Below are 53378 nucleotides of genomic sequence, written 5' to 3' on the forward strand. Positions count from 1 at the left end.
GATGCCATAGAGCAGATCGTCGAGACCTATCTCGGCCTTCGGCTCGACCCACAAGAGAAATTCATCGACGCCTACCGCCGAGTCGGTCCCGCGCCGTTCAAGGAGGCGCTCTATGCTGGCGAAGCCAAGGCCGCTTGACCGTATCACCGACGTCGATGACGGCATCGCCGCCAAGGCGGCGGGGCTGGATGCGCTTTACGGTCATCTGAACCCGCTCGAGATCATCGAACGCTCGGCCCGCGAACTGTTCCTCGACGAGATATCAGCAGTGTCGTCGTTCGGCGCGGATTCGGCCGTGCTGTTGCATATGATCTCCAAGATCGACCGAACGCTGCCGGTCATCTTCCTCGACACCGGCAAGCATTTCGAGGAGACGCTCGGCTATCGCGACGCGCTTGCCGCCGATTTCGGGCTGACCAATATAAGGGTGATCAAGCCCGAGGAAGCGGCGCTCGAACGGATCGATCCGACGGGCAATCTGCATCAGAGCAATACCGACGCCTGCTGTGATGTGCGCAAGGTCGAGCCGCTGGCGCGTGGCGTTGCACCTTTCCGCGCCTGGTTCACCGGCCGCAAGCGCTTCCAGGCCTCGACACGGGCAGCACTTCCGGTGTTCGAAGCGGTGGGCCCGCGCATCCGTATCAACCCGCTGGCGCACTGGACGACATCGGATCAGGCGGACTATATGCGCGCGCATGCGCTGCGCGAAAATCCGCTGGTCGCCTATGGCTATCTGTCGATCGGCTGCTTCCCGTGCACGCAGCCGGTGCAGCCGGGCGAGGACGCGCGCAGCGGCCGCTGGGCCGGCCACGCCAAGACCGAGTGCGGCATTCACCTGTCGGGACTGGAGAAGTCGCTGACCGACGCATCACTTTAGGGTATGTTGATATTCAGGTAAGGCCGGCCTGCAAACGGCGGTTTCCTGCGCTTTCGGTGGTCACGTATTTCAAGGACGCTCCGATCCGATTCTCGGAAGCCACCATTTTCGGCGCGGCCTGACCTGAATCTCAACGCACCCTCGGCTTCTTTGAGTTTTTAGGAATTTTTAATGACCGAACCGACGACACCGGAGATCCGGCTCTGGACCCCTGAGGGTTTTCGCGAGGATGAGTGGGCCCATGCCGAAAGCGCCGAGGCGCTTTCCGGAAACGGCCGCTTCATCCTGCCGTTGCAGGCGTTCCTCGATCTCGAGCCGGAGGTGCGCCGCTCGGCCAAGGAACGGCTCGGCGTCGTGCTTCAGCCGGGCGACCAACTCGAGAAGATCGCCGACCTGCTCGACCAGCTCTCGCTGGTGGCGCTGGCCTTCCCGGCCTTCAGCGATGGCCGCTCCTTCTCCAAGGGTGAGTTGCTGCGCAGCCGCTACGATTTCGAAGGTACGGTGCGCGCCACCGGGCAGGTTCTGGTCGACCAGTTGCCGCATATGCTGCGGCTTGGCTTCGACGAGTTCGAGATTTCTAGCCCCGTGCTGTTGAAGCGGCTGGAGGAGGGACGTACCGGCGGGTTGGGACTCTATTCCCAGCCGGCCGCCGTATCGGAGCCCAAGGGGCCGAAATATTCCTGGCGGCGCGTTCGCGACAGCTGACGCGGCGGTAATTTCCGACATCTTTACATCGGCTCTGATCGGGCCTTCTCCGGGACTATCCGTACGGATAGAAATTCTGGTCGAACCAATAGTGCCGTTTTCGCTTCCTGCGAACGGTACTGCGGCGATGCTGATCACGATCCACATCGACTGGTCTTACCAATTGTGCGATTTACGCTTTCCCTTTTGTCATCCTGCTCTTAGGATAGGTCCATTATTTCGCGACCCGAAATAAATATAGCCACAAGGGAGGAACCGGGAATGGCTGGCAAGAAGATACTGATGCTCGTTGGCGAGTTCAGCGAGGAATATGAGATTTTCGTCTTTGAGCAGGCCATGCATGCGGTTGGACACACGGTCCATGTCGTCTGTCCAGACAAGAAGGCGGGCGATATATTGAAAACATCGCTACACGACTTCGAAGGTCACCAGACCTATACCGAGAAGCCCGGCCACGATTATATCCTCAACAAGACGTTCTCCGAGGTGGACCCAGCCGGATACGATGCCGTCTATGCGGCGGGCGGGCGTGGCCCGGAATACATCCGCATCGACAAGCGCGTGCAGGCGCTGGTGCGGCATTTCCACGAGGCCGGGAAGCCGATCTTCACCATCTGCCATGGCGTGCAGATCCTGATCGCTGTCGACGGGGTGGTGCGGGGCCGGGAAGTCGCCGCCCTGCATTATTGCGAGCCTGAGGTGACGCTCGCTGGCGGTATCTATATCGATGTCGCGCCGACCGGCGCCCATGTCGACGGCAATCTCGTTTCGGCCAAGGGCTGGCCGGGCCTGTCCAATTTCATCCGCGAATGCTTGAAGGTGCTGGGCACGGAGATCCGCCATGGCGAGATCCTGATGCGCGACGAGCGCCAGGCGGCCTGATCCGGGATTTTTTAAGGCCGCCGAGCCTGTAGCGCGACGGCCTTTCTATTTTCCTGTTTTGACGCAATTCTCTAAAGCGCGTCGCGTTTGAACGGATTCAGGCGACGCGCTTTAGGTCTTTGTTTTTATGCATGTCGTTCTCCCAAAATCGAGGTAACTTTTTGGCGACATGCATTAGGGAAAGCGCTGCGCGCTTTCCTGGGAAAACCGTTTCACACTTTTCCTGGAATTGCTTAGGCGGCCGCCCACGCCTCGCGGAAAGACACCAGTTTCCGGCGATTCTCGTCCCACAGCGCCAGTTTGACGCATCGCAGGCTTTCGAGCAGCGTGACGCGACCGATGGTGCGCAGTTCCGGATAGTCCCGCAGAACTTCCTGCAGCCGGTAGCACGGAACCCTGGCCGAGAGGTGGTGGACGTGATGGACGCCGATATTGCCGGTGAGCCAGTTCAGCACCGGCGGCAGGTCGTAGTAGGAGGAGCCATGCAGGGCGGCGTGCTGGAATTCCCAGTCGGCGTCCTTCGCCCATTCCGTTTCCTCGAACTGATGCTGGACGTAGAACAGCCAGATGCCCGCCGAACCGGCGAGGATGACGATCGGCAGATGGACCACCAGGAACGCGCCAGGGCCGACGAACCAGATGAGGACGGCTGCCGCAATCGCGATGCCAAGATTGGTGGTCATCGACGACACCCAGGGCGTCAGGCCGCCCCGCATCATGCCGACGGGCAGCCTTTGCTCGAAGATAAACAGCCAGATCGGCCCGAGCCCGAACATCACCAGCGGGTGGCGATAGAGACGATAGGCAAGGCGGCCTCGCCATGACATCTGCCGGTATTCGGCAACGGTCAGTGTCCTGATGTCGCCCATGCCGCGTTCGTCAAGATTGCCGGCGCTGGCATGGTGCGTCGCGTGAGCGCGCCGCCAGCAGTCGTAGGGTGTCAGCGTCAGGATGCCGAGCCCGCGGCCGATCCAGTCGTCCGCATAGCGATTGGCAAAGAAGGAGCCGTGACCGCAATCGTGCTGGATCATGAAGATGCGCACCAGAAACCCGGCCGCGGGAAGGATCAGGATCAGTCCCCACCAATGGCCATAGGCATAGGACGCCGAGGACAGTCCCCAGAGCACGGCAAACGGAATGAGTGTGATGGCGAGTTCGACGGCGCTGCGCCGCCTGTCAGGCTTCTTGTAGCGCGCCAGAATTTTCAGCCAGGCGCGCTTGCTGTTGGCGACCGCCTCAGGGGAAATCATGTTCATCACGAAGCATAGGCGGGGTGTCCCGGCACCGCAAGCAAAGATCACGCAAAATTACTGCGCGTAATTGTCGCGTGGCCTGTGGGTCGAGCCAACCGCAGTTCACCGTTTGATGGTTTTCCCCCCGGAGCGGCGGGCTTTCAAGATCATTCGGGAACCCGAGGTTGCCGCCAAGATTGGTCGTTCTCTACCGCCGGCGCCAGCCGACGTCACTCTTCTCCGCTCCGTCGAGGCGGTCGAGCAGTTTTCTGAATCGGTCAGGAATGTCGGCTTCCGTGCGGAAGGCTGGTAAGGTGCGCATAAAGCGGGTGACCGCCTCGGCGCCGAGCTGGCGTCTGACCTCGGTGGCCAGCCGTTCTGCCTTTTCGGTCCTTTTGCGGGTCATCATCTCAAAATCCTGTGTCGGCTTCGAAACTTCTCCAGCAAGGGAATGGTTCCCGCATCACGCCTTTGTGGCAAGCAAAGCCGCCGGTTAGGGTAAAATTTGAATTAAAATCGAAATGCCTGCCGTCGTTGTCCGGCCTTGGTCGACAGCCTTCACAATCGCTTACCCCTTGATTTTTGGCCGCCAAACCTCGATATCGGGCTCAAAATCCACATCATTCGAGATTGACGGGAAACGGCGATGAGCGACCAGGCAAAAGACGAACGCGCGCCCGATGAAGTCGAGGCGACCGAGGCCAATGCCGAGCGCACGGAAGGCAGCGTCAACGGCGACTATGAAGCCCTTGTGCGGCTGCTGAAGGAAAATGAAGAATTGAAGGACCGCGCGCTGCGCGTGGCGGCCGAAATGGAAAACCTGCGTCGCCGCACGGCGCGCGACATGCACGACGCGCGTACCTACGCGGTCGCGAATTTCGCTCGCGACATGCTGTCGGTGTCGGACAATCTGCGCCGTGCGCTGGACGCGATTCCGGCCGAGGCCAAGGCGTCGGGTGACGCCGGCTTCAAGGCGTTGATCGAAGGCGTCGACTTGACCGAGCGCGCCATGCTGTCGGCGCTGGAACGGCACGGGGTCAAGAAGCTCGCGCCTGAAGGCGAGAAGTTCGATCCCAATTTCCATCAGGCGATGTTCGAAGTGCCCAATCCGGATGTTCCGGCCAACACCGTGGTCCAAGTCGTGCAGCCGGGCTATTCGATCGGCGATCGGGTGCTGCGCCCGGCCATGGTCGGCGTCGCCAAGGGCGGCCCGAAGCTAGCCGCCGCTGAAGCGCCGGTCGAGCCGGGGCCGGTGAACGAACAGGCCGAGAAGGATGCGTGAGGTAGGGAATAGGGAATAGGCAGTAGGCAGTAGGCAATAGGGAAACTGGGGCAGTCGTATCAATCGAGCGGCTTCGTGCTATTCATACTGCCTAATTCCTAGTTCCTACTGCCTCACGCCCATGAACCTCATCGCGCTTCTCGACTATGCCGGTGTCGCCGTCTTCGCCGCGACCGGGGCGCTTGCGGCTTCGCGCAAGCAACTCGACATTATCGGTTTCCTGTTCCTGGCCAGCGTCACCGGAATAGGCGGCGGCACGCTTCGCGACGTCATCCTCAACCTGCCGGTTTTCTGGGTCGCCAACTCCAGCTATGTGCTGATCTGCGCCGTGGTTGCGGTGCTGGTCTTCTTCAGCGCGCATCGTGTCGAATCGCGCTGGAAATGGCTGCTCTGGCTTGACGCCATTGGGCTCGCCGCCTTTTCGGTGATGGGCGCCGCCAAGGGACTGGCGATTACCGGTTCACCTGTCGTCTCCGTCATCACCGGCGTGCTCACCGCCACTTCCGGCGGCATTCTGCGCGATCTCCTGGCCGGCGAGCCATCGGTGCTGCTCAGGCCCGAAATCTACGTCACGGCAGCCCTTGCGGGTGCCGGCCTCTATACACTTGGCGATCTTGCCGGACTGCCGCCGCTCGCCTCGGACCTCGCCGGTTTTGCGGCGGCGTTCCTTGTGCGTGGCGGCGCACTCAAATTCGGCTGGTCGTTTCCGTCCTACAAAAGCCGGCCCGGCCGGCGGCCGGAAGATATTCCGTGAGAGAAGTGAATGGTGAATGGTAAATAGTGAATGGCAATTAGAACGGGGTGTAACTCCCACCATTCACCATTCACCACTTTACGCAGCGAAGCGTTGAGCTTCCCCGCCATAATAATTGACGTAGCGGGCGCCGATTTCCTTGACCGGCATGACGACGAAGACGTCGACCGTCGAGAATTCGCGGTCGATGACGCAGCCATCGCCGATGCGCGCGCCAACGCGCAGATAACCCTTGACCAAGGGCGGCATCGCCGCGATCGCCGCCTTGGTGTTGACCGCCTCGATCGGCATCAGGTCCATCGAGCAGTAACGCCCGGACACCGCGCGCACATCCCAGGCCGAATTCGTCCGGCAGTGGTGGGCGAGGTAGGTGAGTGCCTCGGCATGCGCCGCCGGCACCGTGCCGTGGAAGGAAGCGCAACCGGTCATCACACCGATTTCGTAGTGGTTGATGTAAGCCCAGATGCCTTGCCACAGCGCCTCGATGGTGCGCTTCGAGCGGTATTCCGGCAAAACGCAGGAGCGGCCCAGTTCGAGAAAGCGCTGGCCGGGGTGACGGGCGATGAGCTTGGTTAGCTCGAATTCACCTTCGGAATAGAACCCTCCGGCCGTGGCCGCGATTTCTTGCCGCAGCAACCGATAGGTGCCGACGATGCGGCGATGTTCGGGGCCGGAAAGCGTCGTGTCCAAAACCAGCAGATGGTCGCAGAGCGGGTCGAAGCGGTCGGCATCACGGCGGTCGTGGGCCTGGAACAGATCCTTCCTGGCGCCAAGTTCGTCGTAGAACACCCGGTAGCGCACTTCCTGCGCGGCCGCGATCTCGGCCTCGTTGCGAGCGAGCCGCACTTCAAGATTGCCTATACGGCCCAGTGCCGCGCCCTTTATGACGGAATCGACTTTACATCCGGCAAGCAAGGCGCTGCTGGCGTTCGGCCGAGTGTCACATTCCGGCATAACTGTATGCACGAGTGATTCTCCTTCGAGCCATCCCTCTTGGCACGGGGATACGGTGTAGGTGCAACAGGATTGTGACAGTACCGTGATACGACGTCGTGGGCAATACTTCGTCGGCTGGCGAATAGGATCAACCGGCTCCTTTACGTGAGCGCGCGGCCTGAAATGGGCGGGTGGAAAACTCAGGCCGCGACGACCTGTCCCTCGACGGCATTGACCAGCGCCTCGGGGTCGAGCGGCTTGGTGACAAAGCCGCTGGCGCCATGAGCCAACACCGCATGGCGGGTCTTTTCCTGGCTGTCGGCCGACAGCACCATGATCGGCACCGGCGGCACGGCGGTTTCTTCCTCATGGCGGCGGATGGCGGCAATCGCGTCCAGTCCATCCATGACCGGCATGTGCAAATCCATCAAAACCACGTCGAAGCGATGGTTGTGCCCGGCGCCGGTGACAGCCTCGACGGCGGCCTTGCCGTTGCCGACCACCTTGACGCGATGCCCGGCCTTCAGCAGCGTGGCGCGGGCCAGCATGGCATTGATGTCATTGTCCTCGGCGATCAGCACCGACAGGCCGCGCTGGCGGTTGCCGACGGCGCGAAGCGCCGGCGCGCCACGCTTTTCCGGCTGCGGCTGGACGAGGCTGGGAGCATGGCTGCTCAACAACACACGCAGAAGCGTTCCGCCACGTACCGGCCTGGCCAGGAAGGTCGCGTAGCCGCCGGCGCGGAACTCGCCAAGCATGCCGCGATCGGTCGGCGCGATCAGCGTGATGGCCTCGCAGTCGGAAAAACCGCTCTGGCGCAGGCGCTTGAGCAACCTGCCGTCGCTTTCTTCCATGGCCGCATCGATCAGAAGCGCATCACAGCCAGCGGCGAAGGGCGCGGCCTGCGCGGCGGTGGTGGCGATGTCGACCGTGCCGCCATTGGCGCGGATGGTGCGGGCGATGGCGTCGGCCTCGACGGCGTTTTTCGACAGGATCACCGCGCGCCTGCCAGAGAGTGCGTTCTGCCGGCCCTGCGGCGCTTCTGTGGCCGCTATCGCCGGGATCTCGAAGACGAACTCGGATCCCTGGCCGAGCCGGCTGGATACCGAGATCGTGCCGCCCATGGCGGCCACCAGGCGTTTGGAGATGGCAAGGCCGAGGCCGGCCCCGCCATGCGTACGCGTCGACGTGCCGTCGGCTTGCTCGAACTCCTCGAAAATACGGTCCAGGTCCTCATCATGCAGGCCCGAACCGGTATCGGCGATGGTGAAGCATATGCGGTCGGTGGTTTCGGTGCGCGCTCGCGCAATGCTCACCAGCACGCCGCCGCTGTCGGTGAACTTGATGGCGTTGCCGATAAGGTTGAGCAGCACCTGCCTGACCTTGCCCGGATCGGCGGTGATCAATTGCGGCACGTCGGGTTCGACATGGCAGCCCAGCCCGATATCCTTGGCGAAGGCGCGCGCGGCCAGCAATTCGACGATGTTGTCGGCGATCTCGCGCACCGACATCGGCTGCGGCTCCGGGTCGAAGCGCCCGGCTTCGATCTTGGAGTAGTCGAGCAGATCCTCGATCAGGGCAAGCAATGCGCTGGCCGAGGTTGAGACGGCGCCGACATAGGTCTGCTGTTCCGGCGACAGGCTGGTGTCGGCCAGTAGCCTGGCCATGCCCATGATGCCGTTCATCGGCGTGCGAATTTCATGGCTGACGGTGGCGAGGAAACGCGATTTGGCCTGGCTGGCGTACTCGGCTCGTTCGCGTGCGGTGATCAGCGAGGATTCGGCGCGTTTGCGGGCGGTGATATCGCGGGCGATGGCGCGATGCGAAACGGCGCCGGTGTCCTTGTCACGCACCGACAGTTCGATCCACGAGAACCAACGCGGGCCGCTAGGCGTATTGATGGCGACATCGGTGGAACTCAGGCATTCATGGTCGGAAAAGGCGGCATCGGGAACGATGCCGACCTCGATGCCGAGTTCCGCCAGGGTCTTGCCGGCAAGGTCGCGCTGATCGGTTTCGACGAGATCGGCGAAAACCTTGTTGGCATAGACGATGTAGCCGTCGCGGTTGCGGTGAATGACGAGGTCGCCGAGCGCATCGATCAGGCCGCGAAAGCGCTCATCGCTCTCCTGCATTTCCCACATGCGATCGGCCAGCGTCTCGATCTCGGCGCGGCTGCGGGCAGTGGTTTCGTCAAGAAGGGCCGCGGTGCGGTGCTCGCTCCGCATGGCGCGCAGATGCATGGCAAGGCCGGCAAGGCCGGTTGCCAGCAATGCGATGCTGATGAAGACCGGTGCCCCGGTCAGGTGCGCCAGGCCTGCCAGCACGATGATGGCGACGAAGGCCAGGAACGGAAGCCCTTCGCGCCTGGCGGGCTCGGGCTCGGGCACCAATGGCGGCGCGGCGACAAAGCGCCGCGTCGACGTGGCGTCCACGTCGTCGCCAGTGTCCGCCTTCTGGCTGCCGGATTCCGCGATCATGCGAAATCCTTGCCAGACAGAGATTATGGAAAATTGCGGCGGATCGTTCGAATTTTAGCGGATGGGCGCTTTTGCCGTGGCCGCGACGGATTTGCCATCGTGCGCGGCAATTCCGCCCGCCTTCTCCGGCAGTCGAGCGGGTTCACATGTCCACGACGACGCGGCCGCGTATCTTGCCGTCGACGATGTCGCGCGCGGCATCGATGATGCCGTCGAATCCGATGGTCCTGGACAGGCTGGCGAGCTTCTTCAGATCGAGGTCGGTGCCGATACGTCGCCATGCTTCGAGGCGGACCGCCTTCGGCGCCATCACCGAATCGATGCCGAGCAGCGACACACCACGCAGGATGAAGGGAGCGACGCTGGCCGGCAGGTCCATACCGCCGGCCAGGCCGCAGGCGGCGACCGCGCCGCCATAGGATGTCATCGACAGCACATTGGCCAGCGTGTGGCTGCCGACGGCGTCGATGCCACCGGCCCAGCGCTCCTTGGCCAGCGGCTTGGCCGGCTGGGCAAGCTCGTCGCGCGATATCACTTCGGCGGCGCCAAGGTTGATCAAATAGGGGCTTTCGGCGTTGCGACCGGTGGAAGCAATGACATGGTAACCGAGGCTGGACAGGATCGAGACCGCGACCGAGCCGACGCCGCCGGCCGCCCCCGTCACCACCACCGGGCCGCGATCGGGCAGGATGCCGTGCCGCTCCAGCGCCATGACGCAGAGCATGGCGGTGTAGCCGGCGGTGCCGACGGCCATCGCGTCATGCGGGCTGATGCCTTGCGGCAGAGGCACCAGCCAGTCGCCCTTGACACGGGCGCGGCCGGCATAGGCACCGAAATGGGTTTCGCCGACGCCCCAGCCGTTCAGGATGACCTTGTCTCCGGCGCGCCAGTCGGAATGGGAGGACGAGATGACGGTGCCGGCGAAATCGATGCCCGGCACCAGCGGCCAGCGGCGGATCACCGGCGCCTTGCCTGTGATCGCCAGGCCATCCTTGTAGTTCACCGTCGTTGCCTCGACCGCGATGGTGACATCGCCTTCCATCAGGTCGGCTTCGGTGAGATCGGTCACGGCTACCGCCTGCTTTTTCTCGGCGTCGCGCGAAACGAGGATGGCTTTGAAGGTTTCTGGCATCTCTTTCTCCTCTTTCTCCGCGATCTGTTTGGCGACATGAACTGTGCGGCGCCGGCCGCACGGGGTCAATCTTTGGAAGGCTTGGCGTTTGAAGACCTGGGCTCGCGCCGCCAGCCGAACAGTTCGTCCAAGACGACCAATGCCGCGCCCACAGAGATGAAGGCGTCGGCAAGATTGAAGACGGCGAAGGACCAGACCGGCGTGTGGAAGAGGATGTAGTCGATGACATGGCCGTAGACGGCGCGGTCGATCAGATTGCCGAGCGCGCCGCCGACGATCAGCGCAAAGCCGGCGCGGGCAAGGATCTGGGACGGCGCTATCCGCGTCGCCAGGAACAGCACGAACGCAACGACCGCAAGCGAAATGACGATCAGCCCGGTGTCGCCGAAGGACGAGAACATCGAGAAGGCGATGCCGGTGTTGTAGGTGCGAAACAGCGCCAGGAAAGGCACCAGATCGAGCTTTTCCTGAAAGGCGAGACCGGTCTCGACCAGGTGTTTTATCCACTGGTCGAGCGCTATGGCCGCGACGACGAGCAACGCGTAGGGAGACCATGATCTCACGGGTGGGCAACCTTCATTGCTGGTCCACGATTGGTTCGAGCTTCAGCGCGCCGCGCCGGATCTCGAACAGCATGATGCCGGTCGCAACGGCCAGGTTGAGAGAATCGGCGCGGCCCGCTTGCGGAATCCTGAGCAGCCTGTCGCAACTCGCGGCCAGGCTTTCGGGCAGCCCCTGCTGCTCGTTGCCCATCATCAGCAGCACGGGCCCGCGGGAAAAATCGACCGAGCGGTAGTCGACGGCGCCTTTCAGGTGGGTGCCGGCGACGAGGCCTGAGAAGCCACCTCGCCAAGCGAGGAAAGCCTCGGTGGTTGCCTTGGCCACCGGCACGGCAAAGATCGAACCCATGGTGGCGCGCACCGTCTCCACGGAAAAAGGATCTGTGGTGTCGCCGACCAGGATGACGCCCTTGGCGCCGACGGCATCGACGGTGCGGATGACGGTGCCGAGATTGCCGGGATCGCGCACCCGGTCGAGCGCCACCCAGACATCGCCATTGTCGGCGCGGACATCCTTCAGGGCCAGGAATTTTTGTGAAAAGATGCCGACCACCATTTGCGGATTGTCGCGGCGGGTGATGGCGACGAGCACCTTTTCCGACACTTCGAGCACCATGCCGCCGGCGGCAACCGTGCGTGCGGCGACCTTCTCCACCGCCGCGTTGCCACGCCCGGCCTTGGCGAAAACCAATGTTCTGATCTGCCAGCCGAGATCGAGCGCATCGATGACCAGTTTCAGTCCCTCGGCCATGAAGGCGTTCTGCTGGTCGCGGAATTTCTTCTGGGCGAGCGCCTTGATGTCCTTGACCAGCGGATTGGCGAGGCTGGTGACTTCCTTCACCTGCCCGGGTGCGCCTGCGTGCCGCTCGTTCATTCAGGCCACCCAACGCGAAAACAGCGAGGTCGAAAGCGCCCGGCCGGCGGACTTTTCGCGGATGATCAGCTCACCCGATTCGACCTTGCCGCCCATGCCGGCAAAGGTGTCGCGCATCAAGGCATGGATGGCGAAGAAGGAGGCGCGGATCGAATAGGCGGTCAGCACCACGGCGAGCGGTTTCGGCGTCAGGATCGCGCGGCAAAGGTCGGTCAGATCAGGCAGGTCCTCGAACAATTGCCAGACTTCGCCCTTGGGGCCACGGCCATAGGCCGGCGGGTCGAACAGGATGATGTCGTAGCGGCTGCCGCGGCGCTCCTCGCGCTCGGCGAATTTTACCGCGTCGTCGACGATCCAGCGGATCGGCTTGCTGCCGAGGCCAGCCATCTCCTGGTTCTCGCGGGCCCACCCGATCGCCTTCTTCGAGGCATCGACGTGGGTGACCTCGGCGCCGGCGCGGGCCGCGACCAGCGAGGCGAGGCCGGTATAGCCAAACAGGTTCAGCACCTTGACCGGTCGCTTCGCCGCGGCGATCAGCCCGGCCATATGGTCCCAGTGGGAGGCCTGCTCGGGAAAGACGCCGACATGGCGAAACGAGGTGAAACGGCCGAGATAGTCGATGCCGTCATGCTTCATCGGCCAGGTCTCGCCGAGCGGCACCTTAGGGAAACGCCAGCGGCCGATGCCTTCCTCGTCGGTATCACCGGTGAAGACGGCGTCGGCGCGCTCCCAGTCTTTTGCCGGCAGCGCCTTTTGCCAGATCGCCTGGCCCTCGGGCCGCACGATCCGGTAGGGGCCGTATTGTTCGAGTTTCTGGCCGGCGCCGCTGTCGAGCAGCGCATAATCGGCATTCGGCGCCACTTCGAGGATCACGGGAAGATGCTCGATGGGCAGGTCGCCGTCGCGGCGGGCAAGGACGCGGGGCGCGGATTTCGTCTCGGAACGGTTGTCCACCTTCGCCTCCTGTCGCTCGCGCGGCTGCGCTTCCGGCCTGGCAGGAACCTGGCCGGTACGCGGACGTGACAGGTCCGCCGCACCCTTCGCGGATGGATGCGGACGGTTGTCGCGGCGTTTGTCGCGAAAAGACTTCAAGCGGGGGCAACTCCGAGCGGCGTGGCCGCTTTTGACATAGGGCAACCGGCTTCGCAACCAAGTCCGACTCGCCGGCCTTGCCGGTTTATGTCGGCCAGCGATGGACCAATGTCAAAGAAACGGGCAAATCTGCTGGATGTCCCGCTCCGAACGCCTGCTCGACCTGATCCAGACGCTGCGTCGGCACCGCCGGCCGGTGAGCGGGCAGGCTCTGGCCGATGAGCTCGGGATTTCGATCCGCACGCTCTACCGCGACATCGCGACGCTGCAGGGCCAGGGCGCGCCGATCGAGGGTGAGGCGGGGTTGGGCTATGTGCTCAAGCCCGGCTTCATGCTGCCGCCGCTGATGTTCAGCGACGAGGAGATCGAGGCCATCGTGCTTGGCTCGCGCTGGGTCGCCAAGCAGCCGGACCAGCGTCTCTCGGCCGCCGCCGCCAACGCGCTGGCCAAGATCGCCGCCGTGCTGCCGGACGATCTGCGCGAGGATCTCGACGCGAGCACGCTGCTGGTCGGGCCGCCCGCCGCGGCCATCGAGGGCATCGATCTCGGTTTGGTGCGGCAGGCCATCCGCAACGAGCGCAAGCTCGGCTTTCTCTACCGTGACGCGGGCGGCGCCGCGTCCGAGCGCGTGGTCTGGCCGTTCGCGCTCGGCTTCTTCGACAAGGTGCGGGTGGTGGTGGCGTGGTGCGAGATGCGCCAGGATTTCCGGCATTTTCGCGCCGATCGCATCGCCGAGCTCAAGGCCGCCGATGCGCGCTATCCGCGCCGACGCCAGGCGCTGCTGAAGGAATGGCGGGCGACGCTCGACAAGCCGCGCGGTTCGTGACGGCTACTGCCAGAATCTGACAGTAGCCTATCCTATGTTCGCCAGGTCGAAACGCTGAACCTTGGAGAGCAAGACATGGCCACCCCGAATTTCGTTATCCTCTATGTCGACCAGCCGCGGCGGAGCGGCGCCTTCTACAGTGCGCTGTTCGGTCGCGAACCAGTCGAAAGCTCACCGACCTTCGTGCTTTTCGTTCTGGATGCTGGTTTCAAGCTCGGCCTCTGGTCGCGCCATACGGTCGAGCCGGCAGCGGCCGCGGCAGGTGGCGGCGCCGAAATCGTCTTTGCGCTGGATACGCGCGATGCGGTCGATGCCGCCCATGCCGACTGGTCCGGGCGCGGGCTGACAATCCTGCAGACGCCGACCGACATGGATTTCGGCCGCACCTTCGTCGCGCTCGATCCCGATAATCATCGCCTGCGCGTCTACTGGCTGTCCGATGGGGAACAGGCCAATGGGGAACAGAAATGAGTGCGTACTGGATCGCGGTAGCCTCGGCCGAACATGTCCGGCGCGGCCGGCAGAGCGGCTTCATGCAGGTCAACCACGGCAAGGCGGCACCGCTGCGCCGCGTCAGGCCCGGCGATGGCATCACCTATTATTCGCCGACCACCATTTTGGGCGAGAAAGATGGCCTACAGGCCTTCACGGCCATCGGCACGGTGCGGGCAGGCGAACCCTATCAGGGTGATATGGGCGGCGGCTTCACGCCATTCCGTCGCGATGTCGAATGGGCGAAGGCCGAGGAAATCCCGATCAAGCCGTTGCTCGACAGGCTGGATTTCACGGCCGGCAAGCCGAACTGGGGCTATCAACTTCGCTTTGGCCTCTTCGAAATCGGGGATCACGATTTTCGTGTCATCGCCGAGGCAATGGGCGCCAAAATGCCTATACCGGTGAACTAGGTCTTGAGCGCGTTATAGACCGCAATGCCGGCGGCAAGATCCTCGAGCGCGGCGCCGACCGACTTGAACAGCGTGATCTCACCGGCGCTTTCGCGGCCCTTCTTTTGGCCACGCGCCAATTCGTGCAGATCGGCGACGATGGCTTCCGGCTTCAGGACGCCGGAGGCCAGCGGCTGGACGATGTCGCCGGCTTCCTTGGTGGCGCCGGCGCGGGTGTCGACATAGACGCGGGCGATCGCGATCGCGTCGTCATCGCTTTCGCGCATCGTGGGCGTAAAGCCGCCGACCAGGTCGATATGGGTTCCCGGCCGCAACAAAGCGCCCTTGATCAATGGTGTCGTCGTGATCGTCGCCGAGGAGACGATGTCGGCCTGCCCAAGCTCGGCATCGAGATCGGTCGCGGCGCTGGCCGCGAAGCCTTCGGCACGCAGATCGGCCGCGACTTTCTCGGCATTGGCCGGGGTGCGGTTCCAGATGCGGATGGACTTGATCGGCCGTACGGCTGAGTGCGCCTTGGCGAGGAACGGCGACAGCGCGCCGGCGCCGACCACCAGCAGCCGCGAGGCATCGTCGCGGGCGAGATAGGAAGCTGCCAGCGCCGAAGCGCAGGCGGTGCGCCACTGGGTCAGGCGCTGGCCGTCGATCAAGGCTTCGGGTTCACCGGTGGCGCCATTGAGCAGGAGGTAGAGCCCCATCACCGCGGGCTTGCCGATGGCGTTGTTGTCGGGCGAGACAGTGACGATCTTGACGCCGACGTGACCACCGGCCGATGTGCCTGCCGCGTTGAGATCGGTCCAGGCCGGCATCAAGAGCAGGGTGGAGGCCGCGCCATCGGGCCGCTCGATCGTATGATGGTGCCTGACCGGCTGCACCGCGCCGTCGCGAAACGCCGTGCGCAGCGTCTCGACCAGTCCGGGAAAGGTCAGCGCATGGTCGACCTCTGGGGCCGAAATGGTCAGCATGAAAAACTCCGTGGGGACAAAACCGCCGACGGGCGGTTCAAGCGGTCGGCTTCGGCAATGCAGACCCCTGGGCAGACCCTTGGGCCGATCCTTGGACAGGGCCTTGCGGTGCCGCCGGCGCGCGGCTGACCGCCTGGCGCAGGTTCTCGGCCTCGACGCCGCGCTGGCGCGCCAGCTTGCGGTAGCGGCCCTGCTTGACCCAGGTTGCCAGGCTGCCGACGATCATGCCGATGGCGAGCGCCAGGAACAGGAAGATGAACAGCGGCAAAGTCAGTGTCAGCTTGGGATTGCCGGGGTTGAACGGGTCCAGCGTGAAGGCGACCAGTTCACGGTTGGCAACGGCGAGTGCGATCAGGATGATCGCCAAGGGCACGAAGATCACGATGAGCAAGAAGCGATTGAACATGATGTTTTCCGTCGGAAGCTGGCCTCTCCGAGAGGCCGTCTGGCGCTGACGCCCGCGCCTACTTGCCGCCGTTCAGCCTTTCACGCAGTTCCTTGCCGGTCTTGAAGAACGGCACCCATTTCTCCTCGACCTCGACGGATTCGCCGGTGCGCGGATTGCGGCCGGTGCGGGCGGGACGGTTTTTCACCGAAAAAGCGCCGAAGCCGCGCAGTTCGACCCGGTTGCCTTCGGCAAGGGCGTCGGTGATTTCATCGAAGATCGCGCCGACGATGTTTTCGACGTCGCGCAGGAAAAGATGCGGATTGCGCGTGGCGATAATCTGCACAAGTTCGGACTTGATCATGAGACGGATCCCCGTGAAAGCAGTGCGGTCAAAATTATGAGGATGATTTTATTTGCTTTTTTCACTTGCCCCAAACGCATCTCAAGGGTGCCAGACGGAAACGAGACCGTCAAGAAACAAGCGGTCGGCGCCGAGATCATGGATGATGTCGCCGCTGGAGGCCGGCAGGCCGAGCGCGCTGCCGATCGTTTGCGCCATCGCTTTGGAGAACAGGAAGCCGCCGCGCCGTTCGGTGTCCTTCCATTCGACGACCTCAAGTTTGGCGTCGACGCCCTTGGTCGCCAGCCAGTTGACCGCTTCGGTCTCTCCGCCGACGGCGTCGATCAGTCCGTTGGCGACACCCTGGCGACCGGTGAAGATCGAGCCGTCGGCAAGCGCCAGCGCTTGTTCGCGGGTCATCTTGCGGCGCTCGGCAACGATGCCGACGAACCAGTCGTAGCTGTCGAGGATGAGCTTGCGGACCATGGCGCGCTCGTCGTCATTGGTCGGCTTGAAGGGGGAGGGCGCGGCTTTCAGCGGCGAGGATTTCACTTCCTCCAGTTTGACGCCGAGCTTGTCCATCAGGCCGCTGACGTCGGGATACTGAATCAGGACGCCGATCGAGCCGACGATCGAGGTCTTGCGGGCAACGATATGATCGGCGGCACTGGCGATCATATAGCCCGCCGATGCGGCGAGCGTGCCGACCTCGGCCACGACAGGCTTGTCGGCGGCCAGCTTGCGCACCTCGTCATAGATCGATTCACCGCCGACCGTGGTGCCGCCAGGCGAATCGATCGACAGGATCACGCCTTTCACCTTCGACGACAGGCGAATGGTTTCCAGTCGCTTGATCAGTTCCTCGTCCTCGGTGATCGTGCCTTCGATCTTGACCTTGGCGATATGGTCGACCACCGAGCCGCCGAAATCGTCGCGATAGAACCAGGCTGAAAGCGCAATCACCCCGAGGGCTACGATGCCGATCGCGGCAACGCGCCAGAATGTCAGCTTGCGCCGCAAGCGGCGGCGGTCGATCAGGTCGTCGGCTCTCAGTGCCATGGTCAGCCTTTCAGTCGGCGGGAGGAGACGCTTTTAGACCATGATCCTCCTATCGGGAAGCAATTCTCTTTCCCGGCAGTGTCTCAGTTTGAAATTTGCGGAAACGCCTAATCCTTTGGCCGAGTTGTGCAAACGCCCTATATACCGGAAAAAGGCATAGGAGACGTCATGATCGCCAAACACACAACCGCCGAAGATATGGCTCGAACTGTCGGCGTCGACCCGAACACATTCCGCGAAGCGTTGCGTAACGCGAAGCACCCTCGGAAACGCAACACTGATTGGGAAGTGAAAATTGGCAGCCCATCATATTCGGGAATGCGCACCGTTCTGGTTGGTCTCATACAGCGGAAGGTGGCCTGACGCCGACCGGATCTAAGGGCAAAAGCGCCTCGCCGACGCGATCGGCAACGCCGCACGATCGACCGGGCCGGCCAGGCGGGGCATTCGACATCTCCCTTGGCGTATTTGCGCAATCACCGCGAGGTCGGGCGGCGAGACAGACAACTGATAAATCTTACGCCGAGTCTCTGTTTCTGCTATGGAGAACGTGCGGTTGTGCGGATCTCGTTTTCATCTGTACAAGAGCGGCTGTCACATTTTTGCGGTTTTCGTGGGCTTGTGCTTGCTTGAAGGCGCCGGCGTCCCACCTATAGGCGGTGCTCCGGGGTGGGCAGGGGGTTTAGAAGAAAGCAATGAATGTTAGCGCGACCGACTGAACCGACCAACGCCGAGATGGAGTTGGTTCCCCCGGCGGATGGCCGGACGCGTGGCGACGCTTTCGACCGCGCGCAGCGCCATTCGCGCCGCGTGCGCGTTCTCAAATTTGCCGTGCCTGTGGCCGCGGCACTGATCGCCATCGCTTTCCCGGTCTATTCCTATCTCGCCGCGCCCGTCTCCGTCTCGGTCCAGGCGGAAGGCACGGCCTTTTCCAACGGCAAGCTGGTGATGGCCAATCCCAAGCTCAACGGGTTCACCAAGCAAAAGCAGCCCTATTCGATGACGGCCCTGCGGGCCATCCAGGATGTCGGCACGCAAGGCATCATCGAACTGGAAGGCATCGACGCCAAGGTGCCGGTCGCGCCCGACAATGTGGCGGCGATCAAGGCCTCGCGTGGCACCTATGATCGCGACGGCAATACGATGAACCTGACCAGCGACGTGACGATCACCACAACCGACGGCATGCAGGCCAAGTTCAAATCGGTCTTCCTCGACATGGGCAAAGGCACTATGAAGACGGGAGATCCCGTCGATGTCAGCCGGGGCGGATCGCGGATCACAGCGGATACGATGTCGGTCCAGGACAATGGCAGGATTCTGGTCTTCGAGAACAAAGTGCGCGTCAACATCGATTCCGCCGCCTTGAAGACGGCAGAGGGAAACAGCGGAGAAACCAATGCGGCTCAGTAGTTCGACGCGGCTCGCGGCTGCAACTTCAGCGTTGCTGCTGCTCGGGCTGGTGCCGTCATTGGCGCAGACCACCAGCCAATCAGGCCTCAAATTGTCCGGCGACAAGCCGATCCAGATCGAAAGCGACAAGCTGGAAGTCCGTCAGGCCGACAGCCTCGCCATCTTCACCGGCAATGTCAGCGTCGTCCAGGGGCCGACATTGATGAAGGCCGGCAAGATGATGGTCTACTACGTCAAGGATCCCAACGCCGGCGCCAAGGGCACGGAAGCGGCTGGCGCGGCGGCGATGACCGGTTCGGCCAACATCGACCACCTGGAGATTTCCGACAAGGTCTACATCAAATCGGATGCGCAGGTCGCGACCGGCGATCAAGGCAGCTTCGATATGAAGAGCCAGGTTCTGGTGCTTTCGGGCAAAAAGGTCGTTCTGTCGCAAAACGACAACGTCCTGGTTGGCTGCAAGCTGACCGTGCAGATGAAAAGTGGGCTGGCCCAGGTTGATCCATGCGCTGGGCAACGCGTCCAGATGTCGATCACCCCGCCGCCGAAATCGGGAGCGACGAACCCCTGATGGCCAGCCTGTCGTCGCTGACGGCGCGTCTTCCGGGACGGGCCGCCGGCAAGCTTTCGGCGCCGGCCACGGTGACCGTCGATGCGGGAAAGTTCAAGGGAACCCTGATCGCCAAGGGTCTGACCAAGAGCTACAAGGGCCGCAAGGTCGTCAGCGGCGTCACCATCGGCGTGCGTGCCGGCGAGGCTGTCGGGTTGCTTGGCCCCAATGGCGCCGGCAAGACGACCTGTTTCTACATGGTCACGGGCCTGGTGCCTGTGGATGAAGGCACGATCGAGATCGATGGCTTCGACGTGACCTCGATGCCGATGTACCGCCGTGCGCGCCTCGGCATCGGCTATCTGCCGCAAGAGGCCTCGATCTTCCGCGGCCTCAATGTCGAGCAGAACATCCGCGCCGTGCTGGAAGTGGTCGAAAAAGACCGCAAAGTGCGCGAGCGCAATCTCGACGAGTTGCTCGAGGAATTCCACATCAGCCATCTGCGCAAGTCGCCGTCCATGTCGCTCTCCGGCGGCGAGCGGCGGCGTCTGGAAATCGCGCGTGCGCTGGCGACCCGTCCGGCCTACATGCTGCTCGACGAGCCTTTTGCCGGCATCGATCCGATCGCCGTCGCCGATATCCAGCAATTGGTACGCCACCTGACAGCGCGCGGCATCGGCGTGCTTATCACCGATCACAATGTGCGCGAAACGCTTGGCCTGATCGACCGCGCCTATATCATTCATGCCGGCCAGGTGCTGACCCATGGCCGGGCCGACGAAGTGGTGGCAAACGCCGATGTACGGCGGCTTTACCTCGGCGAGGGTTTTACGCTCTGAGCGTGAAATTTGTTTCCTGACACGATTTTTTGCGCTCGCGGAGCTCTTTTTCCTCGATTTTGCTCCGCGATAACGCTCCGGTAAGTGGGTTTTGCTAGCAATTGCCTTGACAAGCAAAAGCCGGGCCAGTTTCTATGACCGGCTGCAAAAATTGTTCTCCGGAAGTCCGGATGCGTAGACGAGGCGTTTGAAACCAAACCATGGCGTTGGCGGCAAAACTACAGCTACGACAATCGCAGTCGCTGGTGATGACGCCGCAGCTGATGCAGTCGATTCGGCTGCTGCAGTTCACCCATCACGAGCTCGAGCATTTCATCGACGAGGAGATCGAGCGCAACCCGCTGCTGGAGCGCGCCGAGCCGCAGGACGATGCCGTCAGCGATCAAGCGCAGAAGATCGAGGCGGAGCCGCAAGCCACCGCTGAAGGCGACTGGTTCGAAAACGAGACGCAGTGGAGCGCCGAGGCGATCTCGGACAAGCTCGACACATCGCTGGAAAACCTGTTTCCCGACGACCCGGGCACCAGCGAGCGGCTCGGCCCCGACCTGACGGCGCAATGGAAATCGGCTTCCGGCAATGGTGCCGGTTCCTCATCCGAGGGTTTTGACGCGGGCGACATGGCGGCCGCAGCGATCACGCTGCGCGACCATGTCAGCGAACAGGTCGCGCTTGCCTTCGCCGATCCGGCCACCAGGCTGATCGCCGCCGACCTTGCCGACGGCCTCGACGAGACCGGCTATTTGCGCGCCGACATCGCCGAGATCGCCGCCCGTCTCGGCACCGACATTGCCGTGGTACGAAAGGTGCTGGCGGTGTGCCAGGCCTTCGAGCCGGCCGGCTTGTTTGCCCGTGACCTTGCCGAGTGCCTGTCGCTGCAGCTTGCCATGCGGGACCGGCTCGATCCCGCGATGAAGGCGCTGATCGCCAATCTCGAACTCCTGGCGCGGCGTGATTTCCACGCGCTGAAGCGGATCTGCGGCGTCGACGAGGAGGATCTGCTCGACATGCTGGCCGAGATCCGGGCGCTCGATCCCCGGCCTGGTATGGCGTTTTCGGGTGGCGCCAGCGACGCGATCGTTGCCGATGTCGAGGTGCGTGCGGCCAGTGACGGCAGTTGGACGGTCGAACTCAATGCTGAAACGCTGCCGCGCGTGCTGGTCGACCATATCTATTTCGCCCAGGTCTCGCCGCAGACGAAGAACCAGGCGGAAAAGGATTTCCTGACCGAATGCCTGCAAAACGCCAACTGGTTGACGCGCAGCCTCGACCAGCGGGCAAAGACGATCCTCAAGGTCGCCTCGGAAATCGTTCGCCAGCAGGATGCTTTCCTCGTCCATGGCGTGCGCCAGCTGAAGCCGCTCAACCTGCGCACGGTGGCCGATGCCATCGGCATGCACGAATCGACGGTCAGCCGGGTGACCGCTAACAAATACATGCTGACGCCGCGCGGCGTGTTCGAACTGCGTTACTTCTTCACCGCCTCGATCGCGGCGTCGGGCGGCGGCGATGCGCATTCCTCGGAAGCCGTGCGCGATCGCATCAAGCAATTGATCGATGAGGAAAAACCCGCCGACGTGCTTTCCGACGATGCGATCGTCGACATGTTGCGGGAGAGTGGCGTCGACATTGCTAGGCGCACGGTCGCCAAGTACCGGGAAGGCATGAATATTCCCTCCTCGGTGCAGCGCCGGCGCGAGAAACGGGCAATGGCCAGCGCCGGGCGCTGACGCGGTTCGATTTTCCACAGGCCAGCACTTCATTGACAAGCCGCGGTGAAGTGGCTAGAAGCCCGCCCGCATGAGACGGGCTAGATGCCTGCATGCGGATGGTCCGTCACGACGTTGGCCTCGGGACGGTCAAAAGGCGGCTTGTGATCAACCGGAAAGTTCGGATTTAAAATCGGCGCAAGTGACGCCGCAAAGCTTGTGCGCACGGATCACGAGTATAAACTCGGGCCAGTTTGAAGCCTGAGCAAGGAAGGTCAGTTTTCAGATGAATCTGCGCATATCGGGAAAACACATGGATATCGGCGATGCGTTTCGCACACGCATCAATGACCGTGTCGGCGAGGCGATCGGCAAATATTTCGATCGCGGCTTTGCCGGACACGTCACGGTCATCAAATCGGGCTCGCGCTATTCGGCGGATTGCATGATCCGGCTGGATTCCGGCGCTTCTCTGCAGGCTACCGGCGATGCCCAGGATCCGACATTGGCCTTCGAGGCCGCGGCGGATCGTCTGGAGACCCGCCTCAGGCGCTACAAGCGGCGGCTGAAGTCGCACAGTTCGGGTGCCGCGAATGGCGAGCTGACCGACATTGCCTACACGGTGATGGCGCCGCTTGCGGACGACGACGAGGATATTCCGGAGAATTTCGCACCGGCCATCGTCGCCGAATCGACCATGACGCTGAAGACCATGTCGGTGGCGTCGGCGGTCATCGAGCTCGACAACAAGGACAGCCCGGTCTTCGTCTTCCGCAATGCCGGAAACGACCATCTCAACATCGTCTATCGCCGGCCCGACGGAAACATCGGCTGGATCGACCCGTTCACGACCAAGGTCGCACAAGCGTGACGACCACCGTCGCACTGGGATAAGAACCGGCCGCACGAGGGGTGGGGACCGGTGACGGCAGGCGAACAAGGGATTTCAAGCATGGATCTGAGCGATCTTATCAACGTTCCGGCAATATTGCCGGCGTTGAAGGCGAACTCGAAGAAGCAGCTGCTGCAACTGCTGTCCGAACGGGCAGCGGCGATTTCCGGCATTCCGGAACGGGAGGTGTTCGACACCATCCTGCAGCGTGAGCGGCTGGGCTCGACCGGCGTCGGCAACGGCATCGCCATTCCGCACGGCAAGCTGGCCGGCGTGAAGCGCATCGCCGGGGTTTTCGCCCGGCTGGAGACGCCGGTCGATTTCGAATCCCTGGACGATCAGCCGGTCGATCTGGTGTTTCTGCTGCTGGCGCCGGAAGGGGCTGGCGCCGACCACCTCAAGGCCCTGTCGCGCATCGCGCGGGTGTTGCGCGATGCCGACACGGTGGCCAAGATCAGGGGCACGCGCGACGCCGCGGCAATTCACGCGCTTTTGTCGGACACCCAGGCCTCGCACGCGGCCTGAATTTTCAGGACGAGACCGTCGCAAGGGCCGCCACGGGCGGCCCTGGTCGTTTCAAAAGGGTATTATTCTTAGAGCGACGCAATTCCGGGCGGAAAACCGTTTCACACTTTTCCTGGAATTGCTCTTAGTGAATGGCGACCGTGATCAGGTCGTTTTCCATGGCGCCAGCCAGTGCGCGGTCACGCGCGTCCGAAAGCAGGATCGGCTGGCCGTTGGCGGCAAACAGCGCCCACAGTTCCATGCCGGGCGCGATTTCGCCGAGGTTGGGGAAACGGCCGAGCAATTCGTCGCTCGAGACCTTTCTGAGGTAAGCGACCGAGCCCTCGCCGAGATGAGCGAATTCGCCATTGGTCATGGTGATAGTTTCAGTTCTGGTCATTTCAAAGCCTCCTTGGCGCGAGGACGCCGCTCAAGGCCATCCCGCATGAGAGCCATCGGTAAAGATCAGTCTTTCACCGATATGTTTATTTTCCGTACCAGCCGTTCGGACTCCGGCCGATCGAGATCGATCGACAAAAGGCCGTTCTTCAGTTCCGCCGCGATCACCCGCATGCCGTCGGCCAGCACGAAACAGCGCTGGAACTGGCGCGCGGCGATGCCGCGATGAAGAAATTCGCGCTCGGTGTCGTCGGTCTGACGACCGCGCACGACCAGCTGGTTTTCCTCCGTGGTGACATCGAGATCGCTTTCGGCGAAACCGGCGACCGCCAATGTGATGCGCAACCTTTCGGTGTTGCCGTCGGCGCCGCTGAGGCGTTCGATGTTGTAGGGAGGGTAGCTGTCACCGGATTTCGCCAGGCGTTCCAAGGTCTTTTCCATGGCGTCGAAACCAAGGAGAAGCGGGCTGGAAAAGGGCGTCATTCGGCTCATGTTACACTGTCCTCTCAAGAGCGACATAAAGTGGAAAAACCCAGATGGCATTTTTCCCGATGGTCTTGATATGGTCCGCCCCGCGACCAAGTTCAAGCCGTCAATAGACCCGCCCAAAAAGACCAGATCGTGGACTCACAGGAATGATCGGCATGGCGCTTGAAACGGCGAGCAGATGCAACGAGAAGCGCGCAGGCCGGGATCGTCTTCCCAGGTCGAGCGGTTCAACATGGCAGCTCGCGGCCGCTTCGGCGTCATTTGGATGTTTCGGTCAGATTCGTTCAAGTCCATGGCCTCGCCAAACAAGGAATTGAAATGCCCCATTCACGCAAGATCATCATCGACACGGATCCCGGCCAGGATGATGCCGTCGCCATTTTGCTGGCGCTCGGCAGCTCCGAGTTGGAGATCGTCGGCATCACCGCCGTTGCCGGCAACGTGCCGCTGAAGCTTACCGAAAAGAATGCCCGCAAGATCTGCGAGTTGGCTGGCCGCCCGGACATCAAGGTCTATGCCGGCGCCATCCGACCCCTGATGCGCGAACTGGTCACCGCCGAGGAAGTGCATGGCAAGACCGGTCTCAACGGGCCGCAATTGCCCGAACCAAAGATGAAGCTGCAGGATCAGTACGCGGTCGATTTCATCGTCGAGACGCTGATGACGGAAGAAAGCGGCACCATCACGCTTTGCCCGCTCGGGCCGCTCACCAACATTGCGCTGGCGCTGATCCGCGAGCCGCGCATCGCACCGCGCATCAAGGAAATCGTGCTGATGGGGGGCGGCTTCTTCGAAGGCGGCAACGTCACGCCGACCGCCGAATTCAACATCTATGTCGATCCGCATGCCGCCGATGTCGTGCTCAAATCCGGCATTCCGATCGTGATGATGCCACTCGACGTCACCCACAAGGCGCTGACCACCGCCAAGCGCACGCAGACTTTCCGCGCGCTCGGCACCAAGGTCGGCACCGCAACCGCGGAGATGCTGGAATTCTTCGAGCGTTTCGACGAGGAGAAATACGGCACCGACGGCGGGCCGCTGCACGACCCCTGCGTCATCGCTTATCTGCTGAAGCCTGAACTCTTCAAGGGTCGCAACTGCAACGTCATCGTGGAAACCGCCTCGGAACTGACCATGGGCATGACCGTTATCGACTGGTGGGGCGTTACCAAGCGGCCGAAGAACGCCATGGTGATGCGCGACATCGACCATGACGGGTTTTTCGCTCTGCTGGTGGAGAGGTTGGGGCGGCTTTAGGGCCCTCTTTGCCTTCTCCCACAAGGGGAGAAGGCAAAGGCGAACTACTTCGACCGTGAAAACGCCAGCCACAGGCCGCCACCGACCATGAAGCTGCCGCTGATCCTCGACAAAAGCTTGATGCGGCTGGCCGACAGCAGGCGCCCGGCGCGGCCGGCGGCCAGCGCGTAGGTCGAATCCGACATTGCCGCGAAGGTCATGGCGGTGAGGCCCATGGCGGCGATTTGCAGCGAGTAGTTGCCTTGCGGCGAAATGAACTGCGGAAAGAACGCGCCGAAGAAAATCAGCGTCTTGGGGTTGCTGAGCGCCACCAGCAGGCCCTGCAGGAAGAAGCCGCCGCGCGGCTTCCTGGCGGTTCCATCGGCGTTCAGCGTGCCCTTGGAACGGAACATCTGGACGCCCATCCAGATCAGATAGGCGGCACCGATAAGCCGCACCCATTCGAACCAGTGGCCCATGCCCGAAATCAGCGTGTTGAGGCCGATGCCGACGATGGCGATCATCACGGCAAGCCCGGCCTGCGTGCCGGCGACATTGGCGAGACCGGCGCGGGAGCCATGGCGGATGCTGTTGGCGATGATCAGCGTGACCGTCGGGCCGGGCACCAGGATGATGACGATGCAAGCGAGGACATAGGCGGCGTAGAGTTCGAGCGACATGATTTTTCCCTCTTTGTTGGAGCATGATCTTTTCCGAAAACCGGTCCCCACTTTTCGGGATCATGCTCTAGGAATGCCGCTGATGCGGTGCAGCTGAGGATAATCAATGCATGGCAACGCTGGCGGTGCAAGCCGGTGCGCGAAGCGCCGCGATGCTGCTCAGGCGCCGGCCTGCCAGGGCAGCGTTGCCTCGTAGGCCGCCGCCGCCTTCAGCACGCCAAGGTCGCCGCGCGGCCGGCCGATCAGCTGCATGCCCATCGGCCTACCATTGTCGTCGAAGCCGACCGGCACGTTGACCGCCGGGCAGCCGCCCAAGGTCGCGAAAGCGGAAACCTGCATCCAGCGGTGGTAGCTGTCCATCGCGCGTCCGGCGATCTCGCGCGGCCAATGCGTGCTTACGTCGAAGGGGAAGACCTGCGCGGTCGGCAGCGCGATGAGATCATAGCGGTCGAAGAGCGACAGCAGCGTGCGATGCCAGGACGTGCGGATGACCGAGGCGGCGCGGATCCGCGGCGCCGTCAGCCGCATCGCGTTCTCCACTTCCCAGATGGCTTCCGGCTTGAGCAGGCGGCGTTTCGCGGGGTCGTCATAGTGGGTCTTGAGCGCACAGCCGCTGCTGGCCTGCCGCAGCGTCACGAAGGCCTGCCAGAGCGCTTCGAAATCGAAATCCGGCAGCAAGGGTTCGGTCAAGAAAGATGCCTCCGCGAACCGGCCAAGTGCTGCCTCGCACAAGCCGAGAATACCTGTCTCAACCGGCAAATGACCGCCGAGGTCACTGAGCCAGGCGATGCGGCCGCCAGTCGCTTTTGTTGCAAGCCCTTCGAGGAACGAACCCGGTTTCTCATAGGACAATGGCGCGTACGGATGATAACCCGCCTGCACATCGAGCAGGAGTGCCATGTCGGCGACATTGCGACCCATCGGCCCGTCGACGCCCATCTGCGCATGAAAGACCTCGAGATCCGGTCCGCCGGGAACAAGCCCCTGTGACGGGCGGAAGCCATAGACATTGTTCCAAGCGGCCGGGTTGCGCAGCGAGCCGCCAAAGTCGCTGCCATCGGCGACCGGCACCATGTCGAGCGCCAGCGCCACCGCCGCGCCGCCGCTCGAGCCGCCGGCTGTCAGGGCCGGATCGAAGGCGTTGAGCGTCGGCCCGAAAACGGTGTTGTAGGTGTTGGAGCCAAGCCCGAATTCGGGGACGTTGGTCTTGCCGATAATGATGGCGCCGGCGTCGCGGATGCGCTCGACGAAGAAATCGTCTTCCGGGGGCACGAAATCGGCGAAGATCGGCGAGCCGAAGGAGGTCCTGATGCCTGTGGTCGAGGCGAGGTCCTTGATGGCGATCGGCAGGCCGAAGAGGGGGCCGGCTTCCGCTCGCACCGGATTGGCATCGGCCGCGTCGGCTTCGCGCAGGATGTCGCCGCGGTCGCGCAAGGAGACGATGGCGTTGACCAGCGGGTTGACCGCCTCGATGCGGTCGAGGAATGCCGTGACCACCTCGCGTACCGAAAGTGTCTTCCGGCGGATCGCGTCAGCGAGTTCGATAGCGGACAGGCGGCAGATGTCACCGGCCGGCGTCACGGCATGCTTTGTCCGAGGGCGCAGCATCTCAACGGGTTTCCTGCAACGCCTGGTCGACATCCCGGGCCAGCGGTATCGCCGGCTGGGCGCCTGGCTTGAGGCAAGCCAGGGAACCAGCCGCGCCGGCGCGCGCCAGCGCCTGTTCGAGCGTAAGGCCGGACGACAGACCGGCGGCGAAATAGCCGCAGAACGTATCGCCGGCGCCGACCGTGTCGACAGGCGTGATCTTCCGTGCCGGAACGGTGAGGAAATCGGTGGGCGTCGCCGCCATCACGCCGTCGCCGCCGAGCGTGACGACGATGGTGTGGCCGGTCTTCCCAGCAAAGTCGCGCATGCGCGCCGCCCGATCGCGGCCTTGCAGTGACAGAGCTTCGCCATAGAGATCGAATTCAGTCTCATTGGCGACGGCATAGTCCGCTTTGCCGAGAAAGCCGGCTGCTGCGCCCTGGAAGGGTGCTGTGTTGAGCACGGTGATAGCCCCGGCCGATCTTGCCTGGTCGAGGGCGGCTTCGACGGTCGCCAGCGGAATCTCATGCTGCAGCAGCACGACATCGCCCTGTTTGAAAAAGGCCTTGGAGAGATCGCCGGGCACCACAGACGCGTTGGCGCCCGGTATCACGGCGATGATGTTCTCGCCGTCGTCGCCGACCATGATCAGCGCCGTGCCAGTCGAGGCGTGGGTCTCGGCGACGCCGGACAGGTCGACCTTGCCGTCGCGCAGCAGCGCCAGCGCGTCGGCGGCGAAGCTGTCCTTGCCAACCGCGCCCACCATGCGCACCGAGGCGCCGGCGCGCGCGGCGGCCAGCGCCTGGTTGGCGCCCTTGCCGCCGGGCGCGGTGGTGAAAGCCGAGCCGGCCACCGTCTCGCCGGGGCTCGGCAGGCGGTCGACATTGGCGATAAGGTCGAGGTTGATCGAGCCGATGACGATAATCAAGCAAGGCCTCCTGGCAGTACAAATTCAAAGTGTCGGAGCGTCCTCGTTGGTCCGCGCGGGCGCCGGTCGTTTACAGTCGTGCGGGAAGCTAACCTGTACGGCGGCAGCTTGCCAGACCGCGCGACGGGTTTGCCTCGATTTGAGGCATCGTGGCTTATTCACAGCGCACGGTGACCGTGCCCTGATAGGTGCCGGCGGGAAAGATACCGCTCGATTTGGTGGCGGTGAGGTCGACCTGCACGGTGTGGGTGCCGTTGACAACCCGCTGCGGCACACTTCCGTTGATGTCGACCCCCGAGCCATCGAGGCGGAAGACCGAGGCGAAGATCACGTTGGTGTCGCCGCCGCTCGGCGCGGACGAGAATGCGGCTGGCGCCGGCGCCGAAACCGAATAGCAGTCCAGCAGATTGAGCAAGGAGCACAGCAGCGAGCTTGCCACGACAGTGGCGCTCGCGCTCGATCCGCCTGCCTGTTTGGAACCCAGTATGCCGATGGTGGGATTTGCAGTTATTGTTCCCGACGTCCCGACCATGATGGTGCAGGTGCCAATGATCGCCGCTTGCACCGGAAAGCAGAAGCCGGCAAGTGCTGCCATCGCAAGCAGCGCGCGGTTATTTCTTCTTCTTTTTCTTGCCATCGCCGGTTCCGGTCCTGATGCTCCAGCCTTCGTTGGCCCATCCGGGTGATGCGGCCGCGGGAGCGCTGGCGGCCACGCTCGCCGTCTGGCCGTCGGCGCCGAGGCCCATCTTGAGGAGTTTCAGTTCCAGTTGCAGGCGGTCGACCTCAAGCTCGTAGAGGCGGCTGCAGTCGATGCGTTTCGGCGTACGCCCGATCGGGATCACCACCCGGCCATAGGTGGCAACGCTGTTGTCCGACTGGCTGTTGCCTCTGATGACGCCGAGATCGACATAGGCGCCGGTGCCGGAGACCGCGGAACGGCAAGTGGTGCCGTCCGCGGCATGGACCTCGTCCTGGCCTTGGGGCAAGGTGACGCCGGGCAGGTTGAAGCCGCTCTCGTTCTGGTTGAGATTATAGACATCCTCAGCCAGAACCGGCGAAATACAAGCCGTCGCAGCCGCGAGCGCGAATGTCAGGATTTGCGGCGCCCAAAGAACTTTCCGCATATCTGTGCCCTTATCTGCGTCTGTTGGTTGGGAAAGGGGATGCTTTCGGTACAGATACGCACCTTACGCTCGGCGGCGCCGTCGAAGGGCACGACCACAAGGACAGGACGGGAAGCCTGGGAAGCCAATTGGAAGACACTCGGAGAGATTCTGGCGGCTACTGGCTGAAAATCCTGATCGTAGACGTGGATTTCGACCTGGATCTTCCGGTCGTAGGGATTGGCGGGGAAAACGCGGACAGCGAAGACGTCGGTGAAGCTGTTGACCTCGCCACGCATCGGCGACATCGACTGCGCCTTGGCGGCAATGGGTGCCAATCCGACGGCCACTGCCGTCGCCAGGATTCGAGCATGTTTCAAGGATCCCTCCTTCGCTACGGCGTCATTCGCAGCGCAGCGTTACCGTTGCCTGATAGTTGCCGGAGGCGAAGCGGTTGCTGCCACCCTTGGTGCCAGCGAGATTGACCGAGACGAGGTCGGCGCCGGGGGTTCCGATGCTGGTGACCGCGCCAGTCTCAACGATAGAATGCGTGCCCGCGGCGGAGTAGGTCGGTGTCCAGGTCGTCGACGTTACGTCGGCCGAAGGCACCGTCGTCGTGGTGACCGGATCGACGCTGAGTGACACACCTCCGGTTGTCGTCAGCGTCACGGTTCCGGCAGAACCGCCGCTGTTGTGGGAACTGAGGGATTGCAGATCGGGGCTGACCGTCATCGTGCCATTGGTGGCAATGACAAGCGTGCAAGTCGGCGTGATCGTGCCATTGAAAATGACATTTTGCGGCGTGGCCAATGCAGTCTGGTCAAAACAGGCAACCAGCAGAACTGCGCCGAAGGCGGCGCGAAACAACGTCATCGAGACCTCCTATCAAGCCGGATCGCCCGAATTAATATGGGTCATCATCACTTTATCGTGGTTAATTTAGAGTTAACTAAAATAATAACTGAAAATAATAAACATGATAACCGGAGGTTGCATTCGGTTGCAAGCAAGCAAAATTAGACAAGAAATCCTAATTATACTTGATAATATCGATATTCACGATACCTGCCCGGCTTCCCAGCCCAGAATGGCGCGCTTGCGGGTCAGGCCCCAGTGATAGCCGGTGAGGTCGCCGGACTTGCCGATGGCGCGGTGGCAGGGCACCACGAAAGAGAGCGGATTGGCGCCGTTGGCGGCACCGACCGCGCGGCTGGCGGACGGCGCGCCGATGCTGGCGGCGATCGACGAATAGGTTCGGGCCTTGCCCATCGGGATCTTGAGCAGCGCCTCCCAGACCCGAACCTGGAAGTCGGTGCCGATCATGACGACATGCAGTGGCTGATCGGAGCGCCACAGCGTCGGGTCGAAGATGCGCGCGGCATAGGGGCCTGTAGCAGTCATATCCTCGACATAGATGGCGTTCGGCCAGCGGCTGGACATGTCGGCGAAGGCGGCGCGTTCCTCGCCGGGGTCGCTGAAGGCGAGGCCGGCAAGCCCGCGGTCCGTGGCCATGATCAGGGCAGTGCCGAACGGCGAGGGATGATAGCCGTAGCGGATGGTGAGCCCGGCGCCGCGTGTTTTGTAGTCGCCCGGCGACATTGCCTCATGGGTGACGAAAAGGTCATGCAGCCGGCCGGGGCCGGACATGCCCAGTTCGAACGAGGTTTCAAGCAGCGGCATGCCCGAATCGAGCAGCCTGCGCGCATGATCCAGTGTTACCGCCTGCAGGAAGGCCTTGGGCGACAGGCCGGCCCAGCGGGTGAAGAGTTTTTGCAGGCCGGTCGGCGTCTCGCCGACCTCCTCGGCCAGTTCTTCGAGGGAAGGCTGATCGCGATAGTCGAGGCTAATCTTCTCGATGGCACGGCGCACGACTTCATAGTCGCTGCCTTGCGGCGTGATGTCCTTTTCGAGGATCGCTGTGTGTGTGCTCATGGAACTGTCTCCTTGAGCCGGAATATCGCCCCTTGGGGCGTCGATCGCCACCCGAAACTTGCCTTCTGGCCGCGCATGCCCAGATAGACTCCGATCTCGAGCCCAGGAGTCGCCCATGGCTGGCGAAAAAGCAGATCTCACCGGGGCAAAGGAGACCTTGCTGATGACGCTCTACGGCAAGGCGCTGGAGAGCCGGTTGCCGGATTCGCTGCTCGGGGACCGTTTCGCCGACGGGGCGGTGCGCAGGATCGACTATGATTTCTCCAGGCTCAAGGTCGACGGCAATCTCGGTGTCGGCCTGGCGATCAGGGCAAAGACGCTGGACGTCCGCGTCGAGGACTTTCTCGCCAGAAATCCTGATGCCATCGTGCTGCACCTGGGTTGCGGGCTCGATACGCGCATCTTCCGTGTCGATCCGCCACCAGGCGTGGACTGGTTCGATGTCGACTACCCCGAAGTCATCGAGCTCAGGCGCAAGCTTTACCCTTCCCGGCAGCATTACCATCTGGTCGCCTCGTCGGTGACCGAACCCGGCTGGCTAACTGAAGTGCCCCGCAATCGCCCGGCCATCGTGGTGGCGGAAGGGCTGACGCCATATCTTCCTGCCGATGAAGGGCCACGCCTGTTTGCGCGGCTTGTCTCGCATCTTGCCAGCGGCGAACTGGTGTTCGACGCCTACAGCCATTTCGGCCTGAAGCTGCTTCGTCTCAATCCGACCATCAAGGCGACAGGCGCCGAGGTTCATTGGGCGATCGACGATCCGCACGAACTGGAGCGAGCCGTCCCGAAGCTGCGATTCGTCGAGGACATCTCGGCCTACAAGCCCGAACACGCCGCCCGCATGGGCTGGTCCGCGAAACTGTTCGTTCGCCTTTGGACATACATTCCCGCATTGCGTAAGGTCGGCAGGCTTTTGCGCTATCGGTTCTGAAGCGTCCTCTCTGTTCGGCGCGCTTTCCCGCGAAAACCGCGCTTCACACTTTTCCTGGAATTGCTTCAGCGCGCCTTGGCGATCGCCAGCGCCCGTGAAAAAGCCGTGGCAAAGCTTTCTCGGGAGTCTGGGTCCAGGAAAGATCCGATCGGCACGTTCTGGCCCTGGCCTTCGACCGTCATCCGTGTGATGCCGATCTCGGCATGACGGGCGACCGAAAACCGCGCCCAGAACGGATTGAAGCGATGCGCTTCCGATTTACCGGATGGCGCCGTCTTGCGGATGTCGAGGCTGGTGCGCGAAACCGACACTTCCTCGCGGGCACGGGCGGCCCGATAGTTGACACGGAAGGCGATATAGACGGCGGCCACGTCGAGGCCGAAGAAGCCAAACACCGGCCAGGCACCGCGCGACAGGAAAAACGCGCCTGTCACCAGCCAGCCGAACAGCAGCGCGCTCATCAGGATGAAGAAGCCTGTCCGGCCCAGCGACCGGTGCGGGGTCAGCAGGGCGCGAAAGAATGGTTCGTCGGCCTGAAACGAGGCGTTTGTGTCGCTCATGGCGGGATATTATAGGAGGGAAATGACGAGCCCCAAGTCCAAAGATTCTTCCATCTCCAAAAAAGAGCTGCTGCCCGGCCGGCGTGATGGATCGAACGCCAAGCCGCGCCCGCGGCCGGTGCGGCGCACTTCGCGCTACAGCCCGGCCGAAGTGCACGAGATCTTCCGGCGGTTTTCCGTCCAGAGGCCGGAACCGAAGGGTGAACTCGAACATGTCAACGCCTTCACGCTGCTGGTCGCGGTGGTGCTGTCGGCGCAAGCAACCGATGCCGGCGTCAACAAAGCGACACGGGTGCTGTTCAAGGCCGCCGATACGCCGCGCAAGATGCTGGCGCTGGGCGAAGCCAAGGTCGGCGAGTACATCCGCACCATCGGGCTTTGGCGCAACAAGGCCAAGAATGTCATTGCGCTGTCGCAAGCGCTGATCCGCGACCATGACGGCGAGGTGCCCAACGACCGCGATGAATTGGTCAAGCTGCCGGGCGTCGGGCGCAAGACCGCCAATGTCGTGCTCAACATGGCCTTCGGCCAGCACACGATGGCGGTCGACACCCATATTTTGCGCATCGGCAACCGGCTCGGGCTGGCGCCCGGCAAGACGCCGGAACAGGTCGAGCAGGGGCTGCTCAAGATCATCCCTGATGAATATATGCGCCACGCGCATCACTGGCTGATCCTGCATGGCCGCTATGTCTGCAAGGCGCGCAAACCGGATTGCTCGGCCTGCGTCATCGCCGACATCTGCAAGGCAGAGGTGAAGACGACCGATGTGCCGGCACCACTGGTCGAGCTCGCACCGCTTGAAGCGGCCACCGCCTAAATCAGTAGCCGTAGCCGCGCGCCATCGCCGCCGCGAAGACTGGGATCAGCAGGAAGATGAAGGCCTCGGCGCGGATGTAGGTCTTCACCGACGCAAGCTCGGTCGCCGGCACCAGGAACGAGGGATTGGCGCTCGCCTGCCTTTTCCAGGAAATGAAGCGCACCGTCGGGATGATCGACAGCAGCCCGACCATGCCAAACGCCGCCATCTTGGCCCAGAACACCCAGTTGTAGACGTAGAATTCCCAACCCTTGAGGCCATAGAAGACGCGGCCGATGCCAACGATGATGATCAGCGCGGCGATGATGCCATAGTGGCGGTCGATGCCGGCGAGCCGCTTGAGCGTGGCAGCGGCCAGATCGCCGCGGATCAGAACGAATTCGGCGCCGATGATCCCCGCCAGTGAAAACACCAGCACATGATGGACAATGGCAAGCACAAGGTCGGTGGTGTCCATGTTCGTTCCCCTGGGTTTGACGGTCCGGCCCGCACCTGAAAAGGGGGTGCGGTTGCAGGTGCTGAATCAGCCTGTCGTGAAAATAACACCGTCGCGCAAAATTCCCATAGCGGCGCCTGGATGATAGGCCCTATCGCCCTGGCCCTTGCACCGCGTCGGCGATTTGCTAAGCGCTGACGATCCGTGCGAGGCAGATCTCATGAACAATCCACAAACGACCGGCGCTCCTGTCATCGAGACGAAGCGAACCACCCTGCGGGCACACCGGCTGGGCGATTTCGACACCTATGCCGCGATGTGGACCGATCCGGTCGTCACCCGTTTCATCGGCGGCAAGCCGCGCACGCGCGAAGAGAGCTGGATGCGCTTCCTGCGTCACGCCGGCCTGTGGTCGCTGCTCGGCTATGGTTTCTGGGCGATCGAGGAGAAGGCTACGGGCCGTTTCATCGGCGAAGCCGGCTTTCACGATCTGAAGCGCGATATGGAGCCGTCGATCGAAGGCATTCCCGAGGCCGGCTGGGCGCTGGTTCCAACTGTTCACGGAGCAGGCTTCGCCACCGAGGTGGTAGGCCGCGTGCTCGCATGGAGCGACGAGGCGTTCGGGCGGGCGAAGACCGTCTGCATCATTGATCCGGAAAACGCCGCTTCGCTGAGGGTCGCGGCGAAGTGCGGTTACCGGGAAGTGGTGCAGATCACCTACCATGATACCCCGACCATCCTGCTGGCGCGGTGACCCTAGCGCCAGATCCAGATCTCCGGTCGAATCGATCTGAGATCTAAATCCGCCTCTAAATCAAAGGGATAGACCATGATGTCGTCCGAAAAACCGCTTCGCACTTTTCGGCATCATGCTCTAGGCGGCGTGATCGACTGGACTTACCCGCTCTGATAGCATCGATCATAGTGCGAAGGGGGATGATCGATGCGTGCATTCAAGACGATAGCCATGGCGTTTTTCTGGGCGGGGTTTGTTCTCGCGCTGACATTGCGGTTGGCCGCTGCCGACGCGACGGTGCCGACCGCCGATATCGAGGGCGCCGCCGACAACCATCTCGCCAAGCGCTACGAAGGCTCATTCATCGTCTCCTATGAGAAACTGGCCTTCACGGATTTCAGCGTGCCGCTGTCGCCCCTCAAGCCGAGCGCCGACCCTGACGCGCGTGATGCGATGAATAATCGTGTTTTTGCACCTGACAAGAAGGCCGAGGTCGAAGGCGCCCTGACCCGCATTGCCTATGTACTGCCGGCCGAGCGTTCGCCGCTCGAAGTGCTGCGCAACTATCAGGATGTGATTGCGGCGGCCGGCGGCGAAACCTTGTTCGAATGCAAGAAGGAGGAATGCGGCGGTGCCGCTGACCGTTCGTCGAGTGGTGGCGGCGGCGATATGAGCCTGACGATGTATTCCTTTCATGAGAGCGATCTGAAGGACGCGGCATTCTCCAATGGCGCCTGCGCGCTGACCTCCGGCATCAACGACCAGCGCTATTTCTCGGCCAAGGTGCCGCAGGACGGTGGCGACGCCTATGTGACCGTTCAGACCTATTCGATGACCGACGATCTCTACTGCAAGGAGCTCAACGGCCGCACCGTTGCCATCGTCCAGGTGCTGGAACCCAAGGCGCGCGACAAGAAGATGGTGGTCGTCGAGGCGGCCAAGATGGCGGATTCGCTTTCCGCTACCGGCAGCATCTCGCTCTACGGCATCTTCTTCGACACCGACAAGGCTGACATCAAGCCGGAGTCGGAACCAACGCTGAAGGAAATCTCGACGCTGCTGGCCAACGACCAGAAGATGGCCGTGATCGTCGTCGGCCACACCGACAATCAGGGCGCCTTCGACTACAATCTCGACCTGTCGTCGCGACGAGCGCAAGCGGTCAAGGCGGCACTTGTGTCGAAATACGGCATCGACGGGGGGCGGCTGACCGCTGCCGGCGCCGGCATGATGGCGCCTGTCGCCAGCAATGATGATGACGCGGGCCGCGCCAAGAACCGCCGTGTGGTTCTGGTCAAGTTGAACTGAGCGAGCCTTCCCAACGAGGACACATTCTATGACAGCGCGTCCGCCGCGAGGCTCGCCTGCTCGAGCATGGAGGCGTCCTCGCCGAAGGCGCGGGTGGCGCGGGCCGACGAGTGAGGCTCGGAGCTCTTTGGCCGAGGCCTGATTGATCTTGCTCTAGACCTGATCGACCGGCGCAGGCTGGGGGAGATTCAAGGTCTTCACCAATGTCGAAAGTTCGGGCTCATCGATGAGCATGGCCGCGTCGGCCGGCGCCAGCCAGGCCCGTTGGCGTCGTTTGGCTTCCTGCCAGTCGGCCAGTTCCTCGGTCACCTCAAGCAGATAGACGATGACGTCGACGCGGACAAAGCGGTTGGCCAGCCGCTTCCAGTAGGAATAAGTGCCCGCCGGCTGCTTCAGTGTCTTGCCGAGCACGCCGGCTTCCTCCTGCGCCTCGATGGTGGCCGCCTTGCGTCCGCTCTTGCCCGTCATCGGCCATCCCTTGGGGACGATGAAGCGTCTGGTGGTTCGCGACGTCACCAGCATCACCTCGATATCGCCGCGCGCGTTCAGCCGAAAGGGAATAGCCGCCACCTGACGGATCCTCTCGCCCTTCTTTGCCTTGCGCACGGCCTTTTTTTTGGTGGCTGCCATTTCGTCGATCCAGTCGATGCAATGCCGCATAGCGCGACAAGGCATCGTTGCAAAACCAAAACTTTCGCGTGTGCCGAAAGGCACTCCGAATACATAAGTCGGCTAAATAAATGAAAAACGCCTGGATGTCAGCGGCAATTGCTCACGGCGGTGGTGCCGATTATCTGCGTCTGGCAGCCTGGCTTGAGTTGCAGCACGACTGTCGGCGGCTGCCGAACGATCTGACGGTCCTGGGCACGATACTGCTGCTGTTGCTGCTGGTATTGCTGCCGCTGTACCCTGTTTTGCAGGATTTGCAGGTCGTTCTGCCGGATCAGCGCGTTGTCACCGGTGGCGGAATTGAGGGCTTGCGCGGAAGTGGGCGGGCAAACGCCCACCAGCATTGCCGTGGCCACCATTGCCGATGTGAAAATCGTTGATGGTCGAAGCGCCGACATTCGCTCATTCCCGCGTAATGAATCCTGGTCTCAATATAGGGGCGTCGGTCCGGCCGTGCCATATCCAAGCGTTGATCGAGACGAAATCGGCTTGTCGACCGCCGAATGGCGGCGGCCTAGAATCTGCCTGGCAACCTCGCATTGAACTTGACGGAAGCCGTCGATTCGCCGCTCTATCGGGTCGGCGCCGGCCTTGAGCCGAACGGCGTCAATGGCGTCGGCATGTCCATCAGGTATAATGGCGCCTTCGGCGAAACATTAAACGGAACGCGATCAGCGCGTCTCTCAAGGTCAGCTTCCAGCTGGCCCGAGGCAGAGCCGGGCGGGAGGGATCTTTATGAGGAAGTACGCGTATCTCGTGGCGATGCTGGGTGTTGCCTGCACCATCGGCGTGCCGGCCGTGGCGGCGCAGACCAAGGGCGACAAGGTCACCGCGCCGCCCGCCGCCGTCGATGCGCCGCAGCTACCTGGTGGCGCGTCGGCACTGTCCGAAACCCATGGCGATTGGACGGTCAATTGCCAGATATCAGGCACGACCAAGACCTGCAGCCTGTCGCATCAGCAATTCAACAAGCAAAGCAACCAGCGCCTGCTGGCGATCGAGTTGTCGAGCAAGACCGGCGAGGATGCCACGGGAACGCTTGCGCTGCCGTTCGGCCTGGCGTTGGCCAAGGGGGTCAGCCTGACCATCGACGATCAGAAACTGGACGGCAGCCTGGCATTCAACACCTGCCAGGTCGTCGGCTGTCTGGTGCCGGTGGCGTTCGATGCGGCTGTCACGCCGCTGCTGAAGTCGGGTACCACCCTGAAGATCGACGCCTTCGCGGCCGACACCGGACAAGCGGTGAGCTTTTCCATTCCGCTCAACGGCTTCGCCGGCGCGCTTGCCCGAACCGCGGAGCTTTTGACCAATTGACCGCAAAGCTCATGTGGACCCGCAGGACCTGAAGCGCGCGCTTGAATGCGGTGCGTCACCGCAGCGAACGTGGCGGCAGGATGTCTTTGCGTCGGCTCAAACGACGATCGTTTTCAACCGTTCCGCGATCAGGGCGGCGAGCCGCGCCGCCACTTCGTCCTTGCTCATCTCTGGCCATTCCTCGACGCCGGCCTTCGACACGATCCGCACCCGATTGCGGTCACCGCCCATCACGCCCGAAGGACCGACGCCGCTTTCCTGCGACACGTCGTTGGCAACGATGTAATCGGCGCCCTTCTTCCGGAGTTTGGCCTCGGCGTTGCGCAAGAGATCCTGTGTCTCGGCGGCGAAGCCGATCACAAGCCCGGGTCGCTGGCTGTGATGGCCGATCCCGGCGAGAATGTCGGGGTTCTCGACCATGCGCAGCACCGGCGGCCCTTCGCCCGCGACCTTCTTGATCTTTTCACCGGCCGAATTTTCGCTGCGCCAGTCGGCAACGGCGGCGACGAACACCGCCGCGTCGGCGGGCAAAAGCTGTTCCACCGCATCGCGCATCTCTTGTGCTCGTTCGACATGGATGGTCTTGACCCCGGCGGGATCGGCAATGCCGACCGGGCCGGAGACGAGACGCACATCGGCGCCGAGCCTGGCCAGTGCCGCGGCGATGGCATGGCCCTGCTTGCCGGACGAACGGTTGGCGATGTAGCGCACCGGGTCGATCGGCTCATGCGTCGGGCCGGAGGTGACGATGATCTTGCGTCCCGACAGCGGCTTGGGCCCGACATCGAGCAGCGCCTCGATGGCGGCGACGATCTCCAGCGGCTCGGCCATGCGGCCTTCGCCCGCCTCATTGCTTTCGGCCATCTCGCCCTTGGCCGGGCCGACGAAGGCAATGCCGTCCTTCCGTAGCGCCGCACGGTTGCGGCGGGTGGCCGGATGCGCCCACATCCTGGGGTTCATGGCCGGCGCCATCAACACCGGCTTGTCGGTGGCGATGAGCACGGTGGAGGCAAGATCGTTGGCGTGGCCATTGGCAAGCTTGGCCATCAGGTCGGCAGTGGCGGGCGCCACCACCAGAAGGTCGGCCTCGCGCGACAACCTGATATGACCGACATCGTGCTCGTCCTGGCGGTCGAACAGGTCGGTGAAGACATGGTCGGCCGAGAGCGCGCCGACCGATAGCGTGGTGACGAATTCCTGCGCGGCCGATGTCATCACCACCCGAACCGCAGCACCGCGCTCGCGCAGCCGGCGGATGAGATCGAGCGCCTTGTAGGCGGCAATGCCGCCACCGATGATGAGCAGGATGCGCTTGCCGGAGAGGCCGCGCGAAAGCCTCTTGCCTGCCGGGGCGGTAGCCGGGGTCGCCGCGCCGTGCACGCTGGTCAACTCGCGCAGCGTTTTCTCGATCTGGTCGATGCGGCCCACTGGGCCGATCTGCCCGTCAACGGCGGCCCGGATCATGACCCGCGCCTGCTCTTCCATGGAGCGGTCGTTCTCCGCCGCCAATCGGCGCAGCAACTCCTTGACCTCATCGTCAAGGTTGCGGATCGTGATGCTGGCCATGTGATTGCACTCGGATGGGATGCCGAGTGCAATGATAGCAATGCAATCAGACTGCCGCAAGTTTGCGGACTTGGAGTCTGAGGCGACTGGAATGCTAGACGATCTTCCAGGCGATATAGACCAGCGTCAGTGCGATCACCCACAGGGCCAGGCGGCCGGAGCGGCTGTAATGCGCCTCGGCCTTGCCTATGGCGCGTGCGGTGGTCTCGTCGAAGCGCAGGCCGTGCTCGGCCATCAGATCGATCTCGCGCGACAGCCGATCGGTGCGCGCCGCAAGCTCGGGCGCCTGGCGGGCCAGCGTCAGCAGCGCCTTGGCACCGTCGCGCGCGTCGAGCATCATGCCACGCGGCCCAAGGTTGCCGGCGATCCAGCCGCTTACCACCGGTTCGGCCGTCTTCCACATGTTGAAAGCCGGGTCGAGCGTGCGCGCGACGCCCTCGACCACCACCATGGTCTTCTGCAGCAGGATCAGTTCCGGCCGCGTCGCCATGTCGAAGAGTTCGGTCACCTCGAATAGCAGCGTCAAAAGCTTGGCCATCGAAATGGTCTCGGCCGGCTGGCCATGGATCGGCTCACCGATCGCCCGGATCGCTTGCGCGAAGGCCGCGACGTTGTGCTGGCGCGGCACGTAGCCGGCTTCGAAATGCACCTCGGCGACGCGCAGATAGTCGCGCACGATGAAGCCGTAGAGGATTTCGGCGAGGAAACGGCGCTCCTTCTTGCCGAGACGTCCGGCAATGCCGAGATCGACGGCGACGATGGTGCCGTTTGCCTCGACGAAGAGGTTGCCCGGATGCATGTCGGCGTGGAAGAACCCGTCACGCAGCGTGTGGCGCAGGAACGACTGAATAAGGTTCGCGGCGATCGCCTTCAGATCATGGCCGGCGGCTTCGAGGCCGGCAATGTCGTTCATCTTGACGCCGTCGACCCATTCCATCGTCAGCACATCACGGCCGGTGCGCTCCCAGTCGACGGATGGCACACGAAAACCGGGGTCGTTCTTGGTGCTTTCGCCGAGTTCCGAAAGCGCCGCCGCCTCGAGGCGAAGATCCATCTCGATCTTGGTGGTCTGCGCCAGCGTCTCGGTGACCTCGACCGGCCGCAGACGACGAGACGACGGAATGTATTTTTCCTGCAGGCGAGCGGCGAGGAAATAGCTTTCGAGATCCTGGAAGAAGCGGCGGCGCACTCCCGGCCGAATCACCTTGACCGCCACCTTGGTGGCAACGCCGTCGTGGACCGCGTCGGCGGCATGGACCTGGGCGATGGAGGCGGCAGCGACCGGGTCGCCAAACTGCGAATAGAGATCGCCGATCTTGCGCCCGAGCGAAGCCTCGATAGCCGCAACCGCCTCGATCTTCGGGAAGGTGTGCATCTTGTCCTGCAACATGGCGAGATCGAGCGCCATGTCGTTGCCGACGACGTCGGGCCGCGTCGCCAGGAACTGGCCGAGCTTGACATAGGAGGGACCGAGCCGGACGACCGCCTTGGCCAGCCGGTCGCTGCGCTCATAGGCAAGCGCGCGGCGGCGGGTGAACAGCCGTGCCAGCCGCCAGCCAAATTTCGGCAGGCCGGACAGTTCCTCGCCTGGCAAGGCGGCAACGACGCCCTCGCGCATAAGCACCCAGCCGGCGCGCATAAGCCGAAATCCAGCGCTGGCGGTGCTCATGGCCGCGCCCGTTCTGCCGGCTCTTCGAACCGGCATAGCGCATGTCGAACGTGAAAAATGCCCCCCGGCCTCAAAGCTTCCAGCCCGAATGAAGCGCGGCAATACCGCCGGAATAGTTGCGGAAGGAAACGCGATCGAAGCCGGCGCGGGAAATCATCGTCGCGAAATTCTGCTGGTTGGGAAACCTGGCGATCGATTCGACCAGATAGGAATAGGGCTCGCCGTCGCCGGTCACCATCTTGCCTATCTTCGGAATGGCGTTGAACGACCAGGCTTCGTAGACCTTATCGAGCAGCGGCATCTCGACCTCGGAAAATTCAAGGCACAGGAAGCGCCCTCCCGGCTTCAACACGCGGAACGCTTCACCGAGCGCGACATCGATGCGCGGCACGTTGCGGATGCCGAAAGCGATGGTGTAGGCGTCGAATGTGGCATCAGGGAAGGGCAGTTCCTCGGCATTGGCCTCGACGAAATCGGTGTTGCCGGACAGGCCTTTCTTTTCGGCGCGTTCGCGGCCGACGGCCAGCATCGAGCCATTGATGTCGAGCACCGTGGCATGGGCATTGCCGTGGCTGGCATCGACGATGCGAAAGGCGATGTCGCCGGTGCCGCCGGCAACGTCGAGCACGCGCCAGCCGATCCTTTTTGGAGGATTGAGCCATGTCACCATGGCATCCTTCCACAGCCGGTGCAGGCCGGCCGACATCAGATCGTTCATCAGGTCGTAGCGGTTGGCCACCTTGTGGAAAACATCGTTGACCAGGGACTGCTTGTCGCCTGCCCCAACACGCTTGAAACCATAAGAGGTTTCCATGCCGCTCGCGGCCGTGGTTCTCTCAACTGACATTTTTTTGATCCGTCATAAAACCGGCGGGACCATAGCCGATCGATGGTGCGGGCGCTATTGTTTAAGGCGCGGTGTTCGGCCGCGCTTCCAGGTGGCGGTTTTCAAGACCTGGACTGACCGACGGGATGATTGAATGCCTTTGAAAGCGGAACTGCACTGCCACATCGAAGGGGCAGCGGCGCCTGAACTCGTCATCCGCCAGGCGCAGAAATACGGCAAGGACACCTCGCCCTATATCCAGAACGGTTCGTTCGTCTGGCACGATTTCACGTCCTTCCTCGCGGCTTACGACTTTTCCTCCGATCTGTTCCGGACCGAGGAGGACTATGCGCGGCTGGCCGATCATTATCTGACCAGCCTTGCCCGCGATGGGGCTATCTATTCCGAGATATTCACTTCGCCGGACCACGCCAGGAAGGCCGGGCTTTCGCCCAAGGCCTATACCGATGCGCTTGGCGAAGGCATGGCGCGCGCCAAGGCCAAGACCGGCATCGAGGGCCGCATGATCGTTACCGGCGTGCGCCATGCCGGCGTCGAGTCGATCGAGCAGGCGGCGCGTTTCGCGGCGCGCTGCGGGCACCCGCTGGTCACCGGTTTCGGCGTCGCCGGCGATGAGCGCATCGGCGAGATGGAGGACTATGTCAGGGCTTTCGAGATCGCCCGCGAGGCCGGGCTCGGCATCACCATCCATGCCGGCGAACTGACAGGCTGGGAGACCGTTCAGGCGGCGCTCGACCACATCCGTCCGTCCCGCATCGGCCATGGCGTGCGTGCCATCGAGAACCCGGACCTTGTTCGGCGCATCGCCGACGAGGGCGTCGTGCTGGAATGTTGCCCCGGCTCCAACATCGCGCTCAAGGTGTTCGACAGTTTTGCCGACCATCCGTTTCCGGCCCTGCAGACGGCTGGCTGCAAGGTGACGCTCAATTCCGACGATCCGCCTTATTTCTGGACCTCGCTGAAGCGCGAATACGACATCGCCGCCGAGCATTTCGCGATGAACGAAAAGGCTCTGGTCGCCGTGACCCGGACCGCCATCGAAGCCGCTTTCGTCGACAAAAAGACCAAGTCAGCACTTCTTGCCCGGTTGAACAGCGCGGCACGCTGATTTCTGCCGACAAAGCTGTGGTCGGGTCGGGCTAGGCGGTTCCTTGGCCGCCGCATTGTCGCTAGGGTTCGCTCAAGCAGCTTGGAGCGCGGCGCGTCCCAAAGGACCATGCGCACTTTCGGTCGCAGGCATCAGGAGAACACCATGAAGGGCGTCACCGTCATCGACCATCCGCTTGTCCAGCACAAGCTGACCATCATGCGCAAGAAGGAGACCTCGACGGCCGGCTTCCGCCGGCTGTTGCGCGAAATATCGCTGCTGCTTGGCTACGAGGTCACCCGCAACCTCGAACTGACGACGACGACGATCGAAACGCCGATGGAAACCATGGAGGCGCCGACGCTGGAGGGCAAGAAGCTGGTCTTCGCCTCGGTGCTGCGCGCCGGCAACGGCTTGCTGGAAGGCCTGCTCGACCTGGTGCCGGCGGCCCGCGTCGCCCATGTCGGGCTCTACCGCGATCACGAAACACTGGAAGCGGTGGAATATTTCTTCAAGGCGCCGAGCGACCTCGCCGACCGTCTGGTGATCGTCGTCGATCCGATGCTGGCGACCGCCAATTCGGCGATCGCGGCGATCGACAAGCTGAAGGAGCGCGGCGCCACCAACATCCGTTTCCTTTGCCTGCTGGCAGCGCCCGAAGGCATCGAGCGCTTCACCAAGGCGCATCCGGACGTTCCCGTCTTCACGGCATCCATCGACCGCCAGCTCAACGAGAAGGGCTACATCATGCCCGGCCTCGGCGATGCCGGCGACCGCATGTACGGAACCAAGTAGTACCAGGCAAAGTTGCCTGGTACGATTTACCGAATATTTACGCAAAGGCGCGGTTTTGGCGCCCGTTAAAGCTGCAAACACCATCCGGGCTTAAGGATCGGCTCTCACTACAGCGCCGCGCGTCCATTCGGACGCGCAAAGGACGCTGTAGCACTTTGATTTTGCGCATGCTTTTCCGAAAATCGATCCCGATTTTCGGGGTCATGCGGCGAGGCCGATCCATGCTGCGCAAACTTCTCATCCTTGGCGTTTTCGCCGGCACGTCGGCATCGATACCGATTGTGTATCAGTCGAATCCGCAATTCGTTGAAAACCTGCTGAAATCCACGGTGACGAGCAAACAAGCGGTCGAAGCCCAACCCGACGCCAATTTGGCATCGGTCCCCGACAAGCCGGTGGCGCCGCTGCCGATGGGCCGCAAGGTCGTCGTTGCGGCAGACGAGCGCGGACACTTCTCGTCGGCCTTCAAACTCAACGGACGTCAGATCGACGGCATGATCGACACCGGCGCCACACTGGTCGCCATCAACATTTCGACGGCGCGCAAGATCGGCCTGTCGCTGAACCCTTCCGACTTCAGTCACGAGGTCAGCACCGCCAACGGCACCATCAAGGCAGCCGTGGCAATGATCGACCGCCTGCAGATCGGCAACATCACGGTCAACGACGTCCAGACCATCGTGCTCGACGATAGGGCGCTGCGCACCAATCTGATCGGCATGAGTTTCCTTAATCGGCTCGATAAATACCAGGTCGAGGACGGCACGCTGCTGCTCGTTCAGTAAAGTCCTATTCGTTTTCCGCAATTCCCAAGGGAAAGCGCTATGCGCTTTTCCCGGGAAAACCGTTACACACTTTTCCTGGAATTGCTCAGCCGCGCGGCAGGATCCGCCGGATGACCGACTTGTCGGCGGCCGGCTTCGAAGCGCCGACCGTATAGGCCGAAAGCACGGCGGCGGCGGCAGCCTCGGCATCGGCCGATGAGCGGGCATGGACCAGCGCCAGCGGCTCGCCGACCCTGACCTCCGCGCCGATAGGCAACAGCCTGGTGATGCCGACCGCAGGGTCGACCTTGTCGTCCGGCCGCGTGCGTCCGCCTCCCAGGCTAACCACGGCGAGCCCAATGTCTCGGGTGGCGATGCCGGTGACGAAGCCGTTTTCGGTCGCCTTGACGGCAAATTCGGTCGCCGCCACTGGCAGATATTTTTCCGGCTTCTCGATGAAATCGGCCGGACCGCCAAGCGCGGCAACCATGCGCGAGAAAGTGGCGGCGGCGCGGCCGCTGGCGAGCGTCTCGGTGGCGCGCCGCATGCCATCCTGGTTGGACGACACCAGTCCCGCCGACTGCAGCATTTCGGCGGCCAGCGCCAGCGTCACGTCCTCCAGCCGATGGTCGCGAAACCGGCCAGTGAGGAAATCGACGGCATTGCGCACCTCGACGGCGTTGCCGGCGGCCGATGCCAGCGGCTCGTTCATGCCGGTGATCAACGCCGAGGCCTTCAGCCCGGCACCATTGGCGATCTCGACCAGGCTGTTGGCGAGTGCGGTTGCGTCGCGCGACTTCTCCATGAAGGCGCCGTTGCCGACCTTGACGTCGAGCACCAGCGATTGCAGCCCGGCCGCCAGCTTCTTCGACAGGATCGAGGCGGTGATCAGCGGCACCGATTCGACGGTTCCGGTGACGTCGCGGATCGCATAGAGCCGTCGATCGGCGGGCGCGAGGTCGGCGGTCTGGCCGATGATGGCGCAGCCGGTTTCAAGAACGGCCTTGCGAAACAGCGCAATATCGGGCTGGCTGGCATAGCCGGGGATCGCATCCATCTTGTCCAGCGTGCCGCCGGTGTGGCCAAGGCCACGGCCTGATATCATCGGCACATAAGCGCCGCAGGCGGCGACAATCGGCGCCAGCATGAGCGAGACATTGTCGCCGACGCCGCCGGTCGAATGCTTGTCGGTGACCGGGCCGGGCAGGTCCGACCAGTCGAGCACATCACCGGAATCGCGCATCGCCAGCGTCAGCGCCACCGCCTCGTCGCGGCTCATGCCGTTGAAGAACACCGCCATGGCGAAGGCACCGACCTGACCGTCCGAAACGGCCCCATCGGTCACGCCCTCGACGAAGCCGGCGATCTCCTGCTCCGACAGCCTCAGGCCGTCGCGCTTGCGGCGGATGATTTCCTGCGGAAGCATCAGCTCTCCAGCAGCCCGTCGCGGAACACGCGCTGCAGGATGGTTGCCAGCCGCGCGCCGCCTATCGGTGCCATGTCCTTGGTCTCCTGGTGCGAAAGCTCGGCACCGGTCATGCCGGCCGCCAGATTGGTGATGACCGAACAGGCGGCGACGCGCAGCCCGAGGAAACGGGCGAGAATGACCTCCGGTACGGTCGACATGCCGACCGCGTTGGCGCCCATGATGCGGGCCATGCGGATTTCAGCGGGTGTTTCGAAGCATGGCCCCGAGAACCACATGTAGACGCCCTTGTGCAGCGCGGTGCCGGTCGCTTTCGCCGCCCGTTCGATCGCCTTGCGGATGCCGGCATCATAGGCCTCGGTGAGACCAACGAAGCGGCGGTCGCTGGGCTCCCCGATCAGCGGATTGCTTCCCGAGAAATTGATATGGTCCGATATCAGCATCACCGAACCTGGCGGCATATCCGGATCGACCGAGCCGGCGGCATTGGTGAGGATCAGTTTCGTGATGCCGATGCCGGCAAGCACCTCCAGCACCGGACGCATCGCCGCAGCAACGCCGTGCTCATAATAGTGGGCGCGGCCGGACAGCATCAGCACCGGCACGCCGGCAAACAGCCCCGCCACCACCTCACCAGCATGGCCGGTCACACCGCTTCTGGGAAAGCCCGGCAGCTCGGCATAGGAGATGCGGATCGGATCCTCGATCTGGTCGACAAGGCCGCCCAGGCCCGAACCCAGCACCAGCGCCGTCAACGGCGCGAGACCGTCCAGCCTTTCGATGAGATGATCCAGCGCCTTTTCCGTCATTTCAGCCAATTCCGAGTCAGGTCTTCATTGCAAGATGTCGCCGCGGAAACCATAGGGCAGCATGTCGCCCATGGTCACGGTTTCGGCCACGCCGGCATTGTCGCAGAGATAGAGCTTGGTTTCGGGCCGGCAGAATTCGGCCAGCCGCTGCCGGCAGCCACCGCAAGGCGAGCATTTCGCCATGCGCTCGGCAAGAACGGCGATCTCCACGATCTTGCCGCCCCCGCCCATGATGTAGTGACCGAGCGCTGTGGTCTCCGCGCACCAGCCTTCCGGATAGGAGGCGACCTCGATATTGGCGCCGGTAAAGATACGCCCGTCCTCGGTGCGCAAGGCAGCGCCCACTGGAAACTTCGAATAGGGCGCATAGGCCTTGGCCATGGCAGCCTTGGCGGCCTCGAACAGATCATGCGACATTCAGGTGTTCTCTCCGATGATCGTGTCCAAAAACCGGCACTAAGCCGCTCCGTTGCTCCCGCTCAGCGTTCCTTGACATATGGTACGCCGCCGGCGCGTGGCGGAATGGCCTTGCCGATGAAGCCGGCGAGCAGGATGACGGTGAGGATGTAGGGCAGCGCCTGCATGAACTGCACCGGCACCTTGCCGATGATGGGCAGCGGCGAGCCTTGCAGGCGGATCGACAGCGCATCGAGGAAGCCGAACAGCAGGCAGGCGAACATGGCATTGACCGGCTTCCACTTGGCGAAGATCAGCGCGGCCAGCGCGATATAGCCCTTGCCGGCGGTCATGTCCTTCACGAAGCCGCCATTCTGCACCATCGACAGATAGGCGCCGGCGATGCCGGTGAGGATGCCCGTGCAGATCAGTGCCCGGTAGCGCAGCCAGGCGACCGAGATGCCGGCGGTGTCGACGGCGGCCGGGTTCTCGCCGACGGCGCGCAGGCGCAGGCCGAACCGGGTGCGAAACAGCACCCACCAGGTGAACGGCACCATCAGGAAAGCGAGATAGACCAGGATCGAGTGGCCCGACAGCAGTTCGGCATAGATCGGCCCGATGATCGGCACGTCGTGCAGGGCGGCGGCACCAGGCCAGATGATGGCCTCGAAGCGCTCGCCCGGTTGCAGCGCCGGCGTGCGCCCGCCTTGCTGGAACCAGGCTTGGCCGAGGATGATGGTCGATCCGGCGGCGATGAAATTGATTGCCACGCCGGAGACGATCTGGTTGCCGCGATGGGTGATCGAGGCGAAGCCGTGGATCATGGCAAACGCGACCGAGATCAGGATGGCCATGCCGAGGCCGAGAAAGGCCGAATGGAACACGGAAGCCGCCGCCGCTCCGGCGAAGGCGCCGACCAGCATCTTACCCTCGAGACCGATGTCGAAGATGCCGGCGCGTTCCGAATAGAGGCCGGCGAGGCATGCCAGCAGCAGCGGCACCGAGAGGCGGATGGTCGAGTCCAGTGTCTGGACGATTGCGTTGAACACATCCATCTCAGGCACCCTTACTCTTGACCGCTTCCATGCCGACCGACCTCGGATTGAACGAGGCGAACAGCGCCTGGATGTAAGGCCTGAACATGTGCTCGAGAGCGCCGGCAAACAGGATGACGAGACCCTGGATGATGACGATCATGTCGCGGCTGATCGCCGGCATTTCGAAGGCAAGCTCGGCGCCACCCTGGTAAAGCATGCCGAACAGGATCGCCGCCAGCACGATGCCTATAGGGTGCAGGCGGCCCATCAGCGCCACGGCGATGCCGACGAAACCGGCGCCGGAAACGAAATCGATCGCGACATTGTGCTGGTCGCCCATCACCGGATTGAGCGCCATCATGCCGGCGAGCGCGCCCGAGATCATCATGGCGGTGATGATGATGCGGGTTTCCGAAATGCCGGCATAACGCGCCGCCTTCGGGCTGTGGCCGTAGGTGCGCATCTCATAGCCGAGCTTGGTGCGCCAGATCAGCAGCCAGACCAGGAAGGCCATGACCAACGCCAGCAGGAAGGAAATGTTCAGCGGCGCCGAACGGATCTTGGCGCCGAACAACTCGATGATCCAGTTGAGCTTAGGCAATTCCGCGCCGGCAAGGAAGTTGCGCGTCTGCGGCGCTTGCGACGCTGCCGGCTTCAAGGGGCCGACCAGCAGGTAAACCATGATCGAGGCGGCGATGAAGTTGAACATGATGGTGGTGATGACGATGTGCGAGCCGCGCTTGGCCTGCAGGTAGGCGGGGATGAGTCCCCACAACGCGCCCACGATCGCCGAAGCGACGATGGCCAGCGGAAATGTCAGCCACCATGGCAGCACGCTGTCGAAGGAAAGACAGACGATGGCGATGCCGAGGCCGGCGATGTAGGCCTGCCCCTCTGTGCCGATGTTGAACAGGCCGCAATGCGCCGCCACCGCCACGGAAAGCCCGGTGAAGATGAACGTGGTGGCATAGAACAGGGTGAAGGCAATGCCTGTGCCCTTACCGAAGGCGCCCTCGACCAGAATGACGGCGGCGCGCAACGGGTTTTCGCCGACCAGAAGCACGACGAAGCCGGCGACCACGAAGGCAACGAACAGATTGATCACCGGGATCAGGCCGTAGTCTGCCCAGGCCGGCAGCTTGGCGTAAGGGGTGCTCATTCCGCTGCCTCCTGGTGCTCGACGCCGGCCATCAGCAGGCCGAGTTCGCCTTCGGTCGCCTCAGGGCCGCGCTCGCCGACGATGCGGCCGGCAAACATCACCAGGATGCGGTCGGAGAGTGAACGGATCTCATCCAGCTCGACCGACACCACCAGCACTGCCTTGCCCTGGTCGCGCATGGCGATCAGGCGCTTGTGGATGAATTCGATGGCGCCGACATCGACGCCGCGCGTCGGCTGGCCGACAATCAGCACGCCGGGATCCTGTTCCATTTCGCGCGCGAGCACGATCTTCTGCTGGTTGCCGCCGGAAAAATTGGCGGTCTTGAGCCGGCAGTCCGTGGGGCGGATATCGTATTTAGCGATCTTGTCCTTGGCATCGTTGCGGATGGCATCGATGTTGAGGAACGGCCCATTCAGATAGCGGGGATCGTCGTGATAGCCGAGGATGGAGTTCTCGTTCTCCTCGAAGGCCAGCACCAACCCGACGTGATGGCGATCTTCCGGCACGTGCGCCAGGCCGCGGTCGCGCAATTCTCCGGGGTCGGCGGCACCGGTCAGGTCGATCGGCTTGCCGTCGAGCATGACTGAGCCCGAGACCGCGCGCCTGATGCCGGAAATCGCCTCGAGCAGTTCGGATTGTCCGTTGCCGGCGACACCGGCGATGCCGACGATCTCGCCGGCCCTGATATCGAAGGAGATGTCGTCGACCATGGTGACGCCGCGTGTATCCTTGACCGTCAGGTTCTTGACCGCGAGCTTGACGCCGCCGGCTTCCGCCTCGCCCTTTTCGACCCTCAAGAGCACGCGCCGTCCGACCATCAGCTCAGCCAGTTCCTCGACTGTGGTCCTGGCGGTCTCGCGCGTCGCCACCATCGTGCCCTGACGCATGACCGACACGGTGTCGGTGATATCCATGATCTCGCGCAGTTTGTGAGTGATCAGCACCACCGTCTTGCCCTGGTCCTTCAGCTGCCTGAGGATGCGGAACAGATGGTCGGCCTCTGCCGGTGTCAACACGCCCGTCGGTTCGTCGAGGATCAGGATCTCGGCGCCGCGATAGAGCGCCTTGAGGATCTCGACACGCTGCTGCAGGCCGACCGGCAGTTCCTCGATGATCGCATCGGGATCGACTTCCAGCCCGTATTCGCGCTCCAACCGCTCGAGTTCGGAGCGCGCCTTGGCGATGCTCTTCTTCAGCAGGGCATCGCTCTCGGCGCCGAGGATGACGTTTTCCAGCACCGAGAAGTTGTCGACCAGCATGAAGTGCTGGTGCACCATGCCGATGCCGAGCGCGATGGCGTCATTGGGCGTCTTGATCGCCGTCGGCTGGCCGCCGACTCGGATCTCGCCGCTATCGGCCTGGTAGAAGCCATAGAGGATCGACATCAGCGTCGACTTGCCCGCGCCGTTCTCGCCGACGATGCCGTGGATGGTGCCGCGCGCGATCTCCAGATTGATGTCCCGGTTGGCGCGCACGGCGCCAAAACTCTTGTCGATGCCGATCAACTCGATTGCGGCTTGCGCCATGCAGCCTGTCCCACTCTTATTTTTTTATCGCTTGGTCAAAACGCCTAGCATGACGCTCCGCCCGTGCCAATTGGCCGGAGCAGGGCCACTCTCGACAAATCCCGGTGTGCTTGTCAATTTCCAACGTGGCCGGGGCCTTCACATTCGCTAATATGGCGAAGCCGAAATTCGCATCACGGCGCAAAGGCTGTACGCTGCAAGACTGGGGATTTTGAATGACCGTGCTCGCCAACCGGCTGACGACGCTGGAGATCCGCGCCGCCGAACAGGAGAAGACCATCGAGGAACTGTCCGGCCAGATCGCCGAACAGTGGAAGGTGATCGAGCGCATGCAGCGCAAGCTCGATGCGCTGACCGATCGGTTTCTGGCACTGGAGGAGCAGACAGGAGACGAAGTGCCTGTAACCAAGCCGCCGCACTGGTGAGGAAAAGGGGCGCGCCCGCCATGGCCAGTGAAAGCGATCGTATCGCGCGGGCCGGCGACTATGTGCTTGGCCTGATGAACGACATGGAACGCGAACGGGCCGAGCGCGACCTGGAAATCGACCCGGCCTTCCGCGATGCGGTCGTGCGGCTTGCCGAACGCATGCATGTCTTCGACGATGCCGAACCTGAAGAGCGCTGGAAGCAGATCACGCAGCGCATCGGCGACCTGCCGCAGATGCGCAGCTCCGGGCTGGGCGATGCCGGGTCGCCAGCCGTGATCGAACGCCTGTCGCGGCGGCCGCACGGCATCGGCTTGCACGCGCTTGGCGGCCGGCGCGGATTTGTCGTTGCCGTCGGCCTGATCGTGGCCTTCGCGCTGGGGTATCTGGCGGGTAAATTATAGGCCACGCAAAACCGCCGAGCTTGCGCCCGGCGGTTTGCAAGATCATGGCCGATATTTATGCCGCTCAATAGGGGCAGGCGTTGTCGGCGGTGTAGTCGTGCACCTGGATCTTGCCGGAGATGATGTCGGCCTTGGCCTTTTCGACGGCCGCCTTCATCTCGTCGGTCACCAGCGCCTTGTTGTTCTCGTCCATGGCGTAGTCGACGCCGCCTTCCTTGAGGCCGAGGTTCTGCAGGCCACCCTTGAAGGTGCCGTTCTTGCCGTCCATGAAGGCGTTGTAGACGGCAACGTCGACGCGCTTCATCATCGAGGTCAGCACTTTGCCGGGCTGCAGGCCGTTCTGGTTGGAATCGACGCCGATGCCAAGCTTGCCGGCATCAGCCGCCGCCTGCAGCACGCCGACGCCGGTGCCGCCCGCCGCGGCGTAGACCACGTCGGAGCCCTGGTCGATCTGCGTCTTGGCGATCTCGCCGCCCTTGGCCGGGTCGTTCCAGGCAGCCGGCGTGTCACCAGTCATGTTCTGGATGACGTCCGTCGCGCCGGCCGACTTGGCGCCGCCGACATAGCCGCATTCGAACTTGCGGATCAGCGGAATGTCCATGCCGCCGATGAAGGAGACCTTCTTCGACTTCGAAGCCATCGCCGCCAGGATGCCGACCAGATAGGAGCCTTCATTCTCCTTGAATACCAGCGAGCGGACATTGGGCAGATCGACGGCGTCGTCGATGATGGCGAAGTTGAGGTCAGGATATTCGGCCGCGACCTTCTTCAGCGCGTCCTCCCAGGCAAAGCCGGCCATGACGATCGGGTTGCGGCCGTCCTCGGCAAAGCGGCGCAGCGCCTGCTCGCGCTGCGAGGCGTTGGAGACCTCGAATTCGACATAGGCCGTGCCGGTCTCGGTCTTGAACTTTTCGGCGCCGTGGTAGGCTGCCTCGTTGAAGGATTTGTCGAACTTGCCGCCGAGATCATAGAGAAGCGCCGGCTGGACATCCGCGGCGAAAGCCGGAAGAACCATTGCGGTTGCGGCCAGGAGGCCGAGAACGATACGTTTCATGTGATCCACACCCTGTCGGTTATTTTTTCCGTTATGCACCGCATACCGGCCCGGCTCTCCGGCAGGCATGCGACGTCAGCCAGGAGTGTA

At 62.9% G+C, this 53378-nt stretch carries 63 protein-coding genes (1 of these 63 running past the window's edge); 27 read left to right on the top strand and 36 right to left on the bottom strand.

Annotated elements, in window-relative coordinates:
• From NKH03_RS15930 to NKH03_RS15945, 4 genes are all read left to right on the top strand, one after another.
• Positions 1–138 carry the 3' portion of a nitrite/sulfite reductase gene (locus NKH03_RS15930; RefSeq protein ID WP_352880744.1) on the top strand. The gene continues 1533 nt to the left of window position 1, outside the view, so 138 of the gene's 1671 nt are visible here — the last part of the coding sequence; its start codon lies off the left edge, out of view; the stop codon is at positions 136–138.
• Positions 113–877, top strand: coding sequence for a phosphoadenylyl-sulfate reductase (locus NKH03_RS15935; protein WP_352969144.1), 765 nt, complete (start codon positions 113–115; stop codon positions 875–877). Before NKH03_RS15930 ends, NKH03_RS15935 begins: the two co-directional genes overlap by 26 nt.
• A gap of 171 nt (positions 878–1048) precedes the next feature.
• Positions 1049–1582 carry a DUF934 domain-containing protein gene (locus tag NKH03_RS15940; protein WP_352969146.1) on the top strand — a complete coding sequence of 178 codons (534 nt, stop codon included), beginning with the start codon at positions 1049–1051 and terminating at the stop codon, positions 1580–1582.
• 261 nt (positions 1583–1843) lie between these two features.
• Positions 1844–2464: a DJ-1/PfpI family protein gene (locus NKH03_RS15945; protein WP_352869945.1), complete on the top strand. Its 621-nt coding sequence runs from the start codon at positions 1844–1846 to the stop codon at positions 2462–2464.
• 233 nt (positions 2465–2697) lie between these two features.
• Here the strand turns inward: NKH03_RS15945 and NKH03_RS15950 are convergent, their stop codons facing one another.
• On the bottom strand, positions 2698–3720 hold the full coding sequence (locus NKH03_RS15950; RefSeq protein WP_352969148.1) for a fatty acid desaturase: 1023 nt from the start codon (positions 3718–3720) through the stop codon (positions 2698–2700).
• A gap of 184 nt (positions 3721–3904) precedes the next feature.
• Complete coding sequence (locus NKH03_RS15955; RefSeq protein WP_352869942.1) at positions 3905–4105, bottom strand: hypothetical protein; 201 nt, start codon at positions 4103–4105, stop codon at positions 3905–3907.
• Positions 4106–4342: 237 nt separating this feature from the next.
• Between NKH03_RS15955 and grpE the strand changes: the two genes are divergently transcribed.
• Positions 4343–4978 (top strand): nucleotide exchange factor GrpE, encoded by a 636-nt coding sequence (grpE, locus tag NKH03_RS15960; RefSeq protein ID WP_352869940.1) that lies wholly within the window; start codon positions 4343–4345, stop codon positions 4976–4978.
• Positions 4979–5099: 121 nt separating this feature from the next.
• The gene (locus NKH03_RS15965; RefSeq protein ID WP_352969150.1) at positions 5100–5732 is read left to right on the top strand and encodes a trimeric intracellular cation channel family protein; all 633 of its coding nucleotides are present in this window, start codon (positions 5100–5102) and stop codon (positions 5730–5732) included.
• Positions 5733–5810: 78 nt separating this feature from the next.
• On the opposite strand, the gene olsB is transcribed toward NKH03_RS15965, so the two are convergent.
• The 6 genes from olsB to NKH03_RS15995 form a co-directional block, all read right to left on the bottom strand.
• Positions 5811–6686: a l-ornithine N(alpha)-acyltransferase gene (olsB, locus tag NKH03_RS15970; RefSeq protein WP_352870044.1), complete on the bottom strand. Its 876-nt coding sequence runs from the start codon at positions 6684–6686 to the stop codon at positions 5811–5813.
• 182 nt (positions 6687–6868) lie between these two features.
• Positions 6869–9148, bottom strand: a complete 2280-nt coding sequence (locus NKH03_RS15975) for a response regulator (protein ID WP_352969152.1) — start codon at positions 9146–9148, stop codon at positions 6869–6871.
• A 142-nt stretch (positions 9149–9290) separates the two neighbouring features.
• Positions 9291–10280, bottom strand: a complete 990-nt coding sequence (gene acuI, locus NKH03_RS15980) for an acrylyl-CoA reductase (NADPH) (RefSeq protein WP_352880752.1) — start codon at positions 10278–10280, stop codon at positions 9291–9293.
• A gap of 65 nt (positions 10281–10345) precedes the next feature.
• A complete protein-coding gene (gene lspA, locus NKH03_RS15985; RefSeq protein ID WP_352869932.1) occupies positions 10346–10843 on the bottom strand; it encodes a signal peptidase II in 498 nt (165 codons plus the stop codon).
• Positions 10844–10856: 13 nt separating this feature from the next.
• Complete coding sequence (locus tag NKH03_RS15990; RefSeq protein ID WP_352969154.1) at positions 10857–11714, bottom strand: TrmH family RNA methyltransferase; 858 nt, start codon at positions 11712–11714, stop codon at positions 10857–10859.
• Positions 11715–12806, bottom strand: coding sequence for an RsmD family RNA methyltransferase (locus NKH03_RS15995; protein ID WP_352969155.1), 1092 nt, complete (start codon positions 12804–12806; stop codon positions 11715–11717).
• Between the two features lie 136 nt (positions 12807–12942).
• On the opposite strand from NKH03_RS15995, the gene NKH03_RS16000 reads away from it, so the two are divergent.
• From NKH03_RS16000 to NKH03_RS16010, 3 genes are all read left to right on the top strand, one after another.
• Positions 12943–13632 (top strand): helix-turn-helix transcriptional regulator, encoded by a 690-nt coding sequence (locus tag NKH03_RS16000; RefSeq protein ID WP_352969157.1) that lies wholly within the window; start codon positions 12943–12945, stop codon positions 13630–13632.
• 75 nt (positions 13633–13707) lie between these two features.
• Positions 13708–14103, top strand: a complete 396-nt coding sequence (locus NKH03_RS16005; protein ID WP_352969159.1) for a VOC family protein — start codon at positions 13708–13710, stop codon at positions 14101–14103.
• Positions 14100–14537, top strand: coding sequence for an EVE domain-containing protein (locus NKH03_RS16010; RefSeq protein ID WP_352880762.1), 438 nt, complete (start codon positions 14100–14102; stop codon positions 14535–14537). The genes NKH03_RS16005 and NKH03_RS16010 overlap by 4 nt, the downstream gene beginning before the upstream one ends.
• Here the strand turns inward: NKH03_RS16010 and lhpI are convergent.
• From lhpI to sppA, 4 genes are all read right to left on the bottom strand, one after another.
• Positions 14534–15499 (bottom strand): bifunctional Delta(1)-pyrroline-2-carboxylate/Delta(1)-piperideine-2-carboxylate reductase, encoded by a 966-nt coding sequence (gene lhpI / locus NKH03_RS16015; RefSeq protein WP_352969161.1) that lies wholly within the window; start codon positions 15497–15499, stop codon positions 14534–14536. The two genes, NKH03_RS16010 and lhpI, sit on opposite strands and share 4 nt — an antisense overlap.
• A 37-nt stretch (positions 15500–15536) precedes the next feature.
• On the bottom strand, positions 15537–15905 hold the full coding sequence (locus NKH03_RS16020) for a DUF1049 domain-containing protein (protein WP_352880766.1): 369 nt from the start codon (positions 15903–15905) through the stop codon (positions 15537–15539).
• A 58-nt stretch (positions 15906–15963) separates the two neighbouring features.
• Positions 15964–16248, bottom strand: coding sequence for an integration host factor subunit beta (locus NKH03_RS16025; RefSeq protein WP_006200394.1), 285 nt, complete (start codon positions 16246–16248; stop codon positions 15964–15966).
• An 81-nt stretch (positions 16249–16329) separates the two neighbouring features.
• Complete coding sequence (gene sppA / locus NKH03_RS16030) at positions 16330–17286, bottom strand: signal peptide peptidase SppA (RefSeq protein ID WP_352880768.1); 957 nt, start codon at positions 17284–17286, stop codon at positions 16330–16332.
• Between the two features lie 168 nt (positions 17287–17454).
• On the opposite strand from sppA, the gene NKH03_RS16035 reads away from it, so the two are divergent.
• The 7 genes from NKH03_RS16035 (at position 17455) to ptsN (ending at position 23211) form a co-directional block, all read left to right on the top strand.
• The gene (locus tag NKH03_RS16035; RefSeq protein ID WP_126070530.1) at positions 17455–17649 is read left to right on the top strand and encodes a hypothetical protein; all 195 of its coding nucleotides are present in this window, start codon (positions 17455–17457) and stop codon (positions 17647–17649) included.
• Between the two features lie 336 nt (positions 17650–17985).
• Positions 17986–18699: an LPS export ABC transporter periplasmic protein LptC gene (lptC, locus tag NKH03_RS16040; protein ID WP_352880770.1), complete on the top strand. Its 714-nt coding sequence runs from the start codon at positions 17986–17988 to the stop codon at positions 18697–18699.
• Complete coding sequence (locus tag NKH03_RS16045) at positions 18686–19270, top strand: LptA/OstA family protein (RefSeq protein ID WP_352969163.1); 585 nt, start codon at positions 18686–18688, stop codon at positions 19268–19270. The genes lptC and NKH03_RS16045 overlap by 14 nt, the downstream gene beginning before the upstream one ends.
• Positions 19270–20088, top strand: a complete 819-nt coding sequence (gene lptB / locus NKH03_RS16050; RefSeq protein WP_352869908.1) for an LPS export ABC transporter ATP-binding protein — start codon at positions 19270–19272, stop codon at positions 20086–20088. The genes NKH03_RS16045 and lptB overlap by 1 nt, the downstream gene beginning before the upstream one ends.
• Before the next feature lie 200 nt (positions 20089–20288).
• A complete protein-coding gene (gene rpoN, locus NKH03_RS16055; protein ID WP_352969164.1) occupies positions 20289–21815 on the top strand; it encodes an RNA polymerase factor sigma-54 in 1527 nt (508 codons plus the stop codon).
• 265 nt (positions 21816–22080) lie between these two features.
• Positions 22081–22665: a ribosome hibernation-promoting factor, HPF/YfiA family gene (gene hpf, locus NKH03_RS16060; protein ID WP_352869904.1), complete on the top strand. Its 585-nt coding sequence runs from the start codon at positions 22081–22083 to the stop codon at positions 22663–22665.
• An 81-nt stretch (positions 22666–22746) separates the two neighbouring features.
• Entirely contained in the window at positions 22747–23211 is a 465-nt protein-coding gene (gene ptsN / locus NKH03_RS16065; protein ID WP_013529589.1) for a PTS IIA-like nitrogen regulatory protein PtsN, read from the top strand.
• 124 nt (positions 23212–23335) lie between these two features.
• Here the strand turns inward: ptsN and NKH03_RS16070 are convergent, their stop codons facing one another.
• Together NKH03_RS16070 and NKH03_RS16075 are read right to left on the bottom strand one after the other, a co-directional pair.
• Positions 23336–23590, bottom strand: a complete 255-nt coding sequence (locus tag NKH03_RS16070; RefSeq protein ID WP_352869902.1) for a BQ00720 family protein — start codon at positions 23588–23590, stop codon at positions 23336–23338.
• Between the two features lie 65 nt (positions 23591–23655).
• Complete coding sequence (locus NKH03_RS16075; protein WP_352869900.1) at positions 23656–24081, bottom strand: Hsp20 family protein; 426 nt, start codon at positions 24079–24081, stop codon at positions 23656–23658.
• Positions 24082–24396: 315 nt separating this feature from the next.
• Here NKH03_RS16075 and NKH03_RS16080 point away from each other — a divergent pair, with 315 nt between their 5' ends.
• The gene (locus NKH03_RS16080) at positions 24397–25338 is read left to right on the top strand and encodes a nucleoside hydrolase (protein WP_352969166.1); all 942 of its coding nucleotides are present in this window, start codon (positions 24397–24399) and stop codon (positions 25336–25338) included.
• Positions 25339–25382: 44 nt separating this feature from the next.
• Here the strand turns inward: NKH03_RS16080 and NKH03_RS16085 are convergent, their stop codons facing one another.
• The 8 genes from NKH03_RS16085 to NKH03_RS16120 form a co-directional block, all read right to left on the bottom strand.
• On the bottom strand, positions 25383–25997 hold the full coding sequence (locus tag NKH03_RS16085) for a LysE family translocator (RefSeq protein ID WP_352969168.1): 615 nt from the start codon (positions 25995–25997) through the stop codon (positions 25383–25385).
• Between the two features lie 159 nt (positions 25998–26156).
• The gene (locus tag NKH03_RS16090) at positions 26157–27605 is read right to left on the bottom strand and encodes an amidase (RefSeq protein ID WP_352969170.1); all 1449 of its coding nucleotides are present in this window, start codon (positions 27603–27605) and stop codon (positions 26157–26159) included.
• Between the two features lies 1 nt (position 27606).
• Positions 27607–28512: a ribokinase gene (locus NKH03_RS16095; protein WP_352969172.1), complete on the bottom strand. Its 906-nt coding sequence runs from the start codon at positions 28510–28512 to the stop codon at positions 27607–27609.
• Positions 28513–28666: 154 nt separating this feature from the next.
• Entirely contained in the window at positions 28667–29149 is a 483-nt protein-coding gene (locus tag NKH03_RS16100) for a hypothetical protein (RefSeq protein WP_352969174.1), read from the bottom strand.
• Positions 29124–29636 carry a hypothetical protein gene (locus NKH03_RS16105; RefSeq protein WP_352869891.1) on the bottom strand — a complete coding sequence of 171 codons (513 nt, stop codon included), beginning with the start codon at positions 29634–29636 and terminating at the stop codon, positions 29124–29126. Before NKH03_RS16105 ends, NKH03_RS16100 begins: the two co-directional genes overlap by 26 nt.
• Positions 29603–29995 carry a hypothetical protein gene (locus NKH03_RS16110; protein WP_352969176.1) on the bottom strand — a complete coding sequence of 131 codons (393 nt, stop codon included), beginning with the start codon at positions 29993–29995 and terminating at the stop codon, positions 29603–29605. Before NKH03_RS16110 ends, NKH03_RS16105 begins: the two co-directional genes overlap by 34 nt.
• A 22-nt stretch (positions 29996–30017) precedes the next feature.
• The gene (locus NKH03_RS16115; protein WP_352969178.1) at positions 30018–30488 is read right to left on the bottom strand and encodes a hypothetical protein; all 471 of its coding nucleotides are present in this window, start codon (positions 30486–30488) and stop codon (positions 30018–30020) included.
• A gap of 183 nt (positions 30489–30671) precedes the next feature.
• A complete protein-coding gene (locus NKH03_RS16120) occupies positions 30672–31547 on the bottom strand; it encodes a methylated-DNA--[protein]-cysteine S-methyltransferase (protein WP_352969179.1) in 876 nt (291 codons plus the stop codon).
• A gap of 115 nt (positions 31548–31662) precedes the next feature.
• Here NKH03_RS16120 and NKH03_RS16125 point away from each other — a divergent pair, with 115 nt between their 5' ends.
• Positions 31663–32478: a class I SAM-dependent methyltransferase gene (locus NKH03_RS16125; RefSeq protein ID WP_352969181.1), complete on the top strand. Its 816-nt coding sequence runs from the start codon at positions 31663–31665 to the stop codon at positions 32476–32478.
• Positions 32479–32543: 65 nt separating this feature from the next.
• On the opposite strand, the gene NKH03_RS16130 is transcribed toward NKH03_RS16125, so the two are convergent.
• Positions 32544–33038, bottom strand: coding sequence for a DUF2244 domain-containing protein (locus NKH03_RS16130; RefSeq protein WP_352878716.1), 495 nt, complete (start codon positions 33036–33038; stop codon positions 32544–32546).
• 22 nt (positions 33039–33060) lie between these two features.
• Here NKH03_RS16130 and nth point away from each other — a divergent pair, with 22 nt between their 5' ends.
• Positions 33061–33858, top strand: a complete 798-nt coding sequence (gene nth / locus NKH03_RS16135; protein WP_352969183.1) for an endonuclease III — start codon at positions 33061–33063, stop codon at positions 33856–33858.
• Position 33859: 1 nt separating this feature from the next.
• Here the strand turns inward: nth and NKH03_RS16140 are convergent, their stop codons facing one another.
• Positions 33860–34315, bottom strand: coding sequence for a DUF2214 family protein (locus NKH03_RS16140; RefSeq protein ID WP_352969185.1), 456 nt, complete (start codon positions 34313–34315; stop codon positions 33860–33862).
• Between the two features lie 199 nt (positions 34316–34514).
• Between NKH03_RS16140 and NKH03_RS16145 the strand changes: the two genes are divergently transcribed.
• Positions 34515–35048, top strand: a complete 534-nt coding sequence (locus NKH03_RS16145; RefSeq protein WP_352869877.1) for a GNAT family N-acetyltransferase — start codon at positions 34515–34517, stop codon at positions 35046–35048.
• A 189-nt stretch (positions 35049–35237) separates the two neighbouring features.
• The gene (locus NKH03_RS16150) at positions 35238–36338 is read left to right on the top strand and encodes an OmpA family protein (RefSeq protein ID WP_352969187.1); all 1101 of its coding nucleotides are present in this window, start codon (positions 35238–35240) and stop codon (positions 36336–36338) included.
• A 153-nt stretch (positions 36339–36491) separates the two neighbouring features.
• Here the strand turns inward: NKH03_RS16150 and NKH03_RS16155 are convergent, their stop codons facing one another.
• Both NKH03_RS16155 and NKH03_RS16160 read right to left on the bottom strand, forming a co-directional pair.
• Positions 36492–36968: an NUDIX hydrolase gene (locus NKH03_RS16155; protein ID WP_352969189.1), complete on the bottom strand. Its 477-nt coding sequence runs from the start codon at positions 36966–36968 to the stop codon at positions 36492–36494.
• 128 nt (positions 36969–37096) lie between these two features.
• Complete coding sequence (locus tag NKH03_RS16160; protein ID WP_352969191.1) at positions 37097–37405, bottom strand: hypothetical protein; 309 nt, start codon at positions 37403–37405, stop codon at positions 37097–37099.
• 337 nt (positions 37406–37742) lie between these two features.
• Between NKH03_RS16160 and NKH03_RS16165 the strand changes: the two genes are divergently transcribed.
• A complete protein-coding gene (locus NKH03_RS16165; RefSeq protein WP_352969192.1) occupies positions 37743–38321 on the top strand; it encodes an invasion associated locus B family protein in 579 nt (192 codons plus the stop codon).
• A gap of 96 nt (positions 38322–38417) precedes the next feature.
• On the opposite strand, the gene coaBC is transcribed toward NKH03_RS16165, so the two are convergent.
• The 3 genes from coaBC to ubiE all read right to left on the bottom strand — a co-directional run bounded on the left by coaBC (position 38418) and on the right by ubiE (position 42403).
• A complete protein-coding gene (gene coaBC / locus NKH03_RS16170; protein ID WP_352969194.1) occupies positions 38418–39887 on the bottom strand; it encodes a bifunctional phosphopantothenoylcysteine decarboxylase/phosphopantothenate--cysteine ligase CoaBC in 1470 nt (489 codons plus the stop codon).
• 94 nt (positions 39888–39981) lie between these two features.
• On the bottom strand, positions 39982–41556 hold the full coding sequence (ubiB, locus tag NKH03_RS16175) for a 2-polyprenylphenol 6-hydroxylase (RefSeq protein WP_352969196.1): 1575 nt from the start codon (positions 41554–41556) through the stop codon (positions 39982–39984).
• Between the two features lie 70 nt (positions 41557–41626).
• Positions 41627–42403, bottom strand: a complete 777-nt coding sequence (gene ubiE / locus NKH03_RS16180; RefSeq protein WP_352969198.1) for a bifunctional demethylmenaquinone methyltransferase/2-methoxy-6-polyprenyl-1,4-benzoquinol methylase UbiE — start codon at positions 42401–42403, stop codon at positions 41627–41629.
• Between the two features lie 133 nt (positions 42404–42536).
• Here ubiE and NKH03_RS16185 point away from each other — a divergent pair, with 133 nt between their 5' ends.
• The 3 genes from NKH03_RS16185 (at position 42537) to NKH03_RS16195 (ending at position 45070) form a co-directional block, all read left to right on the top strand.
• The gene (locus NKH03_RS16185) at positions 42537–43511 is read left to right on the top strand and encodes an adenosine deaminase (protein ID WP_352969200.1); all 975 of its coding nucleotides are present in this window, start codon (positions 42537–42539) and stop codon (positions 43509–43511) included.
• Between the two features lie 144 nt (positions 43512–43655).
• The gene (gene upp, locus NKH03_RS16190) at positions 43656–44285 is read left to right on the top strand and encodes a uracil phosphoribosyltransferase (RefSeq protein WP_352863054.1); all 630 of its coding nucleotides are present in this window, start codon (positions 43656–43658) and stop codon (positions 44283–44285) included.
• A gap of 221 nt (positions 44286–44506) precedes the next feature.
• Entirely contained in the window at positions 44507–45070 is a 564-nt protein-coding gene (locus NKH03_RS16195) for a TIGR02281 family clan AA aspartic protease (protein ID WP_352969202.1), read from the top strand.
• Between the two features lie 85 nt (positions 45071–45155).
• On the opposite strand, the gene deoA is transcribed toward NKH03_RS16195, so the two are convergent.
• The 6 genes from deoA to NKH03_RS16225 form a co-directional block, all read right to left on the bottom strand.
• A complete protein-coding gene (deoA, locus tag NKH03_RS16200) occupies positions 45156–46475 on the bottom strand; it encodes a thymidine phosphorylase (protein WP_352969204.1) in 1320 nt (439 codons plus the stop codon).
• Complete coding sequence (locus NKH03_RS16205; protein WP_352969206.1) at positions 46475–47284, bottom strand: purine-nucleoside phosphorylase; 810 nt, start codon at positions 47282–47284, stop codon at positions 46475–46477. Before NKH03_RS16205 ends, deoA begins: the two co-directional genes overlap by 1 nt.
• A 24-nt stretch (positions 47285–47308) precedes the next feature.
• Entirely contained in the window at positions 47309–47701 is a 393-nt protein-coding gene (gene cdd, locus NKH03_RS16210; protein WP_352863061.1) for a cytidine deaminase, read from the bottom strand.
• A gap of 62 nt (positions 47702–47763) precedes the next feature.
• Positions 47764–48735 carry an ABC transporter permease gene (locus NKH03_RS16215; protein WP_352969208.1) on the bottom strand — a complete coding sequence of 324 codons (972 nt, stop codon included), beginning with the start codon at positions 48733–48735 and terminating at the stop codon, positions 47764–47766.
• 1 nt (position 48736) lies between these two features.
• Positions 48737–49876 (bottom strand): ABC transporter permease, encoded by a 1140-nt coding sequence (locus NKH03_RS16220; RefSeq protein ID WP_352969210.1) that lies wholly within the window; start codon positions 49874–49876, stop codon positions 48737–48739.
• Positions 49873–51405, bottom strand: a complete 1533-nt coding sequence (locus NKH03_RS16225; RefSeq protein WP_352969212.1) for an ABC transporter ATP-binding protein — start codon at positions 51403–51405, stop codon at positions 49873–49875. Before NKH03_RS16225 ends, NKH03_RS16220 begins: the two co-directional genes overlap by 4 nt.
• A gap of 215 nt (positions 51406–51620) precedes the next feature.
• Between NKH03_RS16225 and NKH03_RS16230 the strand changes: the two genes are divergently transcribed.
• The gene (locus tag NKH03_RS16230) at positions 51621–51830 is read left to right on the top strand and encodes a SlyX family protein (RefSeq protein ID WP_352863069.1); all 210 of its coding nucleotides are present in this window, start codon (positions 51621–51623) and stop codon (positions 51828–51830) included.
• 20 nt (positions 51831–51850) lie between these two features.
• Positions 51851–52234, top strand: coding sequence for a hypothetical protein (locus tag NKH03_RS16235; protein ID WP_352969213.1), 384 nt, complete (start codon positions 51851–51853; stop codon positions 52232–52234).
• A 64-nt stretch (positions 52235–52298) separates the two neighbouring features.
• Here NKH03_RS16235 and NKH03_RS16240 read toward each other — a convergent pair whose 3' ends face one another.
• A complete protein-coding gene (locus tag NKH03_RS16240) occupies positions 52299–53288 on the bottom strand; it encodes a BMP family lipoprotein (RefSeq protein WP_352863073.1) in 990 nt (329 codons plus the stop codon).
• Between the last annotated feature and the right edge of the window lie 90 nt (positions 53289–53378).

The organism is Mesorhizobium sp. M1406, from assembly GCF_040317555.1.
GTDB lineage: Bacteria > Pseudomonadota > Alphaproteobacteria > Rhizobiales > Rhizobiaceae > Mesorhizobium.

Bases quoted from the DNA above. Each gene is read 5' to 3' on its own strand.
- NKH03_RS15935 (WP_352969144.1), top strand. From the start codon at position 113: ATGCTGGCGAAGCCAAGGCCGCTTGACCGTATCACCGACGTCGATGAC.
- NKH03_RS15940 (WP_352969146.1), top strand. From the start codon at position 1,049: ATGACCGAACCGACGACACCGGAGATCCGGCTCTGGACCCCTGAGGGT.
- NKH03_RS15945 (WP_352869945.1), top strand. From the start codon at position 1,844: ATGGCTGGCAAGAAGATACTGATGCTCGTTGGCGAGTTCAGCGAGGAA.
- NKH03_RS15950 (WP_352969148.1), bottom strand. From the start codon at position 3,720: ATGAACATGATTTCCCCTGAGGCGGTCGCCAACAGCAAGCGCGCCTGG.
- NKH03_RS15955 (WP_352869942.1), bottom strand. From the start codon at position 4,105: ATGATGACCCGCAAAAGGACCGAAAAGGCAGAACGGCTGGCCACCGAG.
- grpE (WP_352869940.1), top strand. From the start codon at position 4,343: ATGAGCGACCAGGCAAAAGACGAACGCGCGCCCGATGAAGTCGAGGCG.
- NKH03_RS15965 (WP_352969150.1), top strand. From the start codon at position 5,100: ATGAACCTCATCGCGCTTCTCGACTATGCCGGTGTCGCCGTCTTCGCC.
- olsB (WP_352870044.1), bottom strand. From the start codon at position 6,686: ATGCCGGAATGTGACACTCGGCCGAACGCCAGCAGCGCCTTGCTTGCC.
- NKH03_RS15975 (WP_352969152.1), bottom strand. From the start codon at position 9,148: ATGATCGCGGAATCCGGCAGCCAGAAGGCGGACACTGGCGACGACGTG.
- acuI (WP_352880752.1), bottom strand. From the start codon at position 10,280: ATGCCAGAAACCTTCAAAGCCATCCTCGTTTCGCGCGACGCCGAGAAA.
- NKH03_RS15990 (WP_352969154.1), bottom strand. From the start codon at position 11,714: ATGAACGAGCGGCACGCAGGCGCACCCGGGCAGGTGAAGGAAGTCACC.
- NKH03_RS16000 (WP_352969157.1), top strand. From the start codon at position 12,943: ATGTCCCGCTCCGAACGCCTGCTCGACCTGATCCAGACGCTGCGTCGG.
- NKH03_RS16005 (WP_352969159.1), top strand. From the start codon at position 13,708: ATGGCCACCCCGAATTTCGTTATCCTCTATGTCGACCAGCCGCGGCGG.
- NKH03_RS16010 (WP_352880762.1), top strand. From the start codon at position 14,100: ATGAGTGCGTACTGGATCGCGGTAGCCTCGGCCGAACATGTCCGGCGC.
- lhpI (WP_352969161.1), bottom strand. From the start codon at position 15,499: ATGCTGACCATTTCGGCCCCAGAGGTCGACCATGCGCTGACCTTTCCC.
- NKH03_RS16020 (WP_352880766.1), bottom strand. From the start codon at position 15,905: ATGTTCAATCGCTTCTTGCTCATCGTGATCTTCGTGCCCTTGGCGATC.
- NKH03_RS16025 (WP_006200394.1), bottom strand. From the start codon at position 16,248: ATGATCAAGTCCGAACTTGTGCAGATTATCGCCACGCGCAATCCGCAT.
- sppA (WP_352880768.1), bottom strand. From the start codon at position 17,286: ATGGCACTGAGAGCCGACGACCTGATCGACCGCCGCCGCTTGCGGCGC.
- NKH03_RS16035 (WP_126070530.1), top strand. From the start codon at position 17,455: ATGATCGCCAAACACACAACCGCCGAAGATATGGCTCGAACTGTCGGC.
- lptC (WP_352880770.1), top strand. From the start codon at position 17,986: ATGTTAGCGCGACCGACTGAACCGACCAACGCCGAGATGGAGTTGGTT.
- NKH03_RS16045 (WP_352969163.1), top strand. From the start codon at position 18,686: ATGCGGCTCAGTAGTTCGACGCGGCTCGCGGCTGCAACTTCAGCGTTG.
- lptB (WP_352869908.1), top strand. From the start codon at position 19,270: ATGGCCAGCCTGTCGTCGCTGACGGCGCGTCTTCCGGGACGGGCCGCC.
- rpoN (WP_352969164.1), top strand. From the start codon at position 20,289: ATGGCGTTGGCGGCAAAACTACAGCTACGACAATCGCAGTCGCTGGTG.
- hpf (WP_352869904.1), top strand. From the start codon at position 22,081: ATGAATCTGCGCATATCGGGAAAACACATGGATATCGGCGATGCGTTT.
- ptsN (WP_013529589.1), top strand. From the start codon at position 22,747: ATGGATCTGAGCGATCTTATCAACGTTCCGGCAATATTGCCGGCGTTG.
- NKH03_RS16070 (WP_352869902.1), bottom strand. From the start codon at position 23,590: ATGACCAGAACTGAAACTATCACCATGACCAATGGCGAATTCGCTCAT.
- NKH03_RS16075 (WP_352869900.1), bottom strand. From the start codon at position 24,081: ATGAGCCGAATGACGCCCTTTTCCAGCCCGCTTCTCCTTGGTTTCGAC.
- NKH03_RS16080 (WP_352969166.1), top strand. From the start codon at position 24,397: ATGCCCCATTCACGCAAGATCATCATCGACACGGATCCCGGCCAGGAT.
- NKH03_RS16085 (WP_352969168.1), bottom strand. From the start codon at position 25,997: ATGTCGCTCGAACTCTACGCCGCCTATGTCCTCGCTTGCATCGTCATC.
- NKH03_RS16090 (WP_352969170.1), bottom strand. From the start codon at position 27,605: ATGCTGCGCCCTCGGACAAAGCATGCCGTGACGCCGGCCGGTGACATC.
- NKH03_RS16100 (WP_352969174.1), bottom strand. From the start codon at position 29,149: ATGGCAAGAAAAAGAAGAAGAAATAACCGCGCGCTGCTTGCGATGGCA.
- NKH03_RS16105 (WP_352869891.1), bottom strand. From the start codon at position 29,636: ATGCGGAAAGTTCTTTGGGCGCCGCAAATCCTGACATTCGCGCTCGCG.
- NKH03_RS16115 (WP_352969178.1), bottom strand. From the start codon at position 30,488: ATGACGTTGTTTCGCGCCGCCTTCGGCGCAGTTCTGCTGGTTGCCTGT.
- NKH03_RS16120 (WP_352969179.1), bottom strand. From the start codon at position 31,547: ATGAGCACACACACAGCGATCCTCGAAAAGGACATCACGCCGCAAGGC.
- NKH03_RS16125 (WP_352969181.1), top strand. From the start codon at position 31,663: ATGGCTGGCGAAAAAGCAGATCTCACCGGGGCAAAGGAGACCTTGCTG.
- NKH03_RS16130 (WP_352878716.1), bottom strand. From the start codon at position 33,038: ATGAGCGACACAAACGCCTCGTTTCAGGCCGACGAACCATTCTTTCGC.
- nth (WP_352969183.1), top strand. From the start codon at position 33,061: ATGACGAGCCCCAAGTCCAAAGATTCTTCCATCTCCAAAAAAGAGCTG.
- NKH03_RS16140 (WP_352969185.1), bottom strand. From the start codon at position 34,315: ATGGACACCACCGACCTTGTGCTTGCCATTGTCCATCATGTGCTGGTG.
- NKH03_RS16145 (WP_352869877.1), top strand. From the start codon at position 34,515: ATGAACAATCCACAAACGACCGGCGCTCCTGTCATCGAGACGAAGCGA.
- NKH03_RS16150 (WP_352969187.1), top strand. From the start codon at position 35,238: ATGCGTGCATTCAAGACGATAGCCATGGCGTTTTTCTGGGCGGGGTTT.
- NKH03_RS16155 (WP_352969189.1), bottom strand. From the start codon at position 36,968: ATGGCAGCCACCAAAAAAAAGGCCGTGCGCAAGGCAAAGAAGGGCGAG.
- NKH03_RS16160 (WP_352969191.1), bottom strand. From the start codon at position 37,405: ATGTCGGCGCTTCGACCATCAACGATTTTCACATCGGCAATGGTGGCC.
- NKH03_RS16165 (WP_352969192.1), top strand. From the start codon at position 37,743: ATGAGGAAGTACGCGTATCTCGTGGCGATGCTGGGTGTTGCCTGCACC.
- coaBC (WP_352969194.1), bottom strand. From the start codon at position 39,887: ATGGCCAGCATCACGATCCGCAACCTTGACGATGAGGTCAAGGAGTTG.
- ubiB (WP_352969196.1), bottom strand. From the start codon at position 41,556: ATGAGCACCGCCAGCGCTGGATTTCGGCTTATGCGCGCCGGCTGGGTG.
- ubiE (WP_352969198.1), bottom strand. From the start codon at position 42,403: ATGTCAGTTGAGAGAACCACGGCCGCGAGCGGCATGGAAACCTCTTAT.
- NKH03_RS16185 (WP_352969200.1), top strand. From the start codon at position 42,537: ATGCCTTTGAAAGCGGAACTGCACTGCCACATCGAAGGGGCAGCGGCG.
- upp (WP_352863054.1), top strand. From the start codon at position 43,656: ATGAAGGGCGTCACCGTCATCGACCATCCGCTTGTCCAGCACAAGCTG.
- NKH03_RS16195 (WP_352969202.1), top strand. From the start codon at position 44,507: ATGCTGCGCAAACTTCTCATCCTTGGCGTTTTCGCCGGCACGTCGGCA.
- deoA (WP_352969204.1), bottom strand. From the start codon at position 46,475: ATGCTTCCGCAGGAAATCATCCGCCGCAAGCGCGACGGCCTGAGGCTG.
- NKH03_RS16205 (WP_352969206.1), bottom strand. From the start codon at position 47,284: ATGACGGAAAAGGCGCTGGATCATCTCATCGAAAGGCTGGACGGTCTC.
- cdd (WP_352863061.1), bottom strand. From the start codon at position 47,701: ATGTCGCATGATCTGTTCGAGGCCGCCAAGGCTGCCATGGCCAAGGCC.
- NKH03_RS16215 (WP_352969208.1), bottom strand. From the start codon at position 48,735: ATGGATGTGTTCAACGCAATCGTCCAGACACTGGACTCGACCATCCGC.
- NKH03_RS16220 (WP_352969210.1), bottom strand. From the start codon at position 49,876: ATGAGCACCCCTTACGCCAAGCTGCCGGCCTGGGCAGACTACGGCCTG.
- NKH03_RS16225 (WP_352969212.1), bottom strand. From the start codon at position 51,405: ATGGCGCAAGCCGCAATCGAGTTGATCGGCATCGACAAGAGTTTTGGC.
- NKH03_RS16230 (WP_352863069.1), top strand. From the start codon at position 51,621: ATGACCGTGCTCGCCAACCGGCTGACGACGCTGGAGATCCGCGCCGCC.
- NKH03_RS16235 (WP_352969213.1), top strand. From the start codon at position 51,851: ATGGCCAGTGAAAGCGATCGTATCGCGCGGGCCGGCGACTATGTGCTT.
- NKH03_RS16240 (WP_352863073.1), bottom strand. From the start codon at position 53,288: ATGAAACGTATCGTTCTCGGCCTCCTGGCCGCAACCGCAATGGTTCTT.